A 45904-nucleotide genomic window follows, 5' to 3' on the forward strand; every position below is an offset into this window, starting at 1 on the left:
GCTGCTCACCTTCCGCAGGTTGTTGACTGTTCAACTATACCCACAGAACCGTGCCCGCCCGCGACCTATTCCCCACCCCCTTCTGCGTCTCCTCCCAGGCCCTCACCCCGCCCCCCTCTCCCGAAAAGCCCTTGCCGCGCCGCGCCGGGCCCGCGACGATCACCCCGATGACGACGACACCGGAACCCGCAGCCACCGCCCGCCCCGTCGCCCTGGTCACCGGCGTGGGCCGCACCATCGGCATCGGCGCCGGTATCGCCCGCCGCCTCGCCACCTCCGGCTGGGACATCGCCTTCACCTACTGGACGCCCTACGACGACCGCATGACCTGGGGCGTCGAGAAGGGCGCCACCGACGCGATCACCGACTCCCTCACCGCACACGGCGCGGCCACCGCCGCCGTCGAGGCCGACCTCACCGACCCCGGGGCGCCCGCCCGCATCTTCGACGAGACCGAGGCCCGCCTCGGCCGCCCGGTCACGGCGCTGGTGATGTGCCACGCCGAATCCGTCGACTCGGGCCTGCTCGACACCACGGTCGAGAGCTTCGACCGGCACTTCGCGGTCAACGCCCGCGCCACCTGGCTGCTGATCCGCGAGTACGGCCGCCGCTGCACCGCCGCGCCGGGCACCGGCCGCGTCATCGCCCTCACCAGCGACCACACCGTCGGCAACCTGCCCTACGGCGCCAGCAAGGGCGCCCTGGACCGCATCACCCAGGCCGCCGCTCACGAACTCGCCCACCTCGGGGTGACCGCCAACGTCATCAACCCCGGCCCGATCGACACCGGCTGGATGCCCGACGGCCTCCGCGACGACCTCACGAAGGCCACCCCCGCGGGCCGCCTCGGCACCCCCCAGGACACCGCCGACCTCGTCGACTTCCTCTGCTCCGCGCAGGGCCGGTGGATCAACGGCCAGTTGCTGAAGAGCAACGGCGGAATCGCCTAGGAGGCCACCGGTGACCGTGCGCCACGCCCGCCCCGCCGACCTGCCCCGCGTCGCGGAGCTGGCCGCCGAGCACGCCGCGTACGAGCGGGCCGCGCCGCCCGCGCCCGACCTCGCGCGGCGGCTCGGCACCCTGCTGTTCGACACGCCCGCGCCCCGGCTGCGCCTCCTGGTCGCCGAGCCGGCCGACGGCGGGCCCCTCGTCGGCTACGCGAGCTGCGCACCCGAGCTCTCCACCTGGCAGGGCCGCGAGTACCTGCACATGGACTGCCTCTTCCTGAGCGAGGCGGCCCGCGGCTCGGGCACCGGCGCGCTCCTGATGGCCGCCGTGGCCGCCGAGGCCCGCGCGCTCGGCCTCGACGAGATCCAGTGGCAGACGCCCACCTGGAACGAGGGCGCGGCCCGCTTCTACGACCGCATCGGCGCCCACGCCAAGGAGAAGCTCCGCTACACGATGAGCAGCGCCCTCACCGACCGCTGACCCGGTACGGGTCCCGCCCGGTCGCCGCGAGCAGCCGCTCGAACCCGGGCGCGTCCGCGGCGACCGGCACCGGCTCCCCGAACACCCCCATCGACCGGGCCGTCGGCGCCAGCTCCGCCACCGCGGCCGCCAGCGGCGCCACGACCCGCGCCGGCACCTCGTACACCTGGCCCGTGGCCCGCGCCAGGTCCCACGCGTGCACCGTCAGATCGAGCAGCGCCATCGAGCCGACCAGGCGGGCGGGCATCTTCATCGCGCCGCTCTCCCCCTCCTCGGCCCCCGGCGCCGACCACGCGGCGACCAGCGCGTCCGCCTCGCGCGCGAACCGCTCGCGCCAGTCCGCGCCCTCGCCCACCCGGTCCGGCGTCGAGCTGAAGTCGGAGTCCTTCTTCGCCGCCAGTTTCTGGAACTCCACGATCACGTGGAAGAGATGGTTGACCAGGGACTTCACGTCGTAGTCCGCGCACGGGGTCGGCCCGGTCAGAGCCTGGTCGCCGATCCCGGCGACGACCGGCACGGCGTGTTCCGCCGCCACGGCCATCAGCTCTCCGACGCCGTCCACCTGCGCCTGTCCGTTCGCCTGAGTGTCCATGTCCCGACGCTACGGCCGCGGGCCCCGCGGCTCTTGAACAAACGCGACGCTGTCAGTGCCCGGCCGTACGATCCGCTCATGGACCCGGCCCCGTCCGCACCCCGCCGCGACACCCGCGGGATCGTCGACCCGTCCGCGCTGCTCACCCGCGTGCGGCTGCGCCGGCACGCACCCGCCGAGGCCCTGCGCCCGTACGTCGAGAACTACTGGTTCATCGACTGGGACCTGCCCGCGCCGTACGCCTCGCACATCGTCCCGCACCCCTCCGTGAACCTCACGTTCCAGTGGGACTCCGCGGACAGCGGGGAGAGCGAGCCCTACGGCGAGTTCACCGGGGTGTACGCGCCCGGTCTGTACACGCGCAAGATCGGCGGCCGCGGGCGGGTGTGCGGGGCGAAGTTCTGGCCGGGCGCGTTCCGCCCGTTCGTGCCGGACGTCCCGGTCGCCGACTGGACCGGCCGGATCCTGCCGTACGAGGACGTCTTCCCGGCGACCGACGTCACCGCCGTCGTCTCCCCCGCCGACGACCGGGACCGGATCGCCGCGCTCGACGCCTACCTGCTGCCGCTGCTGCCCGCGGCCCCCGACCCGCAGGCCGGGCTGGCCCGCCGCCTCGTCGCCCGGATCCGTGCCGACCGCGAGGTGCGCCGCGTCGCCGACCTGGCGCACACCGAGCACCTGACGACGCGCTCCCTGCAGCGCCTGTTCTCCGGGTACGTGGGCGTCAGCCCCAAGTGGTGCATCCTGCGCTACCGCATCCACGAGGCGCTGGAGGCGGCCGCCACCCGGGACGACGTCGACTGGGCGGCCCTCGCCGCCGACCTCGGCTACGCGGACCAGGCCCACCTCGTCCGGGACTTCACCGCGACGGTCGGCGTCCCGCCCACGTCCTACGCGGGCGAGTCCGGCTGACCCGGCCCCTCCAGCGACTTCCGGAAGTGGAACGAGCTGATCTCCATCCGCTCCCGCAGGTAGAACCGGTGCGCGTCCGTACGCCGCGTGCCCGAGTCCAGGTCCAGGCACCGGCAGCCCAGCCGCACCGCCCGCTCCTCCAGATACCCGAGCAGCGCCCGGCCCACCCCGCCCGACCGCGCGGCCCCCGACGTCACCAGGTCGTCGACGTACAGCTTGCGCACCTGGCTGGTGTTGACGAGCACCCGCCAGCCGGCCACCCCCACGCACACTCCGTCCTCGGCGTACGCGGCGCTGAACCGCAGCCCCTGCCCGTACCCCTCCGCGTACACCTCGCGGAACAGGTCATCGGTCAGGTGCGGGCGCAGCTCCCGCAGCACCGGCAGCACTTCGGAGACGAGACGCTCGTCCCCCGGCTCAAGGTCGACGATCTTCATGCCACGACTGTAAGGGCGCTACCCGGCGTGCTTGATCGCGTAGATCATCACGAACGCCACGATGTGGATGCCGAAGAGGAAGTAGCCCAGGTACCACCACATGTACCGCTCGCCCTTCTTCTCCTGGGCGAGCCGGCGCGCGTCGTACTCCTGCTGCAGGACGTCCAGCGGATCCGGAGCGTCGTCACTGCTCACGGTGGACCTTCGTGTTCGACGCCTGGGCGCGCGGGCGGACCACCAGCAGGTCGATGTTCACGTGCGGCGGACGGGTCACCGCCCAGCTGATCGTGTCCGCGACGTCGTCCGCGGTCAGCGGCTCGGCCACGCCCGCGTACACCTTCGCGGCCTTCTCCTCGTCCCCGCCGAACCGGGTCAGCGCGAACTCGTCCGTCTTCACCATGCCGGGCGCCACCTCGATGACCCGCACCGGCGTGCCGACGATCTCCAGCCGCAGCGTCTCCGCGAGGACGTGCTCGGCGTGCTTCGCGGCCACGTACCCGCCGCCGCCCTCGTACGTCGCGAACCCGGCCGTCGACGACAGCACCACGACCGTGCCGTCGCCGGAGGCGGTCAGCGCCGGCAGCAGCGCCTGCGTCACGTTCAGCGTGCCGATGACGTTCGTCTCGTACATCTGCCGCCACTGCTCCGGGTCGCCGGAGGCCACGGGGTCCGCGCCGAGCGCGCCGCCCGCGTTGTTCACCAGCACGCCGATCGTCTTGAAGGCGGTGGCGAACTCGTCGACCGCGGCGCGGTCCGTGACGTCCAGGGCGTACGCGGCGGCCTGGTGCCCCGCCGCGTTGATCTCCTCGGCGAGCGCCTCGATCCGGTCCTTGCGGCGGGCCGTGAGCACCACCCGGTACCCGGCCGCGGCCAGCTGTCGCGCGGTCGCGGCGCCGATGCCGCTGCTGGCACCCGTGACGACGGCGATGCGGGATGCGGCTGCGGGGGCCATGGGCTGCTCCTCGTACGAGTGGACGACTGTCCCCAGGATAGGACGCCGCCTCAGTCGCCCCGGGGCGCGTACATGATCACCGCCATGCCGGCCAGGCAGATCAGGGCGCCCACGACGTCCCAGCGCGTCGGCCGGTAGCCGTCCGCGACCACGCCCCACGCGATCGAGCCCGCCACGAACACGCCGCCGTACGCCGCGAGGATCCGGCCGAACTCGGCGTCCGGCTGGAGCGTCGCCACGAACCCGTACAGGCCGAGCGCGATCACCCCCGCCCCGATCCACACCCAGCCGCGGTGCTCCCGCACCCCCTGCCACACCAGCCAGGCACCGCCGATCTCGAACAGGGCGGCGAGCGCGAACAGCAGCACGGAACGGGCGACGATCATGCGCCACAGGGTGTCACGCACGTGTCGGGACCCGCGCGGCGTGGGATAGATCCGCCGCCGGACCCCGCCCTGCCCCGCCCCTGCCCCCGCCGAGCACGATCGCCCTTCCGCACGGAGGTCACCATGCACCCCGCCCTCGTCCCCGCGGCGCTCGCCCTCGCCCTGGTCTCCCCGGCCGACGGCACCGCCGCCGAGGCCGACCTCGCCTACCACGGCAGCGTCACCATGTCCGGCGCCCGCGTCACCGTCACCTACACCCCGCAGAACCACGGCCCCACCGACGTCCCCGACGCCACCGTCCGGCTCACCGCGTCGGCGCCGCTCGCCGACGCCCAGACGCTGCCCGACGCCTGCCTGCGCACCGGACCGCGCACCGTCACCTGTCGCACCGGCGCCCTGCCGGCCGCGTCCGTCGGCGACCCGCTCACCCTCGGCATCCGGCTCGCGGCCGCCACCACCGAGGTCACGCTCCGGCTCGCCACCGCGTGGGGCGGCGGCCCCGCCGACCACAACCCGGAGAACGACCGGCGCCAGGTCCTGGTCCTGGACACCGGCGACACGTACTACTTCTGAGCCCGCTACGTTGGGGCCCGTGCCCAAGCCCACCCCCGCCCGCCGGACGGCCCTGCTCGCCGAGCTGAACACCGAGTCCCGGCGCTACATGGCCTCCTACGCCCTGTTCAACCAGGCCGTCGCCGACCACATCGGCCTGCACCCCACCGACCTCCAGTGCCTCAACCTCCTCACCCTGGAGAAGGCCCCCGTCACCACGGGCCGCATCGCCGAACTCACCGGCCTGACCACCGGTTCGGCGACCCGCCTCGTCGACCGTCTGGAGAAGGCGGGCTACGTCGTGCGCGAGCGGGACACGGCCGACCGCAGGCGCGTCCTCGTCGTGACCGTGCCCGAGAAGGTCGCCGAGTTCGGCCGCATGTGGGACCGGCTCGGCAGCAACTGGTCGGTCCTCTTCGACGACCTCGATGACACCGAACTCGCCCTGATCATCGGGCACATGAAGCGCACCGTCGCGTTCAGCGCGGACCAGGTGGACCGGCTGCGCTCCGGCGACCTCAGCTGACGCCGGCCGCGTCGTACGACTCCCGCGCCACGGACACCTCGTCCATGTGCGCCTCCGCCCAGTCCTTCACGGCGACCAGCAGACCGCTCAGGCTCCGGCCGAGCGCGGTCAGTTCGTAGTCGACCCGGACCGGCACCGACGGGGTCACCGTGCGCGCCACGATCCCGTCCCGCTCCAGCGCCCGCAGCGTCTGCGTCAGCATCTTCTGGCTGACGCCCGCGATCTTCCGGCCCAGGTCCGAGTAGCGCATCGGCCCGTCGCTGCCGTCGAGGGCCGACACGACCAGGCTCACCCACTTGTCGCTCAGCCGCGCCAGCAGCTGGTTCGTCGGGCACTCGCGCAGGAACGCGTCGTACGCGAACCGCTCCTGCTCGCGGCGCTGCGCCGCCGTCATCGTCGCCATGGCTCCGTGAACCCCCTGCGCACTTCGCGGTGACGTACGCACTTCCAGGTACGTACTTACCGAAAGAGAGTAGCACTCCGTACGGTTGCAGACGTGGCCGGGAAAGCCACACAAAACCTCTCAATCGCCTTACCCATCAAGGGAGTTGCTCTCATGCGCGCAGCAGTCGTCACGACGTTCGGCGGTCCGGAAGCGGTCGAGATCGCGGACGTCGAACGCCCCGAACCGGGCGCCGGCCAGATCCGCATCAAGGTCGCGGCTGCCACCCTCAACCCCGTCGACGCGGGCGTCCGCTCCGGAGCCTTCGGCGGCGCCGGCACCCGGCGCGGGCTCGGCTGGGACGTGGCCGGGACCGTCGAGGCCGCCGACGTCGCCGCGGGCTGGCAGCCCGGCGAGGCGGTGGTCGCCCTGCACTACGGCCTCGCCAACCCCCTCGGCACCCACGCCGAGCACGTCGTCGTCGACGCGTCCGCCGCCGCCAAGGCCCCCGCCACCCTGGACGCCACGCACGCCGCGACCCTCCCCCTCAACGCCCTCACGGCCGCCCAGGCGCTCGACCTGCTCGACGTACGGGCGGGCCAGTCGCTGCTGGTCACCGGCGCGGCGGGCGCCGTCGGCGGCTACGCGGTGCAGCTCGCCGCCCACCGGGGCATCGAGGTCACCGCGTACGCGAGCGCGGCCGACGAGGAACTGCTCCGCGGCCTCGGCGCCACCCACGTCGTCCCGCGCGGCACGGCCCCCGCCCCGGCCGACGCCGTCCTCGACACCGCCGTACTGGGCGCCGAGGCACTGGCCTGGGTCCGGGACGGCGGCGCCTACGCGGGCGTCATCCCCGGCGCCGCACCGGCCCCGGAGCGCGGCGTGCGCACCGCGGCGGTGGAGGTCGCACCGGACGGCGCCCGCCTCGCCGAACTGGTCCGGCTCGCCGACGAGGGCGTACTGACCACGCGGGTCGCGGAGACGTACGCCCTCGCCGACGCGGTGAAGGCGCACGCACGGCTGGCGGAGGGCGGGGTCAGGGGCCGCCTGGTCCTGATCCCCTGACCCCCGGTCCCCTCTAATGTCCGTGATCCTCGGGGGCGTTGCGCGGCAGCAGCGGTACGACACCGCAGCAGACCAGCGCGACACAGGCGACGACGGCGAGGCTCACGACGGTGGCGTGGGCCGCGCCGCGCCCGTCGGCGACCTGGAAGTACACGGTGGTGACGAGGGCGGCGCCGATGCCGTTGGACACCTGCTGCACCGCGCCCAGCGCACCGGCCGCGCTGCCCGCCTCGGCGGGCGCGATGTCGCCGATGGTGACGTCGTACGTGGACCCGAAGCAGGCCCCCATCCCCGTACCGACGACGAACAGCGCGAGCCCGAACGCCCAGCCGGGCACGTCCGTGCCGAAGCGGGCGACGAGCACGAGCAGCGCGACGGTCCCGGCGAAGGTGATCACGAGCCCGCCGAGCACCAGCCGCCGCCCGAACCGGCCGATGAGCCGGTAGCAGGCGATCGACGCGACGACGATCCCCACGGACAGCGGCATCAGGGCGACGGCGGCCCCGGCGGGTGACCTGCCGAGCCCCGACTGGAGGAACAGCGACACGACGTACAGCAGCCCGGCGACGGCGGCGAAGAACACGACGCCGAGCAGCAGCCCGGACGTGAATCCGCGGCCCCGCAGCAGCGAGGGCCGGATGAGCGGATGCGGGGCGACGGTCTGGCGCCGGCAGAAGGCGGCGAAGAACACGGCCCCCGCCACCAGCAGCGGCACGGCCCACCCGGACCAGCCGCTCCCGGCCCCTTCGATGAACCCGCCCAGCATCCCGAGCAGGGCGGCGCCGAGCAGCACGGACCCGACCGCGTCGACGACGGTGTCCTTCTCGCCGCGGTCCTCGGGCAGCAGGCGGACGGCGGCCAGGAAGGCACCCCCGCCGAGCACGATGTTGATCAGGAACACGGCGCGCCAGCCGAGCCCGCCGAGATCGGCGTCGATCAGGAACCCGGCGAGCACGGGCCCGCCGACGGCGGACAGCCCCATCACGGGCCCGAACAGGCTGAACGCCTTCCCGATCTGCTCGCGCGGCCAGGTGGCACCGAGGATCCCGAACCCCTGCGGGATGACGAGGGCTCCGAACGCCCCCTGCACCAGCCGTGCGGCGACGAGCAGTTGAGGACCGCCGGCGAGCCCGCAGGCGACGGACGCGACGGTGAACCCGCCGAGCCCGGCGAGGAACAGCCTGCGCCGCCCGAACTTGTCCCCGAGCCGCCCGCCCAGCACGAGCAGCACCCCGAGCGCGAGCGCGTACGAGGCCCCGAGCCACTGCACGAGCCCGGCACCGCCGCCGAGGTCTCGCGCGATGGTCGGGGCGGCGACGTTGGTGACGGTGGCGTCGACGAGGTCGAGCACATCGGCGGCGAGCACGACGGCCAGCACGGCCCATCGCGCCCGCCCCCCGAGCGAAGCACTCTCGGCCGCACCGGCGGCCGGAAGCGTGGAAGTCATGGGTGAACCCCAAAGGTACGGAGCGGAATGCAGCCGCGACGCCGGCACTGTATGACACTCCATCGGCGTCGCGCAGAAGCTGCGTGACGCAGATAAATATGCGACGAGAGCCGGAAGCTGTCAAGCAGCTTCCGGCTCTCCCCGGCTCCCGTCCGGCGCTCCGCGCGGGGCCTCAGCCCTTCACGCAGACCACCTGCTTCAGCTTCGCCACGACCTCCACGAGGTCGCGCTGCTGGTCGATGACCTGCTCGATCGGCTTGTACGCACCGGGGATCTCGTCCACGACGCCGGAGTCCTTACGGCACTCCACGCCCCGCGTCTGCTCCTCCAGGTCCCGCGTCGAGAACCGCTTCTTCGCGGCGTTCCGGCTCATCTTCCGGCCCGCGCCGTGCGACGCGGAGTTGAAGGACGCAGCGTTGCCGAGACCCTTCACGATGTACGAGCCCGTCCCCATGGAACCCGGGATGATCCCGTACTCACCGGAGCCCGCCCGGATCGCGCCCTTACGGGTGACCAGCAGGTCCACGCCGTCGTAGCGCTCCTCGGCGACGTAGTTGTGGTGCGCGCTGATCTCCTGCTCGAAGGCCGGCTTCGCCTTCTTGAACTCCTTGCGGATCACGTCCTTCAAGAGCGCCATCATGATCGTGCGGTTGTACTTGGCGTACTCCTGCGCCCAGAACAGGTCGTTGCGGTACGCCGCCATCTGCGGGGTGTCCGCGATGAAGACGGCCAGGTCGCGGTCGACCAGGTTCTGGTTGTGCGGGAGCTTCTGGGCGACGCCGATGTGGTGGTCGGCGAGTTCCTTGCCGATGTTGCGCGAACCGGAGTGCAGCATGAGCCACACCGAATCGGACGTATCCACACAGACTTCCACAAAATGATTCCCCGAGCCAAGGGTTCCCATCTGCTTCATGGCTCGGCCCTCCCGGAACTTGACCGAATCGGCCACCCCGTCGAACCGTCCCCAGAACCCGTCCCACTCGGCCGTCCCGAACCCGTGCAGCCGCCCCGGATCCACCGGATCGTCATGCATGCCGCGGCCCACCGGGATCGCCTGCTCGATCTTCGAGCGGAGGCGGGAGAGGTCGCCGGGGAGGTCGTTCGCCGTCAGGGACGTCTTCACCGCGCTCATGCCGCAGCCGATGTCCACGCCGACCGCCGCCGGGCACACCGCGCCCCGCATCGCGATGACCGAGCCGACCGTCGCGCCCTTGCCGAAGTGGACGTCGGGCATGACGGCGAGGCCCTTGATCCACGGGAGGGTCGAGACGTTGCGGAGCTGCTGCATCGCGACGTCCTCGACCGTGGCCGGGTCGGCCCACATGCGGATGGGGACCTTCGCTCCCGGTACCTCTACGTATGACATGAAATCCCCCGTGAATCGGCCTACTTGGAGCAGCAGGGCCTTAAGTGTCAGAAGTGGTGAAACGCGAATAACGGCACCAAGGGCACCGAAAGGGATGCCGGACCGGCGTCCACTGTGGTGCGTGCGATAGACATTGCCTCACTGGCCGCCCTGTCGCGGCAACCGATTAACCAGGCGCAACCCGCCGAGAGGAGCTCCTACGGTGCAGCGGAAGTCGTACGCGTACGTACCGGGTGTCGCCGTGCTCCTGACGGCGTTGCTCGCCGGGTGCACCGGGAGTTCCGACTCGGGGGGCGGGACGGACGACTCGAAGCCGGGCGAGGTGAGCGCGTCGGCGACGTCGGCGAAGCCGGGCCGGTACCGTTCGCTGCCCGAGGCCTGCGCCCAGGTGGACAAGGCGACGCTGGACGAGATGCTGCCGGGCATCGAGGGGCTGCCGGACGAGGAGCAGCGCGAGAAGGCGTACGAGGGCGCGGCGACGGAGACGTACGACACGGACCGCCGGGTCGGCTGTGGCTGGAAGGACAGTTCGGCGGACGCGGGGGCGCACCGGCTGACGCTGGATTTCGAGCGGGTGGTGTCGTACGACGCGGCGGTGAGTGACGACAGCAGCGCGGAGGACGTGTTCGGGGCGAAGCAGGTGGCGGCCGATCTGCCGGCGCCGTCGGCGTCGTCCGCGGGCGACGAGCCGACGCCCGAGGGGTCGGCGGGCGCGTCGGACGACGGGAGCGGGGCGCCGTCGGGGGCCGCGTCGGACGGTGCGTCGGCCACGGCGTCCTCGTCGGTCACGCCGGCCGATCTGCAGCCGCGCGTGCTCGACGACCTCGGTGACGAGGCGTTCGTGGACGACGCGCTGGCGGGGCCGACGGCGGCGCGGCACCGGACGGTGACTGTGGTGTTCCGCACGTCGAACGTGGTGGTGACCGTCGAGTACGAGGCGCAGTCGGCGGGGCCCGGCGAGGTGCCGGACAGCAAGGAAATGCAGGACACGGTGCAGGAACTGGCCGGGAAGCTGGTCGGCCGGTTCGGCGAGTAGGGGACGTTCGGGGCCCGGGCCGGGTCCGGGGAAGGCGAGGCGTGCGGGGCGGCTTCGGCGTACGGTGGCCCATCGGGCCCGGGTTCGTGAAGGTCGGTTGATCGTCGCGTGTCCGGTCCGTGTCCCTGTCAGCGTCCCAGTGAAGGAACCATGCACCGTCCGACCAAGCGACTCACCCGCGTCCTCGCCTGCGCAGCCGCCGTGCCGGTGGTTCTCGTCGTAGCCGGCTGTTCCTCCGACTCGGGTTCGGATTCCGGTTCCGAGAAGGCGTCGAAGGAGTCGAAGGCGTCCGCCTCGACGGCCGGGGACGCGGCGAAGAAGGTGGCTCCGGCGACGTACAAGTCGCTGCCGCAGGCGTGCTCGGCGCTCTCGAAGAAGACGCTGGACGACCTGGTGCCGAAGGGCGACAGCAAGGCGGGCGCCTCGGACGACGAGTCGACGCGGGCGAGTTGCTCGTGGTCCAGCCTGGACAACAACGGCGTGAAGGGCTCCCAGTACCGCTGGCTGAATGTCTCGATGATCCGTTTTGACTCGGATGTCAATCGGGGCAGCGGCGAGAAGCTGGCCTCGGAGCACTACGCGAAGCAGGTCAAGGACGCGCAGGCGACGGAGGGCGCGAAGAGCGTCAAGACGTCGGCGGTGTCCGGTACGGGCGACGAGGCGACGCTGGTGCGCTACGACCTCCCGTACAAGGAGAAGAAGAAGGACGTCACGTCCAAGCAGCAGACGGTCGTCACGCGCGTGGACAACGTGGTGGTGACGGTCGACTTCAACGGTTCGGGGTTCGCGGGCGACAAGACGCCCGACGCCGGTGAGCTGTCGAAGGACGCCGAGAAGGCGGCCAAGGAGGCGGTGGCCGCGGTGACGGAGTCGGGCAAGAGCGCGTCCCCTTCGGCGTCCGCGTCCGCGTCCCCGTCGAAGTCGGCGGACAAGTCGAAGTCCGAGGACGGGTCGAAGTCCGCGGACGAGTCGGGCTCCGGTGCGTCCGTGAAGCCGTCGGCGTCGAAGTCCGCGGCCAAGGACAGTTAGAAGCGCCAGGACCGCACGGTCAACGGGCAGCGTTTGCCCGGCATTTGAGGAGCCCGGCCCCTTTTGGGAGCCGGGCTCCCGCCGTACCGCCCCACGGCCCGCCATGTGCATGTGCCAGTCTGTTGGGCGCAACATGCCGAACTGGGAGGGGAACTGGAGTGGCCGCGCCACTGAAGCTGACACGGACGCACCGGATACTCGTCGGGGTGGTCATCGCGGGAGCGGTGGTCATCGCGGGTATCGGTTTCGCCGGTTCGTACGCGGCGGTCCGCGAGCTGGCCCTGGAGAAGGGCTTCGGGAACTTCTCCTACGTCCTGCCCATCGGCATCGACGCGGGCATCTGTGTGCTGCTCGCCCTCGACCTGCTGCTGACCTGGATCCGGATCCCGTTCCCGCTGCTGCGGCAGACGGCGTGGCTGCTGACCGCGGCGACGATCGCGTTCAACGGCGCGGCGGCCTGGCCCGACCCGCTGGGCGTCGGCATGCACGCCGTGATCCCGATCCTGTTCGTCGTCTCGGTCGAGGCGGCGCGGCACGCGATCGGGCGGATCGCGGACATCACCGCGGACAAGCACATGGAGGGCGTGCGCATCACGCGCTGGCTGCTCTCCCCCGTGCCCACGTTCCTGCTGTGGCGCCGGATGAAGCTGTGGGAGCTGCGTTCCTACGAGGCCGTGATCAAGCTGGAGCAGGAGCGCCTCGTCTACCAGGCCCGCCTCCACTCCCGGTTCGGCCGGGCCTGGCGCCGCAAGGCCCCGGTCGAATCCCTGATGCCGCTGCGCCTCGCCCGCTACGGCGTCCCGCTCTCCGACACCGCCCCGGCGGGTCTCGCGGCCGCGGGGATCGAGCCGCAGCTGCTGCCGCCGAAGCCGCAGGTGCCGGAGCTGGAGCGCACGCCGGCGCCCGAGGCGCCGCAGCAGCCGATGCCCCCGCAGGCGCAGACACAGGCACAGATGCAGGCGCAGGCGCAGGCCGGGGAAGCGCAGAGCCAGTGGTTCGCGACACCGCGCGAGGTGGCGTACCAGGGCGACTACGACCCGAACTTCCAGCCGCCCACGTTCGTGCCGGAGGAGCAGCACCAGGACTGGTACGAGGAGCAGCCGCAGCAGATCCCGGTCCCGCTCCCGTCCCCCCGCGCTCCCGAACCGGACCCCGCCCCGCTCGCCGTCCAGGAGCCGGACTTCCCCGAGCCGGACTTCCAGGAGCCGGACTTCCCGGTGCCGAACGGCGCGGGCGGGACGCGCCCGCTCGGCGACGGCATCCCGGAGGCGGAGCCCGCGGCTCCGTCGGACGAGGAGCTGTACCAGGTGTTCCGGTACTCGATAGACGGCGAGGGCATGCCGACGCAGGCGGCGTTCCAGGCGAACGTGGAGGCGACCTACGGCGCGCAGCTCGCCCAGCGTGACCTGATCCGCTACCACGAACAGTTCAGCAAGCGGCTCACCACCGAGCTGCTGGACGACCACATCGCCTGAGCGCGCGCGGACGCAGCGGACACGGCAAGGGGGCGGCACCCGAAGGTGCCGCCCCCTTGCCGTTGCGTTGCTACGCCCCGAGCAGCTTGCGCACGCGGTCCGCGCCGACGGCGAGGAGCAGCGTGGGCAGGCGCGGGCCGGTGTCGCGGCCGACCAGGAGGTGGTAGAGCAGCGCGAAGAAGGAGCGCTGCGCCGTCTTGATCTCCTGCGGCAGTTCCTTGGCGGTGGCGTCGGCGGGGAAGCCCGCCTGCACCTTCGGGACGCCGTACACGAGGTGGGTCAGGCCGTCGAGCGACCAGTGGTCGTCCAGGCCCTCCAGGAGGAGGGCGATCGACGTGCGGGAGGCGTCGTCGAGGGCGGCCAGGGCCTCGGTGTCCGGCTCCGTGCGCACGATGGTGCGGGACTCGGCGGGCACGTACTTGGTGATCCACGCCTCGGCCTTGTCCAGGCGCGGGCGGACGGTCGCCAGGTCGGTGACCGGGTTCTCCGGGTCGAGCTCGGAGAGGATCCGCAGGGTCTGCTCGGTGTCCCCGGCCGTCACGTCGGCCACGGAGGCCAGCGTGCGGTACGGCAACGGGCGCTCGGTGCGCGGCAGTTCACCGGCGGCGGTGCCGACGGCGCGGCTGTACGCGGCCGCGTCGGCGGGCAGCACGGAGCCGTCCGCGACCTTGCCGCCGAGCTTGTCCCACTCGTCGTAGAGCCGCTGGATCTCCTGGTCGAAGGCGATCTTGAACGACTGGTTGGGGCGGCGGCGGGCGTACAGCCAGCGCAGCAGCTGCGGCTCCATGATCTGGAGCGCGTCGCCCGGGGTGGGGACGCCGCCCTTCGACGACGACATCTTCGCCATGCCGGAGATGCCGACGAACGCGTACATCGGGCCGATCGGCTGCTTGCCGCCGAACAGCTCGACGATCTGGCCGCCGACCTGGAACGACGAGCCGGGCGACGAGTGGTCCACGCCGGACGGCTCGAAGATCACGCCCTCGAAGGCCCAGCGCATCGGCCAGTCGACCTTCCAGACCAGCTTGCCGCGGTTGAACTCGGTCAGCCGGACCGTCTCGGTGAAGCCGTCGAGCGTGCAGGTGTAGGACAGCTCCGTCGTCTCGTCGTCGTACGACGTGACGGTGGTGAGGTCCTTGCCGCACTCGCCGCAGAACGGCTTGTACGGGTAGTAGCCGCCCGCGCCGCCGCTGCCGTCGTCCTCGGACGCGGCGCCGGAGCCCTCGGCGGCCTCCAGCTCGGCCTCGTCGACGGCCTTCTGCTGCTTCTTGGCCGGGGCCTTCTTGGTGCGGTACTGGTCGAGGATCGCGTCGATGTCGCCGCGGTGCTTCATCGCGTGCAGGATCTGCTCGCGGTACGTGCCGGCCTGGTACTGCTCGGTCTGGCTGATGCCGTCGAACTCGACGCCGAGGTCCGCGAGGGCCTCGACCATGGCGGCCTTGAAGTGCTCCGCCCAGTTCGGGTACGCCGATCCGGCGGGGGCCGGGACCGACGTCAGCGGCTTGCCGATGTGCTCGGCCCAGGACGCGTCGGTGCCGGGCACCCCGTTCGGCACCTTGCGGTAGCGGTCGAAGTCGTCCCAGGAGATCAGGTGCCTGACCGTGTACCCGCGGCGGCGGATCTCGTCGGCGACCAAGTGCGGGGTCATGACCTCGCGGAGGTTGCCGAGGTGGATCGGTCCTGACGGGGACAGGCCGGAGGCGACGACGACCGGTTTGCCCGGGGCACGACGCTCGGACTCGGCGATGACATCGTCCGCGTAACGGGAGACCCAGTCCGCGTTCTCTGCGGTCTCCGTGCTCGTGCTCTGGGCCACGATCGGTTCGTCCTTCTCTCCTGATGAGGTCGCGCGGGTGCACTCCGCGCGTCCCCCATTGTCCCAGCTACCCGGGGCAGGAGGAAAACGCCTTATCAATGGGGTGGCGGAGCGCCGTGAGCGACTACCGGCCGGTGGGGCTTCTCGCGCAGTTCCCCGCGCCCCTGAGGCATGCGCTGCGCGCAGTCTCAGGGGCGCGGGACGGAAAAACCCCTTTGGAGCCCCGTGGGATACTGGCCAGGACTATCAAACCCAGCCCCGACCAGAACGGCAGCCCATACCCATGGCCCCGGTCACGTCCATCACCGCCAACGTCAACGCACGCCTCGCCGACGCCCTGACTTCCGCCCTGCCGGAGGCCGGCGGCGCGGACCCGTTGCTGCGACGTAGCGACCGGGCCGACTACCAGGCAAACGGGATCCTGGCGCTCGCCAAGAAGGCCAAGGCGAACCCGCGGGAGCTGGCCACGCAGGTCGTCGAGAAGATCGTCAGCGGCGATCTGCTCGCCGACGTCGAGGTCTCGGGCCCCGGCTTCCTGAACGTCACGGTCACCGACCGGGCGATCACCGAGACGCTCGCGGCCCGCTCGGCGGACGGCGACCGGCTCGGCGTGCCGCTGAAGGAGCAGCCGGGCACCACGGTCATCGACTACGCCCAGCCGAACGTGGCGAAGGAGATGCACGTCGGTCACCTGCGCTCGGCGGTCATCGGCGACGCGCTGCGCGGCATGCTCGACTTCACCGGCGAGAAGACGATCGGCCGGCACCACATCGGCGACTGGGGCACCCAGTTCGGCATGCTCATCCAGTACCTGATCGAGAACCCCGACACGCTGGCCCCGGCCGACGAGGTCGACGGCGAGCAGGCCATGTCGAACCTGAACAAGGTGTACAAGGCGTCGCGCGCGGTCTTCGACGCGGACGAGGACTTCAAGGAGCGGGCCCGCAAGCGGGTCGTCGCCCTCCAGTCCGGCGACAAGGAGACGCTGGACCTGTGGCAGCGGTTCGTCGACGAGTCGAAGGTGTACTTCTACTCGGTCTTCGAGAAGCTCGACATGGAGATCCGCGACGACGAGATCGTCGGCGAGTCCGCCTACAACGACATGATGGCGGAGACGGCGCGGCTCCTGGAGGAGTCCGGTGTCGCGGTGCGCTCCGAGGGCGCGCTCGTGGTCTTCTTCGACGACATCAAGGGCAAGGACGACCAGCCGGTCCCGCTGATCGTGCAGAAGAAGGACGGCGGCTTCGGCTACGCGGCGTCCGACCTCTCGGCGATCCGCGACCGCGTCCTCGACCTGCACGCCACGTCGCTGATCTACGTCGTGGACGTCCGTCAGTCGCTGCACTTCAAGATGGTCTTCGAGACGGCCCGGCGGGCCGGCTGGCTGAGCGACGAGGTCACCGCCCACAACATGGGCTACGGCACGGTGCTCGGCGCGGACGGCAAGCCGTTCAAGACGCGTGAGGGCGAGACGGTCAAGCTGGAGGACCTCCTCGACGAGGCCGCCGAGCGGGCGACCGCCGTCGTGCGCGAGAAGGCCGAGAAGGTGGGCCTGACCGAGGACGAGATCGTCGAGAACGGCCGGTTCGTGGGGATCGGCGCGGTGAAGTACGCCGACCTGTCGACGTCCGCGAACCGGGACTACAAGTTCGACCTGGACCAGATGGTGTCGCTGAACGGCGACACGAGCGTGTACCTCCAGTACGCGTACGCGCGGATCAAGTCGATCCTGCGCAAGGCCGGCGACTCGGCGGCGCCCGTCGCCCACCCGGAGCTCGAACTGGCCCCGGCGGAGCGGGCGCTGGGCCTGCACCTGGACGCGTTCGGCGATCTGGTCTACGAGGCCGCCGCCGAGTACGCGCCGCACAAGCTGGCCGCGTACCTGTACCAGCTGGCGTCGCTGTACACGACGTTCTACGACCAGTGCCCGGTCCTCAAGGCCGACACGAAGGAGCAGACGGAGAACCGTCTGTTCCTGTGCGACCTGACGGCCCGGACGCTCCACCAGGGCATGGCCCTGCTGGGCATCCGGACCCCCGAGAAGCTCTAACCGTTCGGACTGTTCAGGGCGCGGCCCAGCCGTCGCAGCCCCTCCGCGATCTCCTCCGGCGTCTGCGTCACGAAGCAGAGCCGGAGGGTCGTGGGGTCGGGGGCCGTGGCGTAGAAGGGGGCGCCCGGGACGTACGCGACCTTCTCCTCGACCGCCTTGCTCAGCAGGGCGGTCGCGTCGTGTCCGGCGCCCTGCGGGAGGCGGGCCCACAGGAACATGCCGCCCTCGGGGCGGTTCCAGGTGGAGCCGGCGGGGAGGGCGGCGGGCAGGCCGTCGAGGAGGGCGTCGCGGCGGATGCCGTACGCCTTCGACACCTTGGCGACGTGCGCGTCGAGGTCGACGGTGGCGAGGTAGCGGGCCGCGGCGAGCTGGTTGACGGTCGGGGTGTGCAGGTCGGCGGCCTGTTTGGCGACGGCGCAGGCGCGGCGGAGCTGCTTCGGCGCGCGCAGCCAGCCCAGGCGCAGGCCGGGCGCCATGACCTTGGAGAACGAGCCGAGCAGGACGGTGCGGTCCCTGGCGTCCTCGTACGTCGCGATCCACGGGACGCGGTCGCCCTCGAAGCGGAGTTCGCCGTACGGGTCGTCCTCGACGATCCACAGGCCGCGGCGGGCGGCGACCGCGGCGACGGCGGCGCGCCGGTCGGCGGGCAGGGTGCGGCCGGTCGGGTTCTGGAAGGTGGGGACGGTGTAGAGGAGCTTGGGGCGGTGTTCGGCGACGAGGGCGTCGAGGGCGTCCGGGTCGATGCCGTGCTCGTCGCAGGGGACGCCGATCAGCCGGGCGCCGGCCAGGCCGAAGGCCTGAAGTGCCGCCAGATAACAGGGACTTTCGACGAGGACGGTGTCGCCGGGTTCGATCAGTGCCGTGGCGAGGAGCGAGAGGGCCTGCTGCGAGCCGGTGGTGACGAGCAGGTCGTCGGCGTCGGTGGGCAGGCCGCGGTCGGTGGTGCGGGCGGCGAGTGCCCGGCGCAGGACGGGTTCGCCCTCGGTGGTGGAGTACTGGAGGGCGCGCCGCGCGTCGCCGCGCAGCACGTCGGCGAACGCGGCGGCGACGGCGTCCGCGTCGAAGAGTTCAGGGGCCGGGAGCCCGCCCGCGAAGTTGATGAACTCGGGCTGCGCCGTCACCGCGAGGATGTCCCGGATCGGCGAGCCTCCGGTGGTCGCGACGCGGGCTGCGAACGGTGGAGTGGCGGCGGTCATGGGAGAGGGGCTCCTTCCGAGCGGCGGCTTTTCCGCGACCCTAGAAGGATGGATGGCCCTTCCACCCACCTTTTCCACGATGCGGACGGCTACTGCTGTTCGGTCCGCTCGATCCACTCGCCGCCGCCCAACGGGTAGTCGTAGCCGGGGCGGTTGGCGTCGGCGCTCGTCCGGAACGAGGCGTCGCCGTCGCGGACCCGGACCGTGCCGTGGCGGTCACCGCTGCGCCAGTCCAGGGTCAGGTCCCAGCGGACGTCGTGGGCCTTGGCGTGGGCGGTGACGTAGAAGACCTCCGGGTCGGACGCGCTGACCTTGTACGGGAAGTCGCGCTGGCCGTTCTTGACGGTGACGGCGGGGCTGCCGTTGTCCAGGTCGATGTCGAACGACTTGGTCTCGACGTTGCCGCCGCAGCCGACGCCCATCGAGTAGTCGTTCCAGGCGAGCGGTGCGCCCTTGGAGACGACGCGTACGTGGAGGGCCTCCAGGACGACGGTGTCGGCGCCGGTGCCCTGGACGGTGAGCGCGACGACCTGTTCGCCCGAGGAGACCGCGCCGTAGGCGCCGGACCAGCGCACGGCGTCCGATTCGCCCGCGGGCGGGCCGACCTGCTCGGGTTCGCTGTCGACGAGGAAGTGCTGGCTGCACGGGCTTTCGTAGACGTAGGGGCGGACGCCGACGGTGATCGGCGTGCCGGTGGCCCCGCCGGCGGACCGGGAGGGCCCGGCCGGGGCGCCGGCCCCGGCGCCCTTGCCCTTCGACGCGGAGGCCGAGGCGGACGGGCTGCCGCTCGCCTTGTCGCTGCGCGAGGCGGACGGTGAGGCGGAGTCCGGCGCCCGGTGCGTGCCACTGGCGCTGACGACGTCCCCATCCGCTTTCTGGTCGTCGCCGCCGCCCGGGGACGCGAGGTTGGCGGCCAGCACCACGGCCCCCACCACCGCCACCAACGAGGCCCCGCCCAGGACGGCCCCACGCTTGCGCCGACGGGCTCCGGCTCCGTCCGCCTCCGCCGCCTCGGGCAAGCTGCCGCCCGGGACGGCAGGGTGGGCAAGGCGGCCCCCGGTGCCGCGCGACGGTTCGTCGGGACCGGGCCCCGGCTCGGCGTCCTCCGGCACGGCTCCGCCGGACGGGGTATCGGCCACAGCCCCGGCACCCGCCCCGCCGGCGACCGGCTTACGCCCCCGCGCCGCGTCCGCCAGGATCCACCGCCGGTGCAGCTCCACCAGTTCCTCGGGCGTCGCCCGGCACACCCGGGCCAGCCGCTCCACGGGCGCGTACTCGTTCGGCACGGCCGTGCCGTTGCAGTACCGGTGCAGCGTCGACGTGCTCATGTGCAGCCGCTTCGCCAACGCCCCGTAACTCAGTCCCGAACGGTCCTTGAGCTCCCGCAGCAGCTCCGCGAACCCGTCCCCGCCGCTCCCGGTCACCCGTTCCTCCATCCCCCCGCGTCCCGGCCAACCGTTCCAGGACACGCGTATACCTGCTGGTCAGAGCCCGTTTCAGCGTTCCAGCGTCCCCAACTCCCCGCCAGACGTGGCGACTGGGACGGATCACCCCACAAGCTCCAGTCATCCAAGCACCACTCCCACCAGAACCTCGAAGGGGCTCGACCACATGTCCAGCATCCGGAACTCCCGCACCCGTCTCCTCACCGCCGCCGCGACCGTCGCGATCGCCGCGCTCTCCCTGACCGCCTGCAACGACGGCTCGGGCGTCAAGGACGAAGGCCCGTCGGCCTCTTCGTCCTCCTCGCCCTCCGCCCAGGAGTCGCAGGACGCACAGGACGGCGGCGGCGAGAGCGGCGGCGACAAGAACGGGACGGACGGCAAGCCCGCCCACAACACCGCCAAGCCCACCGCGTCGCCGCAGCAGCCGAAGCCCGCGGCCACCGCGACCAAGCCCGCCGGCTCCGGCTCCGGCTCCGGCACGGACGTGGAGCGCATCGTCTGCGACGGCTCCAACACGAAGACGACGGCCGCCCCGGTCAACCGTCCCGTGAACCACATGCTCCTCACGGTCACCAACACCAGCGGCAAGCGCTGCGACCTGTACTCGTACCCGGCCGTGCGCCTCGGCGAGGCCCAGTCCGTGCCGCCGGTCGTGGAGGAGTCGCAGCCGCAGGCCGTCGTCTCCCTCGAACCCGGCCAGTCCGGCTACGCGGCCGTCGCCCTCTCCGCGACGGACGGCAGCGGCTCCAACGGCTACACGGCCAAGACCCTGGTCGTCTCCTTCGCCGGTCCCAAGGGCCTCGCCGACTACGACGGCCCGGCCGCCCGGCCCGCGCTCCCCGCCAAGGGCGTCTACGTCGACGACTCGATCAAGGTCACCTACTGGCAGACCTCGATGGACTCCGCCCTGACCTGGTGACCTGCGAGGCACGGTGGAGCTCCTCAGGCACACCTGACAGGCTCCACCCCATGCAGTCGTACGCCGCTCACCCCGATGAGCTCGCCGCCCGCGCCCGCACCCTGGCCGCCCGTGGCCCGCGCCGCGTCCTGGGCATCGCGGGCCCGCCCGGCGCGGGCAAGACCACGCTCGCCGAGTCCCTGGTGCGGGCCCTCGGCGGCTTGGCGGTGCTCGTCCCGATGGACGGCTTCCACCTGGCCGACGTGGAACTCGCCCGCCTGGGCCGCGCCGACCGCAAGGGCGCGCCGGACACCTTCGACGCCCACGGGTACGCGGCGCTGCTCGCCCGGCTGCGCACCCCGCACGACGGCGAGACGGTCTACGCGCCGTCCTTCGAGCGGACCCTGGAACAGCCGATCGCGGGCGCCCTCCCCGTCGGCCCGGACGTCCCGCTGATCGTCACCGAGGGGAACTACCTCCTGCTGGACGAGCAGCCGTGGTCGACGGCCGTCCGCCCCCTCCTCGACGAGGTGTGGTGGGTGGCCGTGGACGACACCGTGCGCGTGGAGCGCCTGATCGCCCGCCACGTCGAGTTCGGCAAGTCCCCCGCCGACGCCCGCGCGTGGGTCCTGCGCTCCGACGAGGCGAACGCCCGCCGCGTGGCCGCCGGCCGCGACCTGGCCGACGTCGTCGTCGACGTGTGACGTCAGCCGGGCACGGGCGGCACCACGTCGAACTCGCACCACACCGCCTTCCCCGGCGCGCCCCGCTCCCCCACCCCCCACCGGTCCGCACACGCGGCCACGAGCAGCAGCCCGCGCCCGCCCTCCCCGTCACCCGCACCACCCAGCCGGGGCACCCCGCCCCCGCTGTCGTGCACCTCGACCCTCAACACGCCCTTCGCGTACGAGAGGTGGAGCTGATAGCCGCGCCCGGGCGGCACCCCGTGACGCAGCGCGTTCGTCGCCAGCTCGCTCACGCACAGCGCCACGTCCGCGCTCCGCTCGTGCGCACCGAGGCCCCAGTCGTCCAGCGCGGCGCGCGCGAACCGGCGCGCGGCGGGCACCGTGCGCCGGTCTCGGGGGTAGAACCGCTCTCTGCGCAGCGCGATGTCGCGGCTCGACGGGTTCCGGCGGGTGGAGATCGTCTCGTTCACGGGACGAGCGTCGCGCAGCATGCCTAGCGTGAATCAGCCGGTGAACCCGTACACAGTTTTTGTACGGGAGGTGTACGGGTGCCGCATGCTCCGCGGCGGGCGGACAGGGGGAGTTCTATGACCATGACCTCCAGGCAGGCTCCTCGGAAGAGGAACATCTCGACGATGAAAATGGTGGGCCGTCAGCTGAAGGCGGCCCGCCAGGCAGCGGGCCACACCCAGGCCCAGCTCGCGGCCCTGGTCCAGGTGGACGACGAGACGATCGCCTCCGTCGAGCAGGGCAGACGGGCGCTTCAGCTGGATCTCGCGGAGTCGCTGGACGAACTCCTCGACACCAAGGGGGTGTTGGCGGCCGGTGCGGCGAACATGCCCGAGGCGGACCAGTTCCCGCTCTGGGCGGAGGAGTACATGCGTCAGGAGCGGGAGGCCATCGCTCTCTCGTTCTACGCGAACCAGGTTCTGCCGGGCCTTCTTCAGACGGAGGCGTACACGCGGGCCGTGCTCCAGGAGCGCGTCCCCGCCTACGACGACGAGGAGATCGTCACGAAGACCGCGGGCCGCGTGGCCCGCCACGAGATCCTCCTGCGCCGTGAACCGCCGACGCTGAGCTTCGTCCTGTGGGAGCCGCTCCTGCGTCTCCACGTAGGTGGCGCGCAGGTACGGCAGGAGCAGTTGCAACACCTGCGCGCCACCGCCCAACTGCCTTGCATCTCCCTGCAGATCATCCCGCTGGACAGCCCCTCGCACGCGGGCCTGGACGGCCCTTTCATCCTCATCGAAACGCCGGACCACCAGCACCTCGCGTACAACGAATCGCAGCGCGGGAGTCAGTGGGTCGCCGACCCGGACGAGGTGTCCAGGCTGGCCCGCAAATATGCGATGCTGCGGACACAGGCCCTCGCCACGCAGCAATCCCTGGGCCTGTTGGACCGACTGCTAGGAGAAGCGTGAGCACCGCAGCGGAACTGACGTGGTTCAAGTCGACGCACAGCGGCAGCGAGGGTGGCGAGTGCCTCGAACTCGCCCGCTGCTCCCACACCCACACCATCCACATCCGCGACTCCAAGAACCCCGACGGCCCCACCTTCACGGTCCGGCCGGAGGCCTGGTCCGTGTTCGCCGGGTTCGTGAAGGGCTGACGCCTTCGCAACAGCCGGACCGACGTGCGACACGCTGCGTACCATGGGGCACACGATCCGTGGCGGGGCGGCGTCCGGGAAGGCGGCGAGGGCGGCATGGGTTTCGGCTTCGGTCAGCGCAGAGGCGGTCAACTCCCGGTCGAGCTGACCGGCTTCGTCGGACGGAGCAGTGAACTCGCCGACGTGCGCGCCGCATTGGAGCAGGCGCGGCTCGTCACGCTGACCGGGCCCGGCGGGGTCGGGAAGAGCCGTACGGCGCTGCGCGCGGTGCGGGACCTGGGCGAGGCGTACCCGGACGGGATCTGGCTGGCCGAGCTGTCGGCGCTGCGTGACCCCGAGCTGATCCCGGCGACCGTCGCCGCGGTCCTGCAACTGCCCGAGCAGTCGGGCAGTGATCCGCTGGACGCCGTGGTCGCCCATCTCCAGGGCCGCCGGCTGCTCATCGTGCTCGACACGTGCGAGCACCTGGTGGACGGCTGCGCGATGCTCGCCGACATCCTGCTGCGCGAGGCGCCGGACGTGCGGGTGCTCGCCACCAGCCGTCAACCCCTCGACGTACCGGGCGAGTTCTGCTGCCGGATCCCGCCGCTCAGCGACGCGGACGCCGTGGAGCTGTTCGTGCAGCGGGCGCGGGAGGCGGCGCCCGGGTTCCAGGTCACCGACGGCAACCGCGAGCGGATCGGGACGCTGGTCCGGCGGCTCGACGGGATCCCGCTCGCCCTGGAGCTGGCGGCGGTGCGGTTGCGGGCGGTGCCGCTGGAGCAGCTGACGTCCCGGCTCGACCGCCGTTTCGAGGTGCTCACCGGCGGGCGGCGCACCGCGCTGACCCGGCACCAGACGCTGCGCACGGCGATCGGCTGGTCGCACGAGCTGTGCACCCCGCAGGAGCGGCTGCTGTGGGCGCGGCTGTCCGTCTTCGCCGGGCCCTTCGACCCGCAGGCGGCGGAATCCGTGTGCGCGGACGGCGAGTTGAAGGCGGAGGAGATCCTCGGCCATCTCATCGGGCTCGTCGACAAGTCCGTCGTGCGGCGCATCGACGAGACCGGCGACCGGTACCGGCTCCTCGACACCATCCGGGAGTTCGGTGCCGAATGGCTCGCCGAGGCGGGCGGCACGGACGCGGTGCGCCGGCGGCACCTGGCCCACCACCGGGCGCTGGTGCAGCGTTACCGCGACACGTACGCGTCACCCGCCCAGCTGGAACTGCACAACGCGCTGCGCGCCGGGCACGCCGACCTGCGGGCCGCGTTCGAGTACGCGTACACGAGCCCGGACAACGCGACGGACGGGCTGTTCATGGCGGCGAGCCTGTCGATGTACTGGCGGTGCGCAGGCATCCTCACCGAAGGGCTCTACTGGCTGGAGAAGGGGCTCGCCCAGGTGCCCGAGGAGGGCCCCGAGCGGGTGTGGGGGCTGTTCGTCAGCGGGCTCGCCGTGGCCCGTGCGGGGAACGGCGCCCTGGGCCACGCCCGGTTCCGGCAAGCGCTGGAGATGGCCGAGCGGCTCGGTGAGAGCCGCATCGTCGACTTCTCGGCGGTGGCCCTGGGCGCCGTCGCCACCCTCGGTGGCGACCCGGCCGGAGCGGTCGCCATGACCGCCGCGCGCGATCGCCTGCGGGACGCGGACGACGTCATCGGCTACGGCGGCGCCTGCTACGAGGGCTGCCTCGCGCTGGCCGTCGTCGGGGACACGGCGACCGCCCTGCGCTGGTGCGAGGAGGGCATCGCCTTCGTCGCCCGGGCCGGGGAGTGGCAGCTGCGCGGCACGCTGCTGTGCGTACAGGGACTGATCCGCTGGGTCGCGGGGCAGCGCGGGGACACCGTCGCCGAGCCGCTGCGCCGGGCACTCGACCTGGCCGGCGAGATCGAGAACATCCTGGTCGCGGCGGTCTGCTGCCTCGGTCTGTCCTGGGTCGCCGCCGACGCGGACCGGCCGGGGCGCGCGGCCTGGCTGCTCGGGTACGCGGACCACGCGCGGGTGGGCGGCGAGCCGCTGGCGATGCTGCCGCCGCTGGTGAAGGAGCCGACGGCACAGGCCCGCAAGGCGCTCGCGGCGACGCTGGGCGAGGCGGAGTTCGCCCGCTGGTACGCCCGCGGCGCCCGCCTCACCGGCACCCAGATCCTCCGGGCGGTGCGCGCCGACGCGGACGTGCCGCCCGAGCCCGCCGACCCGGCCGGCTGCGTGCCCGTGGCCCGCGAGGTCCTCACGCGCCGCGAGCGCGAGGTGGCCGCGCTCGTCGCCCAGGGCCTGACCAACCGGGAGATCGCCGACCGCCTCGTCATCTCCAAGCGGACGGCCGACGCGCACGTGGAGCACATCCTGGCCAAGCTCGGCGTGTCCAGCCGCCGCGAGATCACGGCGGCCGCGCCGGACCCCTGACCCCGCACCGCGGCCGTCAGCGCAGCGCCCCCTTCACGACCTTGCCCGACGCGTTGCGCGGGAGCTCCGTCACGAACTCCACGAACCGCGGCACCTTGTAGTTCGCCATCTCGCGCCGCGCCCACGCGATCAGGTCGTCGCCGGTCACCGTCGCGCCGCGCCTGCGCACCACGTACGCCTTGCCGACCTCGCCGAGCCGTCCGTCCGGCACCCCGACCACGGCGACGTCGGCCACCTCGGCGTGCAGCCCGAGGAGCTGCTCTATCTCGGCCGGGTAGGCGTTGAACCCGCCGACGATGTACATGTCCTTGATGCGGTCGGTGATCCGCAGATAGCCGTCGGCGTCCAGCACGCCGACGTCCCCGGTCCGCAGCCAGCCGTCCGCCGAGACCGCCTCGGCGGTCGCCGCCGGGTCCTCGAAGTACTCCCGCATGACGTTGAACCCGCGGACCAGCACCTCCCCCGGCTCGCCGGGTTCCGCCGCCACCCGGACCTCCGTGCCCGGGATGGCCCGGCCGGAGGTCGCCGCGATCAGCTCGGCCGGGTCGCCGCGGCGGCACATCGTCACGATGCCGCTGGCCTCCGACAGCCCGTACGCGGTCAGGACGGTGCCGACGCCGAGTTCGCCGCGGAGCCGCTCGACCAGTCGCAGCGGGACGACCGCCGCGCCCGTCACCACCAGGCGCAGCGCCGACAGGTCGTGGGCGTCGCGGGCCGGGTGGTCGAGGAGGGACTGGTGGAGGGTGGGCGGTCCTGGCAGGACCGAGATCCGCTCCGCCGCGATGTTCGCGAGGACCGTGTCCACGTTGAAGACGGGCTGCGGGACCATCGTGGCGCCGCGCATCAGGCAGGCGATGATGCCCGCCTTGTAGCCGAAGGTGTGGAAGAACGGGTTCACGATCAGATAGCGGTCGCCCTCGCGCAGGCCCGCGAGGTCCGACCAGATCTCGTAGCCGCGCAGGGTCTGGGCGTGCGTGATGACCGCGCCCTTCGGCCGTCCCGTCGTGCCCGACGTGAAGATGATGTCCGAGGGGTCGGTGGTGGTGACGAGCGCCGAGCGGGCCCGCACGTCCTCGCTCGTGATCTCGTCGCCGGCCGCCAGGAACTCCTTCCAGGTGCGGTATCCGGGGGCGTCCGGCGCGCTGTCGCCGAGGACCACGACCTGTTCCAGGGAGGGGAGTTCGGCGCCCGCCTCCTGCGCGCGGCGCAGCGACGCGACGTAGGACGTGCCGAGGAAGGTGCCGGTGACGAAGAGGAGGCGGGCCCGGGAGCGGGCGAGGATGTCGGCGGCCTCGGTGCCCTTGAAGCGGGTGTTGAGGGGGACGAGGACGGCGCCCGCGCTGACCGCGCCCAGCGCCGAGACGATCCAGTCGAGGGTGTTCGGCGCCCAGATCGCGACCCGGTCGCCCGGCTCCAGGCCGGTGGCCAGACAGGCGGCGGCCGCCCGGTCGACGCGCTCGCCCAGCTCCGCGTAGGTGATCCGGGTGCGTCCTTCGACGACGGCCTCGCGCCCGCCGTGCCGTCGCACCGCGTCCCGCACCAGCTCCGGGATCGTGCCCCACTCGCCGTCTGTCACGCCGCCTGTCACGCCGTCTGTCCGCGGATGCATCGAACGACCTCCCACAACACCGTAGCTGACTATCCGTCAGATTAGCTGTAGCCTGACGCGCTGTCAGCAGACGGGATCCAGGCACTGGGGGCACCCATGGCGGGACTGAAGGACGCGACGGCCGTCGTCGGCATAGGCCAGACGGCCTTCGCGAAACAACTCCCGGAATCCGAGAAGACCTTGGCGTGCCGGGCGATCCTCGCCGCGCTCGACGACGCGGGCATCGCACCCTCCGAGGTGGACGGGTTCGCCTCGTACACGATGGAGGAGACCGACGAGGTCGAGGTCGCCAAGGCCATCGGGGCGGGCGACGTCACGTTCTTCTCCAAGGTCGGCTACGGGGGCGGCGGTTCGTGTGCGACGATCGCCCACCTCGCGGCCGCCGTCGCCACCGGGCAGGCGAGCGTCGGCGTGGCCTGGCGGTCCCGCAAGCGCGGCTCGGGGCCCCGGCCGTGGCAGAACACGGCCGTCCAACTCCCCACGCCCGCCCAGTGGACGCGGCCCTTCGGGCTGCTGCGGCCCGCCGACGAGATCGGCATGCTGGCCCGGCGCTACATGCACGAGTACGGCGCGACCCGCGACCACCTCTTCAACGTCGCGCTCGCCTGCCGCAACCGCGCCAACCAGAACCCGGCCGCGATCATGTACGAACGCCCGCTCACCCGGGACATGTATATGACGTCCCGGTGGATCAGCGAGCCCCTCTGCCTCTACGACAACTGCCTGGAGACCGACGGCGCGCTGGCCTGCGTCATCGTCTCCGCCGAGCGGGCCCGCGACTGCCGGCAGAAACCGGTCTACGTGCACTCCGCCGCGCAGGGCCTGCCGGCCCAGCACCACGGCATGGTCAACTACTGGAACGACGACCCGCTCACCGGGCCCGCCTGGACGGCGGCCCGCCACCTGTGGAAACACGCGGACATCACGCCCGAGGACGTCGACGTGGCGCAGATCTACGACGCGTTCACCCCGCTCATCCCGCTCTCCCTGGAGGGGTACGGGTTCTGCGGGCGCGGCGAGGGCGCCGCGTTCACCGAGGGCGGCGCCCTGGAGATCGGCGGCCGCCTCCCCATCAACACGGGCGGCGGCGGCCTCTCGGAGGCCTACGTCCACGGCTTCAACCTCATCAACGAGGGCGTGAAACAACTCCGCGGCACCAGCACGGCCCAGGTCCCGAACGCGAAGTCCTGCCTGGTGACGGCGGGCGAGGGCGTCCCCACGTCAGCGGTGCTGCTGCGCGCGGCCTGACCGGTGACGGCGTGACGCCCACGGGGCTCCGCCCCGGACCCCGCTCCTCAATCGCCGGAGGGGCTTGCTATGCCGCCGGCGTTCCAGGGGCGCGGGGAACTGCGCGACCAGCCACGACGAGACCCGCACTCACAAGGGGACAGCACATGGCAGACGAGAAGACCGCACCACTCCTCACCCCCACCCAGGACGACGACGGCGCGCCGTTCTGGGCGTACGCGGCCCGGGGCGAGCTCCGGATACAGACCTGCGCCGCCCCCGACTGCGGCGAACCCCGGTTCCCGCCCCGGCCCTGCTGCCCCCACTGCCAGTCCTTCGACTCCACGTGGCAGAAGACGAACGGCCGGGGACGGATCTGGTCGTACGTCGTCCCGCACCCACCCCTCCTCCCGGCCTACGCCGCCCACGCCCCGTACAACGCGATCATCGTCGAACTCGCGGACGCGCCCCGCATCCGCCTCGTCGGCAACCTGGTCACCTCCGCCGACGCCCCCCTCGACTCCGTCGCCCCCGACCGCATCCGCATCGGCGCCCGGGTCCAGGCCGTGTTCACCGACGTCGACGGCACGACCGTGCCCCGCTGGGTCCTGGAGCGCCCATGACCCTGCGCACCGAGACGGACAAGGAGACCGGTGTCGCCACCGTCACCCTCGACCGCCCCCACCGCCACAACGCCATCGACCGGGCCACGGCCGACGAACTCCGCGCCGCCTGGCGGGACTTCCGCTTCGACGACGACGTACGGGCCGTCGTCCTCACCGGCTCCGGCGACCGGGCCTTCTGCACCGGCATCGACCGCGACACCGACGCACCCCAGCCGAACTCCCCCTACTCCATGGACGATCCGCTGCTCACGGTCGGCCCGAAGGCGAACGACCTGTGGAAACCGGTCGTCGCCGCCGTCAGCGGCATGGCGTGCGGCGGCGCGTTCTACCTGCTGGGCGAGGCCGAGTTCGTGATCGCGGACGAGACGGCGACGTTCTTCGACCCGCACACCACGTACGGCATGGTCAACGCGTACGAGGCGATGTACCTCGCCCAGCGCATGCCCCCGGGCGAGGTCGCCAGGCTCGCCCTCATGGGCACCGCCGAACGGCTCTCCGCGCGACGCGCCCACGAGACGGGCCTGGTCAGCGAAGTCACCCCGCCCGGCGGCGCGTTGGCGGCGGCGACCCGCTGCGCGACGATCATCGCGGGCCACCCGACGGAAGCCGTGCAGGGCACGGTGCGGGCGGTGTGGGCGGCCACGGAAGCGGGCCGCGCCCAGGCGTTCGCCCAGGCCCCGCACCTGATCGCCCTCGGCAACCTGCCGCCGGAACGACAGGCCGAACTGTTCAATTCCCGTACGGGGAAGGACTTCCGGGTCCGCTAGCGGACGACCGTCCCGGCCGGGTCGACCTCGCAGTGGTCGACCTCGGAGACGAGCCCCTCCCCGCCGACCTTCAACCGGGCCGTGGTCGTGCCCCGGCCCTTCACCTTGACCTTGTCGAGCGCGGAGGTCACCCGCACGCCGCTCGCGTCCTGGAACTCGACCGACACGTAGAACCGGGCGGTGCTCCGGTTCGGGTTGCTGATCTCGACCGTCGCGTACGGCGCCCGCGCGCTCGCGCACTTCACGAGTTTGACCGTGGCGTCGACCAGGTCGTCGGTGCTGCTGCCGCTCGCCGACGACGTCGGCGTGGACCAGTGGCGGGGCCGCCGGTCGGTCGTGCCGCCGCTGCTGCCGCCGGTCGTGTCGTCCCCGTCGTCGTACGTGGACCCGGATCCCGAGCCGTAGCCGGAACTGCCGCCCGACGTCGACGAGTTGGACGACGAGCCGCCGTGGTTCTGCGACGAGCTGCTGCACCCGCCCCCGCCGCCGCTGCTGTGCCCCCGCCCATGACCGCGCCCCGTGGAGAAGCCGGTCAGCGCGAGGACGACCAGGGTCGCCACCGCCGTGAGTTTCATTCCCCGTTTCATCACGCCGGGCACCCTACCCGGCACGCGGCTCCCTGATCCGGGGCGTCCGTCAGATGCCGCGCACCCGGCGCCCCCACAGGGGCGCGGGGAACTGCGCGACCAGCCGCCCGCGGGGGAGAGCGGCGGACCGGACACCAGCCCGGCAGACGATCCCGCCCGGAAGCCGACCCGCACCGGCGCCCGGTGTCCGGCGCTACCGGCTGGTCCCGGTCCCCTTCTCCGCGTCCAGCGCGTACACGCACCGGTCCTTACTGCACGCGTACACGACCCCGTCCGTCACGACCGGGGTCCCCGTGATCTCCCCGCCGGTGGCCAGCTTCCAGCGCAGCCGGCCGTCGTCCGCCTTCAGCGTGTACAGCAGGTGGTCGGTCGACCCGAAGTGGATCCGGCCGTCGGCGACGACGGGCGAGCCGACGATCTCGCCGCCCGCCTGGAACCGCCACTTCGGCGTCCCGGTCACCGCGTCCAGCGTGTAGAGCCCCTGTCCGCTGCCCACGTGGACGTGCCCGTGCGAGACGAGCACCGGGTCGATGGACGAGGGCCGCGGCTCGGTCGCGATCCGCCAGCGGTCGCGGCCGTCCGTCGCGTCGAGCGCGTACACGGTGCCGTGGTGGTCGGCGAGGTAGATGCCGCCGCCCGTCACCGCGGGTCCCGGCGCGTACGCGGGCGGACAGAGGAAGACGGCGGGCGCCTCGAAGTGCCACCGCACGCGTCCCGAGCCGACCTCGATGGCGAGGACCCGGGTGCCGGCGGCGACGTACACGTAGCCGTCGTCGGCGGGGGTGAGCCGGACCGGCACCCCGCCGCAGGACGCGGCGTCGCCGACCGGGTACGACCAGCGCTCCTCGCCGGTGCGGGCCTCCAGGGCGCGCAGCCGGGCGTCCTGCCAGACGAAGACCGTGCCGTCGTGCACGACGGGGCCCGCCTCGGGCGCCTCGAAGTCGGTCTGGCAGCCGGTGATCTCCCAGAGCAGGTCGCCGTTGACGGCCTCGCGGGCCTGCACGCCGCCGCCGCGGGTGCCGGTGACGACGGTGCCTCGGTCGGCGGCGAGGGAGTACACCCACGCGTCGGAGGCGACCCGCCACAGGTCGCCGCCCTCGCGGGCGTCGAGCGCCCACAGGGTCGGCCCGTCGGAGGCGTGGATGCGGCCGTCGGCGACGGCCATGGCCCAGGCGACGTCGCGGGTCTTGAAGCGGCGCCGGCCGGTGCTCACGTCCAGGGCGTGCACCTCGAAGGACGTGACGTAGACGAGGTCGGCGGCCACCTTGGGCGTGCCCCACACGTCGTTCGACATGCGGAACCGCCAGGGCCGCCAGGACGACGCCTCCGCGGCGGCCGGGCCGGGGACGACGGCGGAGGCCGGGCCGGCGTCCTGCCCCGTCCCGTTCACGGGCGGCTTGGACCGGGACCAGGACGCGGCGAGGCCGGACTCCGCGGGCGGCGCCTTCACGGCGGCGGCGCGGGCGTCGGCGACCCGGGGCCCCGGACCGATCGGCACCCGCGCGCCGGCCAGGTGGACGGGCCCGTCGGCGACGCTGCGGGCGGCCACCGGCGACGCGGCGGGCGAGCCGCGCCAGCCCTCCGTGGACACGGGGCCCGGCGGCTGCGGCGGCATCGCGGGCATCCGCGCCTCGTGGCCGGGGGTGCGGCTCTGCGGCTTGACCGTGGTGCGGCTGCCGCGACGGGACTCGATCAGCGCGACGGACCGCTCGGGCAGCCAGGCGGACGCCGTGCCGCTGTCGTCGCTGCCGGGGCCGAAGAGGTGCGGGGCGAGCTGGGCCTGGAGGTCGGCGGGCGAGGGCCGCATCGTCGCCTCCATGTGCATGCAGGTCTCGATGAGCGGACGGAGCTCGTCCGGCAGCCCCTCCAGGTCGGGGCCCTCGCGCAGCAGCATGAACACGGTCTCCACCGGGTTCGCCCCGTGGAACGGCGCGTGCCCGGTCGCCGCGAAGACCAGCGTGGAGCCGAGCGAGAAGACGTCGCTGGCGCCGGTGACGCTGCGGGAGTCCTTCGCCTGCTCGGGCGACATGTACGCGGGCGTGCCCACGGCCACGTTCGTCATGGTCAGCCGGGTGTTGGAGACGCCGGACGCGATGCCGAAGTCGATGACGCGGGGGCCGTCCTCGACGACCAGCACGTTCGACGGCTTGAGGTCGCGGTGGACCAGGCCCGCGCCGTGGATCGACTGCAGCGCCTCGGCCACGCCCGCCGCGAGCCAGCGGACCGCGGGGGCCGGCAGCGGCCCGCACTCATTCACTATTTCCTCGAGGGAGGGCGCGGGCACGTACGCGGTGGCGAGCCACGGGACGGCGGCGCGCGGGTCGGCGTCGACGACGGCGGCCGTGTAGAAGCCGGACACCGCCCTGGCCGCCTCGACCTCGCGCGTGAACCGCACCCGGAACAGCTGGTCCTCGGCCAGTTCCGTGCGCACCGTCTTGATCGCCACGCGTCGGCCGGACGCCGAGCGCGCCAGATAGACCAGACCCATGCCGCCAGCACCGAGCCGTCCCAGGACCTCGAACGGACCGATCCGCCTCGGATCGTGCTGCGTCAGCTGATCCACCACTTCGCCTGCCACCTCCCCGTACGGGGCCACCGTACTCACGGCCCCCGCCAGCGTCTCACCACCGAAGCGCTACGGCGGCACGCACCCCGATTCTTCCTGTCCGGGGCCCCGGTGGCGAACCCGGGTGCATTTCGGGGTGTCTCAGGCGCTCTCAGCGGCCGAACGGCTCCGACAGGGCGAACTCCGCGCCCTGGTCGTCGACGAGGACGGCGCTTCGTCCGTACGGGGTGTCGTGCGGCGCCACCAGGACGCGGGCGCCGAGCCGGGTCGCGTCCCAGCAGCCGGCGTCCACGCCGGCGGCGCCGAAGTGCAGCAGGAAGCGGGGGGCCTCGCCGGGCGCGTACAGCCGGGCCAGGCCGGGGGCGCCGGGCTCCGGCGGGGTGCGGGGGCGCCAGTCGCGGACCCCGGGGGCCCGGTCGTCGGGCCGGTAGCCGAAGACGCCCTCGTAGAAGGGGTCGCTCGTGGCGGGGTCCGGGGTGCGCAGCTCGACGTGGCACAGGGTGCCGGGGGCGCCGGTCCGCTCGAAGCCCTGGTGGCTGCCGGGCTGCCAGAGCCCGAACGGGGCACCCTCGGGCCCGGCGGCGCGGGCGACGGTGGCCACGGTGCCGTCCGAGACGGGCGCGGCCAGGATGCGGCCGCCCGCGGCGAGGGTCCGCTCGGCGGTGGCGTAGGTGTCCTGGACCGCCACGTGCACGGTCCAGGCGGACCGGCCGGGGGCGAGGGCCGCGACGCCGCGGTCCGCGCTGTACGCCGCCGTGTAGTAGCCGCGCTCGGCGCCCGCGCCCTCGTCGAAGGTCCACCCGAAGAGGTCTCCGTAGAACCTCTTGCCCGCCTCGACGTCGGGCAGCGCCGCGTCGGCCCAGCACGGGGTGCCTTCGGGGAAGCTGCGGGGAACGGGGCGCATATGCCTCACGCTAGCCACGGCTGCGGGGCGCCGGAGGTTGAGATTCGAACGTCTGGCCAATTCCCGTCCCTCACGGCGCGTCATTTGACCGGAGGTCACCGGGCCCAACCCCATTTGCAGTCGGCCAGATCGCGCTCCGATCACCCCTCGGTAAGCTGACGGCATGACAGGACAAGTACGTACCGTCGACGGCCGTGTGGCCGGACGGCGTGGTCAGGCAACACGTCAGAAGCTGCTCGACTGCCTCGGCGAGATGCTCAGCTCCTCGCCCTACCGGGACGTCAAAGTCATTGATGTCGCCCGGAAGGCGGGCACTTCGCCCGCGACCTTCTACCAGTACTTCCCGGACGTCGAGGGCGCCGTCCTGGAGATCGCCGAGCAAATGGCCACCGAGGGCGCGGGGTTGACCGAGCTGGTCGCCGACCGCTCCTGGGTCGGCAAGGCCGGCTGGACCACCGCGCAGGAACTCGTGGACGGCTTCCTGGAGTTCTGGCGCAGGAACGACGCGATCCTGCGCGTCGTCGACCTCGGCGCGGCCGAGGGCGACAAGCGGTTCTACAAGATCCGCATGAAGATCCTGAACTCGGTGAACAACTCCCTTGCGGACGCGGTCAAGGAGCTCCAGGACAAGGGCAAGGTCGACAAGGACGTGAGCCCGGCGGCGGTGGCCGGTTCCCTGGTCGCCATGCTCGCGGCGGTCGCCTCGCACCAGCGCGGCTTCCAGACCTGGGGCGTCAAGCAGGCCGAACTCAAGCCGAACCTGGCGCTGTTGGTCCATCTCGGGGTGACCGGGAAGAAGCCGACGAAGTAGCGCCTTCCCCCTTCATCTGCTCCTGTCGTACGGCGGCGGTTCGCGTGGTCAGCGTGAGCCGCCGCCGTTGCAGTTAGGTGCGCCGCTCCAGCCGGAACAGCCGGATCTCCCGGTCGATCCGCTCCTGGTAGGCGGCGTACGGCGGCCAGAACTTCAGCGCGGCGGCCCACGCCTCCTCCCGTTCGCCGGAGTTGAGCAGCCGGGCGGTCACCGGGACGTCCTCGCCGCGCCAGCTGATCTCGGCGTCCGGGTGCGCGAGCAGGTTCGCCGTCCACGCGGGGTGTCCCGGGCGCCCGAAGTTCGACCCGACGAGCAGCCAGGTGCCGCGCTCGCCCTCCGGCATGCAGGCGAGCGGGGTGCGCCGCAGCGTGCCGCTCCTCGCACCGCGCACGCTGAGCACGACGCCCGGCAGCATCTGGGCGCTGAGCAGCACCTTTCCCCGGGTGAGCCGGTGCACGGCGCGGTCCAGCGCCGGGATGACGTGCGGCGCGACCCGGGCGAAGGTCCTGGTCGACGACACCTTCTGGACGAGTCTGATCCCGGGCGGCGCCATCAGACCGCCACCTCGGCCGCGAACAGGTCGGCGGCCTGCGCGGCGCGGGCCCGCAGCAGGTGGACGGGCCCGAAGAGCAGCTCGTCGCCGGTGGCCCGCTTCAGGTACAGGTGCGCGTCGTGCTCCCAGGTGAAGCCGATGCCGCCGTGCAGCTGCACGGCCTCGGCGGCGGCGGTGCGCAGCGCCTCGACGGCCTGGGCGAGCGCGAGCCCGCCGACCCGCTCCCGCGCTCCGTCGCCCGCCGCCCAGGCCGCGTAGTAGGCCGCCGAGCGGGCCGCCTGCACCTGGACGTACACGTCGGCGAGCCGGTGCTTGACCGCCTGGAAGGAGCCGATGGGCCGGCCGAACTGCTCGCGCTCCTTGACGTACTCGACGGTGCGTTCCAGGGCCCGGTCGGCGGCGCCGACGGCTTCGGCGGCGAGCAGCGTGGCGGCGGTGTCGCCGGTGGCGGCGAGCGCGGCGGGCACGTCCCGCTCCTCGTCGCCGAGCAACTCGGCGGCCACGTCGCGCAGTTCGACGCGGGCCTGCGGGCGGGTCTCGTCGAGCGAGGTCTGCCGGGTCCGCACCAGCCCGGCGGCGTCGTCGCGCACGAGGAACAGGAGGGTGCGGGAGCGGGCGAAGCCGCCGGTGTGCGCGGCGACCAGGAGCAGTCCCGCGCTGTGCCCGTCGAGCACCTGCTCGGCCTGCCCGTACAGCCGCCAGCCGTTCTCGGCCCGGCGGGCCTGCACGCCGCCCGCGCGCCCGCCGCCGGCCCAGTCGCCCGCGTTGTCGGCGACGAGGCCGAGGGCGGTGGCCAGCCCGGTGCCCGGTACGGCGAGGGCCGCGGTGAGGGTGCCGTCGGCGATCCGCGGCAGCAGGGCCGCGCGCTGGCCGTCCGTCCCGAGGGCGCGGATCAGCGGGGCGGCGAGCCCGCTGGTGGCGAGCAGCGGGGTGGGGGCCAAGGTTCGCCCCAACTCCTCCACGGCAAGCGCGAGTTCGGTCACGGTGGCGCCGATGCCGCCGTACTCCTCGGACAGGGCGAGGCCGGGCAGGCCCAGCTCACCGCTGAGCGTGCCCCACAGGGCGGGGTCGTGGCCGGCCGGGGTGCGGGTGGCGGCCTTCACGTCGTCCGGGGTGCAGCGTTTGGTGGCGAGTTCGCGCAGAGTGCGACGGATCTCCTGCTGCTCCTCGGTGAACCTGGCGTCCATGCGGTCCCCTTTCTGACGGGGCGTCATATTAGGGCCCGCGGGGACCAGCGGGAAGGCCCGCGCGACACTGCGCCCCGCCCAGTATCTGATGTACCGTCAGATCCATGACTGGCAGCAGTGGTTCACGCCCCAAGGTCGCCATCGCCGGCATCGCGCTCTCCGACTGCGGCCGGGTGGACGACGCCACCCCCTACGCCCTGCACGCCCAGGCCGCCCGCCGTGCCCTCGCCGACGCGGGCCTCACCCCCGACGTCGTCGACGGGTTCGCGAGCGCGGGCCTGGGCACCCTCGCCCCGGTCGAGGTCGCCGAGTACCTCGGGCTCAAGCCCCGCTGGGTGGACTCCACCTCGGTCGGCGGCTCCACCTGGGAGGTGATGGCGGCCCACGCGGCGGACGCCATCGCCGCCGGTCACGCCCGCGCGGTCCTCCTGGTCTACGGATCGACGGCCCGCGCCGACATCAAGGCGAAGCGCCGCACGTCGAACCTCTCCTTCGGCGCCCGGGGGCCGTTGCAGTTCGAGGTCCCGTACGGGCACACGCTCGTCGCGAAGTACGCCATGGCGGCCCGCCGCCACATGCACGAGTACGGCACCACCCTGGAGCAACTGGCCCAGGTCGCCGTCCAGGCCAGGGAGAACGCGTCCCGCAACCCCGACGCGATGTTCCGCGACCCGGTCACCGTCGAGGACGTCCTGTCCGGACCGATGATCGCGGACCCGTTCACCAAACTGCACTGCTGTATACGCTCCGACGGCGGTGCCGCCGTCCTGCTGGTCGCCGACGACCTACTGCCCGACTGCGCCAAGTCCCCCGTCTGGGTGCTGGGTTCGGGCGAGCACGTCTCCCACACCACCATGTCCGAGTGGGACGACTTCACCGTCTCCCCCGCGGCGGTCAGCGGCCGGCTCGCCTTCGAGCGGGCCGGCGTCACCCCGGCCGAGATCGACGTCGCGGAGATCTACGACGCCTTCACGTACATGACGCTGGTGACCCTGGAGGACCTCGGCTTCTGCGCCAAGGGCGAGGGCGGGGCGTTCGTCGAGAAGGGGCGGCTGCTGCGCGACGGGGAGCTGCCGACCAACACCGACGGGGGCGGCCTGTCGGCCCAGCACCCCGGGATGCGCGGCCTGTTCCTGCTCGTGGAGGCGGTCAGACAACTGCGCGGCGAGGCCGGTGACCACCAGGTGCACCGCCCGGACGGCTCACCGCCCGCGCTCGCCGTGGCGTCGGGGACGGGCGGCTGGTTCTGCTCGGCGGGCACCGTGGTGCTCGGACGCTGAGCCGCACCACCGGGTCGCCGCCCGGCCACTGCTCGGTCACCGCTCGGCGGGCACCGTGATGCTCGGACGCTGAGCCCGCACCACCGGGTCGCCGCCCGGCCGCTTACCGGCGGGCACCGTGATGCTCGGGCGCTGAGCCCGCACCACCAGGTCGCCGCCCGGCCGCTGCCCGCTCGCCGCCCGAGCGCTGAGCCCGCACCACCGGGCCGCCACCCGCTCGCCGCCCGCTCGCTACTCCGTGAGGCCGAGCGCCTGTGCCGCCTGGATCGCCAGCCATACCTCGGCGAGCACCCCGGTCGCCGTCAGATCGCGGCCGCTGATCTCGGAGAAGCGGCGCAGCCGGTAGGCGAGCGTGTTCGGGTGGATGTGCAGCGCCGCGGCGGCGGCATCGGTGCGCCGGTCGCGCTCCAGCCACGTACGCGCCGAGGCCAGCAGCCGGGAGTCGTGCGCCGCGTCGTACGCGATCACCGCCCCGAGGACGTGCTCCACCAGCGCCGTGAGCACCGCCGGGTCGCGCGGCAGCCAGCGCCCCGGATCGCCGTCCCCGTACGTGACCAGGGTGCGCCCCGACTCGACCGCCTTGGTCAGCGCCCAGGCCGCCTCCCGCTGGGCGACCCGCAGCACGGCGCCCGCGGGGAAGAGCCGGCTGCTGCCGACCGAGACGCCGGGCAGCGCCGCCGCCGTGTCGCCCAGGCCCGGCGCGCCCAGCACGTGGTGGTCGCCGCCGCGGTGCAGCAGCAGATGGGCGTGGCCGGCCAGCGCGGCGAGGAGCTCGTCGTCGGTGGCGCCGCGCACCCGAAGCAGCACGCAGTCGCCGTCGATGCCGTGCCGCAGCAGCCGGCGCCGCACGACGTCCTGGTCCAGGTCCTCCTGGAGGATCTCGGCGAGCGTCTCCGCGCCCTCGCGGCGCGCCGTCTCCCGCTCGCTGCGGACCATCGCCAGGCGCAGGGCCGCGACGGTGGCGATGTGCTGGGCCACCGAGAGCCCGGCGGGCCGCGCGCCCTGCCGCTCGTACGCGACGAGGAACCCGGCGGGCCCGCCGGGACCGGGCACCGGCAGCACGAAGCCGCCGGGCACGGTCGGCGGGGCGTCCTCGGCGCGGTCCGGCAGGACGGCCGGGTCGGGGGCGGGCGGCACCCCGGGCAGCAGCGGCCCGCCGCGCGGCGCGCTGAGGTACACGTCGTAGCCGGAAAGCCGCTCCAGACGCTGGAACAGGCCCCGGGTGTCCAGGTCCTCGGCGGCCAGCCAGCGCAGCGCCCCGAACACCTGGAGCTGCGCGCCCACCCGCTGCCCCGCGTCGTCCGCCACCGCCGCGGACACCGCCTGGGAGACCGCGACGAAGGGCACCGACAGCGGCACCTCCAGGACCGGGAAGGCGCGCTCCTCCGCCGCGGCGCGGAACGCCGGGTGCAGGGGTGGCATGTGCAGCTGGGCGGAGACGGCGAGCGCGCTGACCCCGGCGTCGTCGAGCCGCTCCAGGTAGGCCCGCTGTCCGTCGGCGGTGCGCGGCAGCGCGAGGCCCGTCGTCATGATCATCTCGGCGCCGAGCAGCCACGGCGTGGGGTCCTCCAGCTCGCTGGGGTGGGCCCAGGAGACGGACCGGCGCAGGCCGTCGGCGCCCGCGAGGACGCTCAGCTGAAGGGCGGGGAACGTCAGCAGGTCCTCGACGGTGACGGCGTGACGGTCGCCACTCTCACCCTTGCTTTTGTCTTCGGCCACAACAAATACGGTAACGCTTCGTGGCAAGCCCAATTGTCCGCGCCCGTCGCCTTCCGCAAACTGAGGGCCGCATCCCCGGAAGGTCAGATTCCGGGCGGACCCGAAGGGAGTGCGTGCCATGAGCACCGACTCCGCACACTCCGGTGGCATCACCGAGGTCGAGACCGCCGGCGTCGAGCGCATCCCCGACGCCGACCGCACGGCCCGCCCGCTCGACCTGTTCCGGCTCGCCTTCGGCGGCGCCAACACCTTCGCGACCTGCGTCCTCGGCGCGTTCCCGATCCTGTTCGGGCTCTCCTTCTGGCAGGGCCTCGCAGCGACCGTCCTCGGCCTGGTCGCGGGCGCGCTGCTGCTCGCGCCGCTCTCGCTGTTCGGCCCGGCCAACGGCACCAACAACGCGATCTCCTCCTCCGCGCACCTCGGCGTGCACGGCCGCGTCGTCGGCTCCTTCCTCTCCCTGCTGACCGCCGTCGCGTTCTTCTCGATCTCCGTGTGGTCCTCCGGCGACGCGCTGATCGGCGCCGCGCACCGGCTGGTCGGACTGCCCGAGTCGGACTTCTCGTACGCCGCCGCCTACGCGGTCTTCGCCGCGCTCGTGCTCACCGTGTGCGTGTACGGCTTCAAGTTCATGCTGTTCGTGAACAAGATCGCGGTGGTCGCCGCCTCGGCCCTGTTCGTGCTCGGCGTCTTCGCGTTCGCGGGCGACTTCGACGCCGGCTACACCGGCGCGTTCGCCTCCACCTCGACGCCGATGTTCTGGCCGTCGTTCATCGGCTCCGCGCTGATCGTGCTCTCCAACCCGGTCTCCTTCGGCGCCTTCCTCGGCGACTGGTCGCGCTACATCCCGGCGGCCACGCCGCGCCGCCGCGTCATGGGCGCCGCGTTCCTCTCCCAGGTCGCGACGCTGCTGCCGTTCCTGTTCGGCCTCACGACCGCGTCCGTGATCGCCACGAAGGCGGAGAAGTACCTCGACCCGGCCGCCCCGAACTACGTGGGCGGGCTGCTCGCCATCTCGCCCGGCTGGTACTTCCTGCCGCTGTGCCTGCTCGCCCTGATCGGCGGCATGGCCACCGGCACCACCGCCCTGTACGGCACGGGCCTCGACTTCTCCTCCGTCTTCCCCCGCTTCAGCCGCGTCCAGGCGACGTTCTTCATCGGCTCGCTGTCGATCGCGTTCATCTTCATCGGCCGCTTCGCCCTGAACCTGGCGCAGTCCATCTCGACGTTCGCGACGCTCATCATCACCTGCACCGCGCCGTGGATGATCGTCATGATGCTCGGCTACGTCACCCGGCGCGGCTGGTACGACGCGGAGGCGCTCCAGGTCTTCAACCGGCGTCAGCGGGGCGGGCGTTACTGGTTCGCGCACGGCTGGAACTGGCGCGGTCTGATGGCCTGGCTGGTCTCGGCCGTCCTCGCCCTGATGTTCACCAACCTGCCGGGCCAGTTCGTCGGCCCGCTCGGCGACCTCGCGGGCGGCACCGACATCTCCCTGCCGGTCGGCCTGGTCCTCGCCGCCGTCGTCTACCTCGGCCTGCTCGTCGCCTTCCCCGAGCCGCGCGGCGTGTACGGACCCGAGGGGCCGCGCCTGGTGCGGGCCTCGGCCGCGGACGTGCTGCCGATCACCGACGCGGACGGCCGCGAGGTCCCCGCCGTGGCCCCCGCCGCCTGACCGCCGCCCTTCCCCACCCCTGCTGGAGCACGCCATGACCACTCCCCCGGACACCACCGCGGGCACCCCTGCGGACGCCGTCGCGGACCCCGCCGGCGAGGCCGGCGTCCTGGCCGCCGCGGAGGCGCTCGTCGCCGCCTTCGGGCAGGGCCGGGTCGAGGACTACTTCGACCGGTTCGCCGCCGACGCCACGTTCGTCTTCCACACCACCGGCGAGCGCCTCGACTCGCGCGCCGCCTACCGCGAGCTGTGGCGGCGCTGGGAGACCGAGGACGGCTTCCGCGTGCTGGCCTGCACCTCGTCCGGGCAGCTGGTCCAACTCCTCGGCACCACCGCCGTGTTCAGCCACGACGTGCGCACGACGGTGGCGACGCACGCCGGCGAGGAGACCGTGGACGAGCGCGAGACGATCGTGTTCGCCCGCGCGGAGGTCCCCGGCGGCTGGCTGGCCGTCCACGAACACCTCTCGCCGCGCCCCGCCCCGGCCGCCTGACCCCCACCGAAGCACTGGAGCACTGGAACCCGCCATGACCGCCCCCGCCACCTTCCGCAACTACATCGCCGGCGCCTTCCAGGACGCCGCCGACGGCCGCACGCTCCCGATCGAGGACCCGACGACCGGCGAGGTCTACGCCACCTCCGCGCTGTCCGGCGCCGCCGACGTGGACGCCGCGATGGCCGCGGCCGCCGCCGCGTTCCCGGCCTGGCGCGACGCCACCCCGGCCGTCCGCCAGAAGGCCCTCCTCAAGATCGCGGACAGCATGGAGGCGCGGGCCGACGAGCTCGCCGCCACCGAGAGCCGCGACACCGGCAAGCCGCTGCACCTCGTGCGCGCCGAGGAGGTCGCGCCGGTCATCGACCAGGTCCGCTTCTTCGCGGGCGCGGCGCGGATGCTGGAGGGGCGCTCCGCCGGCGAGTACATGGAGGGCTTCACGTCGATCGTCCGCCGCGAGCCGGTCGGCGTGTGCGCGCAGGTCGCGCCGTGGAACTACCCGCTGATGATGGCCGTGTGGAAGTTCGCCCCGGCGCTCGCCGCGGGCAACGCGGCGGTCCTCAAGCCGTCCGACACCACGCCCGCCTCCACGGCCCTGATGGCCGAGATCATCGGCGAGCACGTCCCGGCCGGCGTCTTCAACGTGATCTGCGGCGACCGCGACACCGGCCGTCTGATGGTCGAGCACCCGACCCCGGCGATGGCCTCCATCACCGGCTCCGTGCGGGCCGGGATCTCGGTCGCCGAGACCGCCGCCCAGGACCTCAAGCGCGTCCACCTGGAGCTCGGCGGCAAGGCCCCGGCCGTCGTCTTCGAGGACGCCGACCTCGCCGCCGCCGTCGAGGGCATCCTGCTCGGCGGCTTCTTCAACGCCGGCCAGGACTGCACCGCCGCCACCCGCGTCCTGGTCCACGAGTCGGTGCACGACGAGTTCGTCGCCGCGTTCGCCGAGGCCGCCGCCGGCGCGCGCACCGGCCTGCCCGCCGACGACGAGGACGCCTTCTTCGGCCCCCTCAACAACGCGAACCAGCTCGCCCAGGTCGCCGGCTTCATCGACCGGCTGCCCCCGCACGCGAAGATCGAGGCGGGCGGCCACCGGGTCGGCGACAAGGGCTACTTCTACGCCCCGACCGTCGTCTCCGGCCTGAAGCAGGACGACGAGATCGTCCAGAACGAGGTCTTCGGCCCGGTCGTCACCGTCCAGTCCTTCACGGACGAGGAGCAGGCCGTGGCCTACGCGAACGGCGTCGACTACGCCCTCGCCTCCTCGGTCTGGACGAAGGACCACGCCCGCGCGATGCGCATGTCGAAGAACCTCGACTTCGGCTGCGTCTGGCTCAACACGCACATGGTCCTGGTCGCCGAGATGCCGCACGGCGGCTTCAAGAAGTCGGGCTACGGCAAGGACCTGTCCGCGTACGGCTTCGAGGACTACACGCGCATCAAGCACGTGATGACCGCGCTGTAGACGGTTCGGATCCGTCGCCCGAAGAGCGATGAGATTCCGCGTGCGCCCCGGTCATCATGGGCAGTGGGGCGCACGCAGCCGAGCGCACGCCCCGGGACACCGGACCATCCGGTCCGTCCGGACCAGGGAGACCCTCAGATGCGTACGCTCATCAGCACCGCCTTCGTCTCGCTCGACGGCGTCGTGGAGGCGCCCGGCGGCGAGCCCGGCTACCGCAACTCCGGGTGGACCTTCAAGAACGTGGAGTTCCTCCCCGAGGCCTTCGAGATCAAGGGGCGGGAGCAGAAGGAAGCCACCGCGATGCTCTTCGGCCGGACCAGCTACGAGGCGTTCAGCCCCGTGTGGCCCGGCATGGAGGAGTTCGCCGACTACAAGAACCTGCCCAAGTACGTCGTCTCGACGAAGCTCGGCGAGGACGCCCTCGTCGACGGCTGGGGCGAGACGACGATCCTGCGCTCCCTCGACGACGTCGCCGCGCTGAAGGAGACCGAGGGCGGGCCGATCATCATGCACGGCAGCGCCACCCTCAACCAGCACCTCTCCGACGCCGGTCTCATCGACCGCTACCACCTGCTCGTCTTCCCGCTCCTGCTCGGCGCGGGCAAGCGGCTGTTCAGCGCGACCGACAAGGACGCGCAGCAGCTGCGGCTCGTGGAGCACGAGGCGTACGCGAACGGGGTGCAGAAGAACGTGTTCGACGTGGTGCGCTGAACGACCGGCCCCGAGGATCCGTCACGCCGGGTGCGGCGGACGGCCTCCGGTGTGCGCGGCCAGGGCGTCGACGAGCACGGGCCACAGTTCGCGGGGGCGGTCGTGGCCCATGTCGGGGACCATCAGCAGGTCGGCGCCGGGCACCAGTTCCGCGGTGCGGCGCCCGCCGCTGGGGTCGATGAGGGTGTCGTCGAGGCCGTGGATCACCAGGGTGGGCACCTTCAGCTCGCGCAGGGCGTCGGCGCGGGAGCCGCTCAGGGTCATCGCGGCGAGCTGGCGGCCGAGCCCGGCCGGGTAGTGGGCGCGGTCGTAGCTGTCGGCGGCCAGCCGGCGCAGGGCCCCGGGATCGGCGTAGCGCTTCGACGCCCAGACCAGGTCCCGGTCCGCCGCCGCGATCCGGCCCGCGCGGTCGGCCGGCTTCGGGGCCGAGACCACCGCCTGGGCCTCCGGCGTCGCACGGCCGTACTCGGGCTCCCCGGTCGACGACATCATCGACGTCAGGGTCAGCAACCGCTCCGGGTGCTCGACGGCCATCGTCTGGGCGATCATCCCGCCCATCGAGGCGCCGACCACGTGGGCCCGCTCGATGCCGAGCGCGGTGAGCAGCCGCAGCCCGTCGTCGGCCATGTCGCTCAGCCGGTACGGGGCCATGGCGAGGGCCGCGGGAATGTCGCCCGAGGTCACCGTCGCGATGAACCGGCCGACGTCCACGGGGTGGTCGTCGAACCGGGTGGACAGGCCGCAGTCCCGGTTGTCGTAGCGGATCACGAACCGGCCGCGGCCCGCCAGCTCCCGGCAGAAGTCCTCGTGCCAGGCGATCAGCTGCGCCCCGAAGCCCATGACGAGCAGCACGGGGGCGTCGCCGGGGTCGCCGAAGGTCTCGTAGGCGAGGGACACGTCCGGCGATACGTCGATGAGGGGCATGCCCGGAGCCTGCCAGGGACGGCCGCCGCACGCGACCGGATATCCGGAGGGCGCGGGTCCGCTCGGCCCGCGTGTCACGGGCGAGGCGCAACCGTTACCCATGCGGCATCTGGGACCTCTGCCGAGCCGGACGTTCAGGAGCTAGCGTCGGTCGGCATGCGGGAACGTCTGCTCAGCGGCCGGTACCGGCTCCTGGAGACCATCGGCTCCGGTGGCATGGGGCAGGTGTGGCGCGCCCGCGACGAGGATCTCGGACGGCTCGTCGCGGTCAAGGTGTTCGCGCCGCCCGACGACATCGAGACCGGCGAACGCCAGGAACTGCTGCGCCGCTTCCGGCGCGAGGCGCGGGCGGTCGCGGCCCTGTCGAGCCCGCACGTCGTCACCGTGTACGACCACGGCACCGACGGCACCGGCGAGGACGAAGTCCCCTACCTGGTCATGGAGTTGGTCGCCGGACAGTCGCTCCAGGAGATCCTGCGGCGCGAGGTGCGGGCGCCCGTCGCGCAGGCCCTGGACTGGGCCCGGCAGACCGCCGTCGGCCTGGCCGCGGCACACGCCGCCGGGATCGTGCACCGGGACGTCAAGCCCGCCAACGTCATGGTCACCCCGGCCACCGACACCGCCCCGCACGGCACCGTGAAGATCCTCGACTTCGGGATCGCCGCGTTCCTGGAGGGCGCGGAGGCCGCGACCCGGCTGACCAGGACCGGCACCCTGCCGATCGGGAGCGTGCTCTACATGGCGCCGGAGCGGTTCCGGCAGGAGCCGGGCGACGGGCGCATCGACCTGTACGCGCTGGGCTGCGTCCTGTACGAACTCCTCGTCGGACGGCCCCCGTTCACCGGCCCCGCCGCCGGGGTCATGTACAACCACCTGCACGACACACCGGTGCGACCCAGCCGCGCGCGGTCCGAAGTCCCGGTGGCGGTCGACGAGTTGATCGCCGCGCTGATGGCCAAGACGGCCGCCGACCGGCCCGCCGACGCGGCGGCCGTGCTCACGTTGCTGGACGGGATCGATGCGGGTGCCGCCGGTGAGGAGGGTGCGGCGGGCGCGGCGGGCGCGGTGAGTGCGGCCGGTACGGCGGGCGCGGCGAGTGCGGCAGGCGTGGCGGGTACGGGTGCCGGGTCGGGTCC

45 protein-coding genes are annotated in these 45904 nt (G+C 72.8%); 25 read left to right on the forward strand and 20 right to left on the reverse strand.

What is annotated here, in order from left to right:
- Positions 1-167 precede the first annotated feature (167 nt).
- Together RBJ77_RS09475 and RBJ77_RS09480 are read left to right on the forward strand one after the other, a co-directional pair.
- The gene (locus RBJ77_RS09475) at positions 168-950 is read left to right on the forward strand and encodes an SDR family oxidoreductase (protein ID WP_372344539.1); all 783 of its coding nucleotides are present in this window, start codon (positions 168-170) and stop codon (positions 948-950) included.
- A 10-nt stretch (positions 951-960) separates the two neighbouring features.
- On the forward strand, positions 961-1428 hold the full coding sequence (locus RBJ77_RS09480; protein WP_372344540.1) for an N-acetyltransferase family protein: 468 nt from the start codon (positions 961-963) through the stop codon (positions 1426-1428).
- Here the strand turns inward: RBJ77_RS09480 and RBJ77_RS09485 are convergent.
- Entirely contained in the window at positions 1415-2020 is a 606-nt protein-coding gene (locus tag RBJ77_RS09485) for a TIGR03086 family metal-binding protein (protein ID WP_372344541.1), read from the reverse strand. The genes RBJ77_RS09480 and RBJ77_RS09485 overlap by 14 nt on opposite strands.
- 78 nt (positions 2021-2098) lie before the next feature.
- Between RBJ77_RS09485 and RBJ77_RS09490 the strand changes: the two genes are divergently transcribed.
- The gene (locus RBJ77_RS09490) at positions 2099-2932 is read left to right on the forward strand and encodes a DUF6597 domain-containing transcriptional factor (RefSeq protein WP_372344542.1); all 834 of its coding nucleotides are present in this window, start codon (positions 2099-2101) and stop codon (positions 2930-2932) included.
- Here RBJ77_RS09490 and RBJ77_RS09495 read toward each other — a convergent pair.
- From RBJ77_RS09495 to RBJ77_RS09510, 4 genes are read right to left on the reverse strand one after another with little or no spacing between them, the layout of a single operon-like run.
- Positions 2911-3369, reverse strand: a complete 459-nt coding sequence (locus RBJ77_RS09495; RefSeq protein ID WP_372344543.1) for a GNAT family N-acetyltransferase — start codon at positions 3367-3369, stop codon at positions 2911-2913. The two genes, RBJ77_RS09490 and RBJ77_RS09495, sit on opposite strands and share 22 nt — an antisense overlap.
- Before the next feature lie 18 nt (positions 3370-3387).
- Positions 3388-3564 (reverse strand): hypothetical protein, encoded by a 177-nt coding sequence (locus RBJ77_RS09500; protein WP_255982920.1) that lies wholly within the window; start codon positions 3562-3564, stop codon positions 3388-3390.
- Complete coding sequence (locus RBJ77_RS09505) at positions 3554-4321, reverse strand: SDR family NAD(P)-dependent oxidoreductase (RefSeq protein WP_255982918.1); 768 nt, start codon at positions 4319-4321, stop codon at positions 3554-3556. Before RBJ77_RS09505 ends, RBJ77_RS09500 begins: the two co-directional genes overlap by 11 nt.
- Before the next feature lie 50 nt (positions 4322-4371).
- Positions 4372-4707: a YnfA family protein gene (locus RBJ77_RS09510; RefSeq protein ID WP_372344544.1), complete on the reverse strand. Its 336-nt coding sequence runs from the start codon at positions 4705-4707 to the stop codon at positions 4372-4374.
- 123 nt (positions 4708-4830) lie between these two features.
- Here RBJ77_RS09510 and RBJ77_RS09515 point away from each other — a divergent pair, with 123 nt between their 5' ends.
- A complete protein-coding gene (locus tag RBJ77_RS09515; protein WP_372344545.1) occupies positions 4831-5280 on the forward strand; it encodes a hypothetical protein in 450 nt (149 codons plus the stop codon).
- Between the two features lie 88 nt (positions 5281-5368).
- On the forward strand, positions 5369-5785 hold the full coding sequence (locus tag RBJ77_RS09520) for a MarR family winged helix-turn-helix transcriptional regulator (RefSeq protein ID WP_372344577.1): 417 nt from the start codon (positions 5369-5371) through the stop codon (positions 5783-5785).
- Here RBJ77_RS09520 and RBJ77_RS09525 read toward each other — a convergent pair.
- A complete protein-coding gene (locus RBJ77_RS09525; RefSeq protein ID WP_255982912.1) occupies positions 5778-6188 on the reverse strand; it encodes a helix-turn-helix domain-containing protein in 411 nt (136 codons plus the stop codon). The genes RBJ77_RS09520 and RBJ77_RS09525 overlap by 8 nt on opposite strands.
- A gap of 153 nt (positions 6189-6341) precedes the next feature.
- Here RBJ77_RS09525 and RBJ77_RS09530 point away from each other — a divergent pair, with 153 nt between their 5' ends.
- The gene (locus tag RBJ77_RS09530) at positions 6342-7232 is read left to right on the forward strand and encodes an NADP-dependent oxidoreductase (protein WP_372344546.1); all 891 of its coding nucleotides are present in this window, start codon (positions 6342-6344) and stop codon (positions 7230-7232) included.
- A 13-nt stretch (positions 7233-7245) separates the two neighbouring features.
- On the opposite strand, the gene RBJ77_RS09535 is transcribed toward RBJ77_RS09530, so the two are convergent.
- Both RBJ77_RS09535 and RBJ77_RS09540 read right to left on the reverse strand, forming a co-directional pair.
- Positions 7246-8679 (reverse strand): MFS transporter, encoded by a 1434-nt coding sequence (locus RBJ77_RS09535; RefSeq protein WP_372344547.1) that lies wholly within the window; start codon positions 8677-8679, stop codon positions 7246-7248.
- 172 nt (positions 8680-8851) lie between these two features.
- Positions 8852-10045 carry an RtcB family protein gene (locus RBJ77_RS09540; RefSeq protein ID WP_372344548.1) on the reverse strand — a complete coding sequence of 398 codons (1194 nt, stop codon included), beginning with the start codon at positions 10043-10045 and terminating at the stop codon, positions 8852-8854.
- Positions 10046-10247: 202 nt separating this feature from the next.
- Here RBJ77_RS09540 and RBJ77_RS09545 point away from each other — a divergent pair, with 202 nt between their 5' ends.
- From RBJ77_RS09545 to RBJ77_RS09555, 3 genes are all read left to right on the forward strand, one after another.
- Entirely contained in the window at positions 10248-11081 is an 834-nt protein-coding gene (locus tag RBJ77_RS09545; RefSeq protein ID WP_372344549.1) for a DUF3558 domain-containing protein, read from the forward strand.
- A 150-nt stretch (positions 11082-11231) separates the two neighbouring features.
- Positions 11232-12110: a DUF3558 family protein gene (locus RBJ77_RS09550; protein ID WP_372344550.1), complete on the forward strand. Its 879-nt coding sequence runs from the start codon at positions 11232-11234 to the stop codon at positions 12108-12110.
- A 158-nt stretch (positions 12111-12268) separates the two neighbouring features.
- Complete coding sequence (locus RBJ77_RS09555) at positions 12269-13585, forward strand: DUF2637 domain-containing protein (RefSeq protein ID WP_372344551.1); 1317 nt, start codon at positions 12269-12271, stop codon at positions 13583-13585.
- Between the two features lie 70 nt (positions 13586-13655).
- Here the strand turns inward: RBJ77_RS09555 and lysS are convergent, their stop codons facing one another.
- Entirely contained in the window at positions 13656-15404 is a 1749-nt protein-coding gene (gene lysS / locus RBJ77_RS09560) for a lysine--tRNA ligase (RefSeq protein ID WP_372344578.1), read from the reverse strand.
- A gap of 280 nt (positions 15405-15684) precedes the next feature.
- Between lysS and argS the strand changes: the two genes are divergently transcribed.
- Positions 15685-17451, forward strand: a complete 1767-nt coding sequence (argS, locus tag RBJ77_RS09565) for an arginine--tRNA ligase (RefSeq protein ID WP_372344552.1) — start codon at positions 15685-15687, stop codon at positions 17449-17451.
- On the opposite strand, the gene RBJ77_RS09570 is transcribed toward argS, so the two are convergent.
- Positions 17448-18647 (reverse strand): PLP-dependent aminotransferase family protein, encoded by a 1200-nt coding sequence (locus tag RBJ77_RS09570; protein ID WP_372344553.1) that lies wholly within the window; start codon positions 18645-18647, stop codon positions 17448-17450. The genes argS and RBJ77_RS09570 overlap by 4 nt on opposite strands.
- A gap of 89 nt (positions 18648-18736) precedes the next feature.
- Entirely contained in the window at positions 18737-20083 is a 1347-nt protein-coding gene (locus RBJ77_RS09575; protein ID WP_372344554.1) for a helix-turn-helix domain-containing protein, read from the reverse strand.
- Between the two features lie 175 nt (positions 20084-20258).
- Between RBJ77_RS09575 and RBJ77_RS09580 the strand changes: the two genes are divergently transcribed.
- Positions 20259-21011, forward strand: coding sequence for a DUF4232 domain-containing protein (locus RBJ77_RS09580; RefSeq protein WP_372344555.1), 753 nt, complete (start codon positions 20259-20261; stop codon positions 21009-21011).
- 50 nt (positions 21012-21061) lie between these two features.
- Positions 21062-21694, forward strand: coding sequence for a nucleoside/nucleotide kinase family protein (locus tag RBJ77_RS09585; RefSeq protein ID WP_372344556.1), 633 nt, complete (start codon positions 21062-21064; stop codon positions 21692-21694).
- A 2-nt stretch (positions 21695-21696) separates the two neighbouring features.
- On the opposite strand, the gene RBJ77_RS09590 is transcribed toward RBJ77_RS09585, so the two are convergent.
- On the reverse strand, positions 21697-22146 hold the full coding sequence (locus RBJ77_RS09590; RefSeq protein WP_372344557.1) for an ATP-binding protein: 450 nt from the start codon (positions 22144-22146) through the stop codon (positions 21697-21699).
- 165 nt (positions 22147-22311) lie between these two features.
- Here RBJ77_RS09590 and RBJ77_RS09595 point away from each other — a divergent pair, with 165 nt between their 5' ends.
- From RBJ77_RS09595 to RBJ77_RS09605, 3 genes are all read left to right on the forward strand, one after another.
- On the forward strand, positions 22312-23097 hold the full coding sequence (locus RBJ77_RS09595; RefSeq protein WP_372344579.1) for a Scr1 family TA system antitoxin-like transcriptional regulator: 786 nt from the start codon (positions 22312-22314) through the stop codon (positions 23095-23097).
- Positions 23094-23285, forward strand: coding sequence for a DUF397 domain-containing protein (locus RBJ77_RS09600; RefSeq protein ID WP_372344558.1), 192 nt, complete (start codon positions 23094-23096; stop codon positions 23283-23285). Before RBJ77_RS09595 ends, RBJ77_RS09600 begins: the two co-directional genes overlap by 4 nt.
- Before the next feature lie 96 nt (positions 23286-23381).
- Complete coding sequence (locus RBJ77_RS09605; RefSeq protein ID WP_372344559.1) at positions 23382-25664, forward strand: LuxR C-terminal-related transcriptional regulator; 2283 nt, start codon at positions 23382-23384, stop codon at positions 25662-25664.
- A gap of 16 nt (positions 25665-25680) precedes the next feature.
- Here the strand turns inward: RBJ77_RS09605 and RBJ77_RS09610 are convergent, their stop codons facing one another.
- Positions 25681-27240, reverse strand: coding sequence for a FadD3 family acyl-CoA ligase (locus tag RBJ77_RS09610; RefSeq protein ID WP_372344560.1), 1560 nt, complete (start codon positions 27238-27240; stop codon positions 25681-25683).
- Positions 27241-27369: 129 nt separating this feature from the next.
- Here RBJ77_RS09610 and RBJ77_RS09615 point away from each other — a divergent pair, with 129 nt between their 5' ends.
- The 3 genes from RBJ77_RS09615 to RBJ77_RS09625 all read left to right on the forward strand — a co-directional run bounded on the left by RBJ77_RS09615 (position 27370) and on the right by RBJ77_RS09625 (position 29893).
- Positions 27370-28521: a lipid-transfer protein gene (locus RBJ77_RS09615; RefSeq protein ID WP_372344561.1), complete on the forward strand. Its 1152-nt coding sequence runs from the start codon at positions 27370-27372 to the stop codon at positions 28519-28521.
- A gap of 146 nt (positions 28522-28667) precedes the next feature.
- A complete protein-coding gene (locus tag RBJ77_RS09620; protein ID WP_372344562.1) occupies positions 28668-29123 on the forward strand; it encodes a Zn-ribbon domain-containing OB-fold protein in 456 nt (151 codons plus the stop codon).
- Entirely contained in the window at positions 29120-29893 is a 774-nt protein-coding gene (locus RBJ77_RS09625; protein WP_372344563.1) for an enoyl-CoA hydratase/isomerase family protein, read from the forward strand. The genes RBJ77_RS09620 and RBJ77_RS09625 overlap by 4 nt, the downstream gene beginning before the upstream one ends.
- Here RBJ77_RS09625 and RBJ77_RS09630 read toward each other — a convergent pair.
- The 3 genes from RBJ77_RS09630 to RBJ77_RS09640 form a co-directional block, all read right to left on the reverse strand.
- Positions 29890-30468: a hypothetical protein gene (locus tag RBJ77_RS09630; protein WP_372344564.1), complete on the reverse strand. Its 579-nt coding sequence runs from the start codon at positions 30466-30468 to the stop codon at positions 29890-29892. The two genes, RBJ77_RS09625 and RBJ77_RS09630, sit on opposite strands and share 4 nt — an antisense overlap.
- Before the next feature lie 205 nt (positions 30469-30673).
- Positions 30674-33046, reverse strand: coding sequence for a PQQ-binding-like beta-propeller repeat protein (locus tag RBJ77_RS09635; RefSeq protein ID WP_372344565.1), 2373 nt, complete (start codon positions 33044-33046; stop codon positions 30674-30676).
- Between the two features lie 151 nt (positions 33047-33197).
- Complete coding sequence (locus RBJ77_RS09640; RefSeq protein WP_372344566.1) at positions 33198-33950, reverse strand: VOC family protein; 753 nt, start codon at positions 33948-33950, stop codon at positions 33198-33200.
- A gap of 163 nt (positions 33951-34113) precedes the next feature.
- Here RBJ77_RS09640 and RBJ77_RS09645 point away from each other — a divergent pair, with 163 nt between their 5' ends.
- Positions 34114-34761 (forward strand): TetR family transcriptional regulator, encoded by a 648-nt coding sequence (locus RBJ77_RS09645; RefSeq protein ID WP_255981641.1) that lies wholly within the window; start codon positions 34114-34116, stop codon positions 34759-34761.
- Positions 34762-34834: 73 nt separating this feature from the next.
- Here RBJ77_RS09645 and RBJ77_RS09650 read toward each other — a convergent pair whose 3' ends face one another.
- Together RBJ77_RS09650 and RBJ77_RS09655 are read right to left on the reverse strand one after the other, a co-directional pair.
- Positions 34835-35314: a nitroreductase family deazaflavin-dependent oxidoreductase gene (locus RBJ77_RS09650; protein WP_372344567.1), complete on the reverse strand. Its 480-nt coding sequence runs from the start codon at positions 35312-35314 to the stop codon at positions 34835-34837.
- Positions 35314-36501 carry an acyl-CoA dehydrogenase family protein gene (locus RBJ77_RS09655; protein ID WP_372344568.1) on the reverse strand — a complete coding sequence of 396 codons (1188 nt, stop codon included), beginning with the start codon at positions 36499-36501 and terminating at the stop codon, positions 35314-35316. The genes RBJ77_RS09650 and RBJ77_RS09655 overlap by 1 nt, the downstream gene beginning before the upstream one ends.
- A 104-nt stretch (positions 36502-36605) precedes the next feature.
- Here RBJ77_RS09655 and RBJ77_RS09660 point away from each other — a divergent pair, with 104 nt between their 5' ends.
- Positions 36606-37781 (forward strand): acetyl-CoA acetyltransferase, encoded by a 1176-nt coding sequence (locus tag RBJ77_RS09660; protein WP_372344569.1) that lies wholly within the window; start codon positions 36606-36608, stop codon positions 37779-37781.
- A gap of 231 nt (positions 37782-38012) precedes the next feature.
- On the opposite strand, the gene RBJ77_RS09665 is transcribed toward RBJ77_RS09660, so the two are convergent.
- A complete protein-coding gene (locus RBJ77_RS09665; protein ID WP_372344570.1) occupies positions 38013-39500 on the reverse strand; it encodes a PucR family transcriptional regulator in 1488 nt (495 codons plus the stop codon).
- A 118-nt stretch (positions 39501-39618) separates the two neighbouring features.
- Here RBJ77_RS09665 and RBJ77_RS09670 point away from each other — a divergent pair, with 118 nt between their 5' ends.
- The 4 genes from RBJ77_RS09670 to RBJ77_RS09685 all read left to right on the forward strand — a co-directional run bounded on the left by RBJ77_RS09670 (position 39619) and on the right by RBJ77_RS09685 (position 43844).
- On the forward strand, positions 39619-41172 hold the full coding sequence (locus RBJ77_RS09670) for a cytosine permease (protein ID WP_372344571.1): 1554 nt from the start codon (positions 39619-39621) through the stop codon (positions 41170-41172).
- 34 nt (positions 41173-41206) lie between these two features.
- Entirely contained in the window at positions 41207-41665 is a 459-nt protein-coding gene (locus RBJ77_RS09675; protein WP_372344572.1) for a nuclear transport factor 2 family protein, read from the forward strand.
- Positions 41666-41699: 34 nt separating this feature from the next.
- Positions 41700-43133 (forward strand): gamma-aminobutyraldehyde dehydrogenase, encoded by a 1434-nt coding sequence (locus tag RBJ77_RS09680; protein WP_372344573.1) that lies wholly within the window; start codon positions 41700-41702, stop codon positions 43131-43133.
- A 138-nt stretch (positions 43134-43271) separates the two neighbouring features.
- A complete protein-coding gene (locus RBJ77_RS09685) occupies positions 43272-43844 on the forward strand; it encodes a dihydrofolate reductase family protein (protein WP_372344574.1) in 573 nt (190 codons plus the stop codon).
- Positions 43845-43865: 21 nt separating this feature from the next.
- Here the strand turns inward: RBJ77_RS09685 and RBJ77_RS09690 are convergent, their stop codons facing one another.
- Complete coding sequence (locus tag RBJ77_RS09690; RefSeq protein ID WP_372344575.1) at positions 43866-44768, reverse strand: alpha/beta fold hydrolase; 903 nt, start codon at positions 44766-44768, stop codon at positions 43866-43868.
- Positions 44769-44924: 156 nt separating this feature from the next.
- Between RBJ77_RS09690 and RBJ77_RS09695 the strand changes: the two genes are divergently transcribed.
- Positions 44925-45904: serine/threonine-protein kinase (locus RBJ77_RS09695; RefSeq protein WP_372344576.1), on the forward strand; the 980-nt coding region annotated here is incomplete at its 3' end.

Source organism: Streptomyces sp. KL116D (genome assembly GCF_030766975.1).
Taxonomy (GTDB): domain Bacteria; phylum Actinomycetota; class Actinomycetes; order Streptomycetales; family Streptomycetaceae; genus Streptomyces; species Streptomyces longispororuber_A.

Bases quoted from the DNA above. Each gene is read 5' to 3' on its own strand.
- RBJ77_RS09475 (WP_372344539.1), top strand. From the start codon at position 168: ATGACGACGACACCGGAACCCGCAGCCACCGCCCGCCCCGTCGCCCTG.
- RBJ77_RS09485 (WP_372344541.1), bottom strand. From the start codon at position 2,020: ATGGACACTCAGGCGAACGGACAGGCGCAGGTGGACGGCGTCGGAGAG.
- RBJ77_RS09490 (WP_372344542.1), top strand. From the start codon at position 2,099: ATGGACCCGGCCCCGTCCGCACCCCGCCGCGACACCCGCGGGATCGTC.
- RBJ77_RS09495 (WP_372344543.1), bottom strand. From the start codon at position 3,369: ATGAAGATCGTCGACCTTGAGCCGGGGGACGAGCGTCTCGTCTCCGAA.
- RBJ77_RS09505 (WP_255982918.1), bottom strand. From the start codon at position 4,321: ATGGCCCCCGCAGCCGCATCCCGCATCGCCGTCGTCACGGGTGCCAGC.
- RBJ77_RS09510 (WP_372344544.1), bottom strand. From the start codon at position 4,707: ATGATCGTCGCCCGTTCCGTGCTGCTGTTCGCGCTCGCCGCCCTGTTC.
- RBJ77_RS09515 (WP_372344545.1), top strand. From the start codon at position 4,831: ATGCACCCCGCCCTCGTCCCCGCGGCGCTCGCCCTCGCCCTGGTCTCC.
- RBJ77_RS09520 (WP_372344577.1), top strand. From the start codon at position 5,369: ATGGCCTCCTACGCCCTGTTCAACCAGGCCGTCGCCGACCACATCGGC.
- RBJ77_RS09525 (WP_255982912.1), bottom strand. From the start codon at position 6,188: ATGGCGACGATGACGGCGGCGCAGCGCCGCGAGCAGGAGCGGTTCGCG.
- RBJ77_RS09530 (WP_372344546.1), top strand. From the start codon at position 6,342: ATGCGCGCAGCAGTCGTCACGACGTTCGGCGGTCCGGAAGCGGTCGAG.
- RBJ77_RS09535 (WP_372344547.1), bottom strand. From the start codon at position 8,679: ATGACTTCCACGCTTCCGGCCGCCGGTGCGGCCGAGAGTGCTTCGCTC.
- RBJ77_RS09540 (WP_372344548.1), bottom strand. From the start codon at position 10,045: ATGTCATACGTAGAGGTACCGGGAGCGAAGGTCCCCATCCGCATGTGG.
- RBJ77_RS09550 (WP_372344550.1), top strand. From the start codon at position 11,232: ATGCACCGTCCGACCAAGCGACTCACCCGCGTCCTCGCCTGCGCAGCC.
- argS (WP_372344552.1), top strand. From the start codon at position 15,685: ATGGCCCCGGTCACGTCCATCACCGCCAACGTCAACGCACGCCTCGCC.
- RBJ77_RS09570 (WP_372344553.1), bottom strand. From the start codon at position 18,647: ATGACCGCCGCCACTCCACCGTTCGCAGCCCGCGTCGCGACCACCGGA.
- RBJ77_RS09575 (WP_372344554.1), bottom strand. From the start codon at position 20,083: ATGGAGGAACGGGTGACCGGGAGCGGCGGGGACGGGTTCGCGGAGCTG.
- RBJ77_RS09580 (WP_372344555.1), top strand. From the start codon at position 20,259: ATGTCCAGCATCCGGAACTCCCGCACCCGTCTCCTCACCGCCGCCGCG.
- RBJ77_RS09585 (WP_372344556.1), top strand. From the start codon at position 21,062: ATGCAGTCGTACGCCGCTCACCCCGATGAGCTCGCCGCCCGCGCCCGC.
- RBJ77_RS09595 (WP_372344579.1), top strand. From the start codon at position 22,312: ATGAAAATGGTGGGCCGTCAGCTGAAGGCGGCCCGCCAGGCAGCGGGC.
- RBJ77_RS09605 (WP_372344559.1), top strand. From the start codon at position 23,382: ATGGGTTTCGGCTTCGGTCAGCGCAGAGGCGGTCAACTCCCGGTCGAG.
- RBJ77_RS09615 (WP_372344561.1), top strand. From the start codon at position 27,370: ATGGCGGGACTGAAGGACGCGACGGCCGTCGTCGGCATAGGCCAGACG.
- RBJ77_RS09620 (WP_372344562.1), top strand. From the start codon at position 28,668: ATGGCAGACGAGAAGACCGCACCACTCCTCACCCCCACCCAGGACGAC.
- RBJ77_RS09625 (WP_372344563.1), top strand. From the start codon at position 29,120: ATGACCCTGCGCACCGAGACGGACAAGGAGACCGGTGTCGCCACCGTC.
- RBJ77_RS09630 (WP_372344564.1), bottom strand. From the start codon at position 30,468: ATGAAACTCACGGCGGTGGCGACCCTGGTCGTCCTCGCGCTGACCGGC.
- RBJ77_RS09640 (WP_372344566.1), bottom strand. From the start codon at position 33,950: ATGCGCCCCGTTCCCCGCAGCTTCCCCGAAGGCACCCCGTGCTGGGCC.
- RBJ77_RS09645 (WP_255981641.1), top strand. From the start codon at position 34,114: ATGACAGGACAAGTACGTACCGTCGACGGCCGTGTGGCCGGACGGCGT.
- RBJ77_RS09650 (WP_372344567.1), bottom strand. From the start codon at position 35,314: ATGGCGCCGCCCGGGATCAGACTCGTCCAGAAGGTGTCGTCGACCAGG.
- RBJ77_RS09655 (WP_372344568.1), bottom strand. From the start codon at position 36,501: ATGGACGCCAGGTTCACCGAGGAGCAGCAGGAGATCCGTCGCACTCTG.
- RBJ77_RS09660 (WP_372344569.1), top strand. From the start codon at position 36,606: ATGACTGGCAGCAGTGGTTCACGCCCCAAGGTCGCCATCGCCGGCATC.
- RBJ77_RS09670 (WP_372344571.1), top strand. From the start codon at position 39,619: ATGAGCACCGACTCCGCACACTCCGGTGGCATCACCGAGGTCGAGACC.
- RBJ77_RS09675 (WP_372344572.1), top strand. From the start codon at position 41,207: ATGACCACTCCCCCGGACACCACCGCGGGCACCCCTGCGGACGCCGTC.
- RBJ77_RS09680 (WP_372344573.1), top strand. From the start codon at position 41,700: ATGACCGCCCCCGCCACCTTCCGCAACTACATCGCCGGCGCCTTCCAG.
- RBJ77_RS09685 (WP_372344574.1), top strand. From the start codon at position 43,272: ATGCGTACGCTCATCAGCACCGCCTTCGTCTCGCTCGACGGCGTCGTG.
- RBJ77_RS09690 (WP_372344575.1), bottom strand. From the start codon at position 44,768: ATGCCCCTCATCGACGTATCGCCGGACGTGTCCCTCGCCTACGAGACC.